The sequence below is a fragment of the Paenibacillus sp. FSL R7-0163 genome (assembly GCF_037969975.1).
GTDB classification, from domain to species: Bacteria; Bacillota; Bacilli; order Paenibacillales; family Paenibacillaceae; genus Paenibacillus_AQ; species Paenibacillus_AQ odorifer.
On the sequence record NZ_CP150224.1, the window covers coordinates 865,072 to 922,742 of the forward strand.

Annotated in this window: 48 protein-coding genes (2 of these 48 only partly in view); 40 read left to right on the top strand and 8 right to left on the bottom strand. The window is 45.1% G+C overall.

Annotated features, from left to right (window positions below; all coding sequences use genetic code 11):
- From NST45_RS03695 to NST45_RS03710, 4 genes are all read left to right on the top strand, one after another.
- Positions 1-138: the 3' portion of a sigma-70 family RNA polymerase sigma factor gene (locus tag NST45_RS03695; RefSeq protein WP_036677530.1), read on the top strand. Its footprint begins 411 nt before the window's first position; the window shows 138 of its 549 coding nt (coding positions 412-549); its start codon lies beyond the left edge, outside the window; it ends in the stop codon at positions 136-138.
- On the top strand, positions 135-1,397 hold the full coding sequence (locus tag NST45_RS03700) for a zf-HC2 domain-containing protein (RefSeq protein WP_076099001.1): 1,263 nt from the start codon (positions 135-137) through the stop codon (positions 1,395-1,397). Before NST45_RS03695 ends, NST45_RS03700 begins: the two co-directional genes overlap by 4 nt.
- A 276-nt stretch (positions 1,398-1,673) precedes the next feature.
- Positions 1,674-2,693: a DNA polymerase III subunit delta gene (holA, locus tag NST45_RS03705; protein WP_036677525.1), complete on the top strand. Its 1,020-nt coding sequence runs from the start codon at positions 1,674-1,676 to the stop codon at positions 2,691-2,693.
- A 36-nt stretch (positions 2,694-2,729) separates the two neighbouring features.
- Positions 2,730-3,218, top strand: coding sequence for a hypothetical protein (locus NST45_RS03710; protein WP_038572946.1), 489 nt, complete (start codon positions 2,730-2,732; stop codon positions 3,216-3,218).
- A 158-nt stretch (positions 3,219-3,376) separates the two neighbouring features.
- On the opposite strand, the gene rpsT is transcribed toward NST45_RS03710, so the two are convergent.
- On the bottom strand, positions 3,377-3,649 hold the full coding sequence (gene rpsT / locus NST45_RS03715) for a 30S ribosomal protein S20 (protein WP_036677521.1): 273 nt from the start codon (positions 3,647-3,649) through the stop codon (positions 3,377-3,379).
- 304 nt (positions 3,650-3,953) lie between these two features.
- Here rpsT and gpr point away from each other — a divergent pair, with 304 nt between their 5' ends.
- The 16 genes from gpr (at position 3,954) to dnaJ (ending at position 24,264) form a co-directional block, all read left to right on the top strand.
- A complete protein-coding gene (gpr, locus tag NST45_RS03720; protein ID WP_036677518.1) occupies positions 3,954-4,955 on the top strand; it encodes a GPR endopeptidase in 1,002 nt (333 codons plus the stop codon).
- Positions 4,956-5,111: 156 nt separating this feature from the next.
- A complete protein-coding gene (locus NST45_RS03725; protein ID WP_036677516.1) occupies positions 5,112-6,452 on the top strand; it encodes a stage II sporulation protein P in 1,341 nt (446 codons plus the stop codon).
- Positions 6,453-6,487: 35 nt separating this feature from the next.
- Positions 6,488-6,973 (top strand): hypothetical protein, encoded by a 486-nt coding sequence (locus tag NST45_RS03730; RefSeq protein ID WP_036677514.1) that lies wholly within the window; start codon positions 6,488-6,490, stop codon positions 6,971-6,973.
- Positions 6,974-7,113: 140 nt separating this feature from the next.
- Positions 7,114-8,928: a translation elongation factor 4 gene (gene lepA, locus NST45_RS03735; RefSeq protein WP_036677511.1), complete on the top strand. Its 1,815-nt coding sequence runs from the start codon at positions 7,114-7,116 to the stop codon at positions 8,926-8,928.
- A 105-nt stretch (positions 8,929-9,033) separates the two neighbouring features.
- Positions 9,034-10,839: a histidine kinase gene (locus tag NST45_RS03740; protein WP_235219398.1), complete on the top strand. Its 1,806-nt coding sequence runs from the start codon at positions 9,034-9,036 to the stop codon at positions 10,837-10,839.
- Positions 10,824-11,591 carry a response regulator gene (locus tag NST45_RS03745; RefSeq protein ID WP_036677509.1) on the top strand — a complete coding sequence of 256 codons (768 nt, stop codon included), beginning with the start codon at positions 10,824-10,826 and terminating at the stop codon, positions 11,589-11,591. Before NST45_RS03740 ends, NST45_RS03745 begins: the two co-directional genes overlap by 16 nt.
- 95 nt (positions 11,592-11,686) lie before the next feature.
- Entirely contained in the window at positions 11,687-12,991 is a 1,305-nt protein-coding gene (locus NST45_RS03750) for an extracellular solute-binding protein (protein WP_038572941.1), read from the top strand.
- A gap of 91 nt (positions 12,992-13,082) precedes the next feature.
- Entirely contained in the window at positions 13,083-13,967 is an 885-nt protein-coding gene (locus tag NST45_RS03755; RefSeq protein WP_232061438.1) for a sugar ABC transporter permease, read from the top strand.
- A 63-nt stretch (positions 13,968-14,030) separates the two neighbouring features.
- Positions 14,031-14,858 (top strand): carbohydrate ABC transporter permease, encoded by an 828-nt coding sequence (locus tag NST45_RS03760; RefSeq protein WP_036677500.1) that lies wholly within the window; start codon positions 14,031-14,033, stop codon positions 14,856-14,858.
- A 19-nt stretch (positions 14,859-14,877) separates the two neighbouring features.
- Positions 14,878-17,154, top strand: coding sequence for an FAD-dependent oxidoreductase (locus NST45_RS03765; RefSeq protein ID WP_076099002.1), 2,277 nt, complete (start codon positions 14,878-14,880; stop codon positions 17,152-17,154).
- 185 nt (positions 17,155-17,339) lie between these two features.
- Positions 17,340-18,512, top strand: coding sequence for a radical SAM family heme chaperone HemW (hemW, locus tag NST45_RS03770; RefSeq protein WP_036677494.1), 1,173 nt, complete (start codon positions 17,340-17,342; stop codon positions 18,510-18,512).
- A gap of 93 nt (positions 18,513-18,605) precedes the next feature.
- Positions 18,606-19,097, top strand: a complete 492-nt coding sequence (locus NST45_RS03775; RefSeq protein WP_051490987.1) for an N-acetyltransferase — start codon at positions 18,606-18,608, stop codon at positions 19,095-19,097.
- Positions 19,098-19,200: 103 nt separating this feature from the next.
- Positions 19,201-20,232, top strand: a complete 1,032-nt coding sequence (gene hrcA / locus NST45_RS03780; protein WP_036677493.1) for a heat-inducible transcriptional repressor HrcA — start codon at positions 19,201-19,203, stop codon at positions 20,230-20,232.
- Positions 20,233-20,280: 48 nt separating this feature from the next.
- Entirely contained in the window at positions 20,281-20,862 is a 582-nt protein-coding gene (gene grpE / locus NST45_RS03785) for a nucleotide exchange factor GrpE (protein ID WP_036677491.1), read from the top strand.
- A gap of 176 nt (positions 20,863-21,038) precedes the next feature.
- Positions 21,039-22,886: a molecular chaperone DnaK gene (dnaK, locus tag NST45_RS03790; RefSeq protein WP_036677488.1), complete on the top strand. Its 1,848-nt coding sequence runs from the start codon at positions 21,039-21,041 to the stop codon at positions 22,884-22,886.
- A gap of 253 nt (positions 22,887-23,139) precedes the next feature.
- Positions 23,140-24,264 carry a molecular chaperone DnaJ gene (gene dnaJ / locus NST45_RS03795; RefSeq protein ID WP_036677487.1) on the top strand — a complete coding sequence of 375 codons (1,125 nt, stop codon included), beginning with the start codon at positions 23,140-23,142 and terminating at the stop codon, positions 24,262-24,264.
- Between the two features lie 1,631 nt (positions 24,265-25,895).
- On the opposite strand, the gene NST45_RS03800 is transcribed toward dnaJ, so the two are convergent.
- Positions 25,896-30,464: a S8 family serine peptidase gene (locus tag NST45_RS03800; protein ID WP_339824949.1), complete on the bottom strand. Its 4,569-nt coding sequence runs from the start codon at positions 30,462-30,464 to the stop codon at positions 25,896-25,898.
- 286 nt (positions 30,465-30,750) lie between these two features.
- Here NST45_RS03800 and NST45_RS03805 point away from each other — a divergent pair, with 286 nt between their 5' ends.
- The 6 genes from NST45_RS03805 to NST45_RS03830 all read left to right on the top strand — a co-directional run bounded on the left by NST45_RS03805 (position 30,751) and on the right by NST45_RS03830 (position 35,022).
- Positions 30,751-31,110 carry a hypothetical protein gene (locus NST45_RS03805; RefSeq protein ID WP_036683926.1) on the top strand — a complete coding sequence of 120 codons (360 nt, stop codon included), beginning with the start codon at positions 30,751-30,753 and terminating at the stop codon, positions 31,108-31,110.
- 36 nt (positions 31,111-31,146) lie between these two features.
- Complete coding sequence (locus NST45_RS03810; protein WP_036683923.1) at positions 31,147-31,326, top strand: YfhD family protein; 180 nt, start codon at positions 31,147-31,149, stop codon at positions 31,324-31,326.
- 97 nt (positions 31,327-31,423) lie between these two features.
- A complete protein-coding gene (locus NST45_RS03815) occupies positions 31,424-31,795 on the top strand; it encodes a hypothetical protein (protein ID WP_036683921.1) in 372 nt (123 codons plus the stop codon).
- A gap of 806 nt (positions 31,796-32,601) precedes the next feature.
- Entirely contained in the window at positions 32,602-32,751 is a 150-nt protein-coding gene (locus NST45_RS03820; RefSeq protein ID WP_170914261.1) for a hypothetical protein, read from the top strand.
- Positions 32,720-33,514 carry a methyl-accepting chemotaxis protein gene (locus tag NST45_RS03825; RefSeq protein WP_339192167.1) on the top strand — a complete coding sequence of 265 codons (795 nt, stop codon included), beginning with the start codon at positions 32,720-32,722 and terminating at the stop codon, positions 33,512-33,514. Before NST45_RS03820 ends, NST45_RS03825 begins: the two co-directional genes overlap by 32 nt.
- Positions 33,515-33,670: 156 nt before the next feature.
- Positions 33,671-35,022, top strand: a protein-coding gene (locus tag NST45_RS03830) for an IS3 family transposase (RefSeq protein WP_141118633.1) whose coding sequence is annotated in 2 segments (ribosomal slippage) — positions 33,671-34,058 and positions 34,058-35,022 — 1,353 coding nt in all. Because the reading frame shifts where the segments join, the coding sequence is not laid out codon by codon here.
- A 76-nt stretch (positions 35,023-35,098) separates the two neighbouring features.
- Here NST45_RS03830 and NST45_RS03835 read toward each other — a convergent pair.
- The 3 genes from NST45_RS03835 to NST45_RS03845 are packed head-to-tail and all read right to left on the bottom strand — an operon-like array spanning position 35,099 to position 35,678.
- Positions 35,099-35,227: a hypothetical protein gene (locus NST45_RS03835; protein ID WP_268748658.1), complete on the bottom strand. Its 129-nt coding sequence runs from the start codon at positions 35,225-35,227 to the stop codon at positions 35,099-35,101.
- On the bottom strand, positions 35,224-35,496 hold the full coding sequence (locus NST45_RS03840) for a hypothetical protein (RefSeq protein ID WP_051491299.1): 273 nt from the start codon (positions 35,494-35,496) through the stop codon (positions 35,224-35,226). Before NST45_RS03840 ends, NST45_RS03835 begins: the two co-directional genes overlap by 4 nt.
- A gap of 5 nt (positions 35,497-35,501) precedes the next feature.
- The gene (locus tag NST45_RS03845; protein WP_155986568.1) at positions 35,502-35,678 is read right to left on the bottom strand and encodes a hypothetical protein; all 177 of its coding nucleotides are present in this window, start codon (positions 35,676-35,678) and stop codon (positions 35,502-35,504) included.
- Positions 35,679-35,832: 154 nt separating this feature from the next.
- Between NST45_RS03845 and NST45_RS03850 the strand changes: the two genes are divergently transcribed.
- The 7 genes from NST45_RS03850 to mtaB all read left to right on the top strand — a co-directional run bounded on the left by NST45_RS03850 (position 35,833) and on the right by mtaB (position 42,887).
- Positions 35,833-36,393, top strand: a complete 561-nt coding sequence (locus NST45_RS03850) for an RNA polymerase sigma factor (RefSeq protein ID WP_036683913.1) — start codon at positions 35,833-35,835, stop codon at positions 36,391-36,393.
- Positions 36,353-38,029 (top strand): DUF4179 domain-containing protein, encoded by a 1,677-nt coding sequence (locus NST45_RS03855; RefSeq protein ID WP_143758565.1) that lies wholly within the window; start codon positions 36,353-36,355, stop codon positions 38,027-38,029. The genes NST45_RS03850 and NST45_RS03855 overlap by 41 nt, the downstream gene beginning before the upstream one ends.
- Positions 38,030-38,133: 104 nt before the next feature.
- On the top strand, positions 38,134-38,712 hold the full coding sequence (locus NST45_RS03860; RefSeq protein ID WP_038572920.1) for a DNA-3-methyladenine glycosylase I: 579 nt from the start codon (positions 38,134-38,136) through the stop codon (positions 38,710-38,712).
- A gap of 145 nt (positions 38,713-38,857) precedes the next feature.
- Entirely contained in the window at positions 38,858-39,910 is a 1,053-nt protein-coding gene (gene prmA, locus NST45_RS03865; protein ID WP_076098521.1) for a 50S ribosomal protein L11 methyltransferase, read from the top strand.
- A 2-nt stretch (positions 39,911-39,912) separates the two neighbouring features.
- The gene (locus NST45_RS03870) at positions 39,913-40,596 is read left to right on the top strand and encodes a site-2 protease family protein (protein ID WP_036683904.1); all 684 of its coding nucleotides are present in this window, start codon (positions 39,913-39,915) and stop codon (positions 40,594-40,596) included.
- Positions 40,597-40,775: 179 nt separating this feature from the next.
- On the top strand, positions 40,776-41,540 hold the full coding sequence (locus NST45_RS03875; protein ID WP_076098522.1) for an RsmE family RNA methyltransferase: 765 nt from the start codon (positions 40,776-40,778) through the stop codon (positions 41,538-41,540).
- A 3-nt stretch (positions 41,541-41,543) separates the two neighbouring features.
- Positions 41,544-42,887, top strand: coding sequence for a tRNA (N(6)-L-threonylcarbamoyladenosine(37)-C(2))-methylthiotransferase MtaB (gene mtaB / locus NST45_RS03880; protein WP_038572916.1), 1,344 nt, complete (start codon positions 41,544-41,546; stop codon positions 42,885-42,887).
- A gap of 340 nt (positions 42,888-43,227) precedes the next feature.
- Here the strand turns inward: mtaB and NST45_RS03885 are convergent, their stop codons facing one another.
- A complete protein-coding gene (locus NST45_RS03885; protein ID WP_036683900.1) occupies positions 43,228-43,554 on the bottom strand; it encodes an AzlD domain-containing protein in 327 nt (108 codons plus the stop codon).
- Positions 43,545-44,279 carry an AzlC family ABC transporter permease gene (locus NST45_RS03890; protein ID WP_036683898.1) on the bottom strand — a complete coding sequence of 245 codons (735 nt, stop codon included), beginning with the start codon at positions 44,277-44,279 and terminating at the stop codon, positions 43,545-43,547. Before NST45_RS03890 ends, NST45_RS03885 begins: the two co-directional genes overlap by 10 nt.
- A 209-nt stretch (positions 44,280-44,488) precedes the next feature.
- Between NST45_RS03890 and NST45_RS03895 the strand changes: the two genes are divergently transcribed.
- The 4 genes from NST45_RS03895 to NST45_RS03910 all read left to right on the top strand — a co-directional run bounded on the left by NST45_RS03895 (position 44,489) and on the right by NST45_RS03910 (position 50,042).
- Positions 44,489-46,714 carry a hypothetical protein gene (locus tag NST45_RS03895; protein WP_036683896.1) on the top strand — a complete coding sequence of 742 codons (2,226 nt, stop codon included), beginning with the start codon at positions 44,489-44,491 and terminating at the stop codon, positions 46,712-46,714.
- Between the two features lie 151 nt (positions 46,715-46,865).
- Positions 46,866-47,426: an ECF-type riboflavin transporter substrate-binding protein gene (locus tag NST45_RS03900; RefSeq protein ID WP_036683889.1), complete on the top strand. Its 561-nt coding sequence runs from the start codon at positions 46,866-46,868 to the stop codon at positions 47,424-47,426.
- Positions 47,427-47,508: 82 nt separating this feature from the next.
- Positions 47,509-49,215: an ABC transporter ATP-binding protein gene (locus NST45_RS03905; RefSeq protein ID WP_076098524.1), complete on the top strand. Its 1,707-nt coding sequence runs from the start codon at positions 47,509-47,511 to the stop codon at positions 49,213-49,215.
- Positions 49,212-50,042 carry an energy-coupling factor transporter transmembrane component T gene (locus tag NST45_RS03910; protein ID WP_076098525.1) on the top strand — a complete coding sequence of 277 codons (831 nt, stop codon included), beginning with the start codon at positions 49,212-49,214 and terminating at the stop codon, positions 50,040-50,042. Before NST45_RS03905 ends, NST45_RS03910 begins: the two co-directional genes overlap by 4 nt.
- 54 nt (positions 50,043-50,096) lie before the next feature.
- On the opposite strand, the gene NST45_RS03915 is transcribed toward NST45_RS03910, so the two are convergent.
- The gene (locus NST45_RS03915; RefSeq protein WP_036683880.1) at positions 50,097-51,083 is read right to left on the bottom strand and encodes a Na/Pi symporter; all 987 of its coding nucleotides are present in this window, start codon (positions 51,081-51,083) and stop codon (positions 50,097-50,099) included.
- A gap of 99 nt (positions 51,084-51,182) precedes the next feature.
- On the opposite strand from NST45_RS03915, the gene NST45_RS03920 reads away from it, so the two are divergent.
- From NST45_RS03920 to addA, 3 genes are all read left to right on the top strand, one after another.
- Positions 51,183-52,607: a class I SAM-dependent rRNA methyltransferase gene (locus NST45_RS03920; protein ID WP_076098526.1), complete on the top strand. Its 1,425-nt coding sequence runs from the start codon at positions 51,183-51,185 to the stop codon at positions 52,605-52,607.
- A gap of 843 nt (positions 52,608-53,450) precedes the next feature.
- Positions 53,451-56,963, top strand: coding sequence for a helicase-exonuclease AddAB subunit AddB (gene addB / locus NST45_RS03925; RefSeq protein WP_076098527.1), 3,513 nt, complete (start codon positions 53,451-53,453; stop codon positions 56,961-56,963).
- 2 nt (positions 56,964-56,965) lie between these two features.
- Positions 56,966-57,671, top strand: partial view of a helicase-exonuclease AddAB subunit AddA gene (addA, locus tag NST45_RS03930; protein WP_339826114.1) — the beginning only. It continues 3,338 nt past the right edge of the window; only the first 706 of its 4,044 coding nucleotides appear in the window; its start codon is at positions 56,966-56,968; the stop codon falls past the right edge of the window.

Consider the following 57,671-nt stretch of genomic DNA (forward strand, 5'->3'; position numbering starts at 1 on the left):
TTACAGGATTTTTCTTACAACGAGATTGCAGATTGTCTGGATTTGCCCTTGAATACAGTGAAATCATACTTATTTCGGGCTAGACAGCAACTGCAGAATAGACTTCAGGAGTACCAGAAAGGTGGTGTATCGGGATGAAATGCGCGGAGGTGATGGAATGGATGCACCGCTATTTAGACAAAGATTTGAGTCAAGATGAGATTATTGAAATGTTCCGTCATATCGATAATTGTCCTTCCTGCGCGGAAGTCTTTGAGCGCCTGACACTTCTCTCCAATGAATTGGAGCAGTTGCCAGACGTGAAACCCCCGTTTAGTCTGGTTGACTCTATTTTACCTCAGCTTGCAGAATTGGATCGAAGCAGTCGTGAACAAAGTGCTGTGAGATCTGAGGAGCCGGTTGTTGTCCCATTTTCACGTGAAAGCTCCCGCGGTAAACCTGCCAAGGGAACCTCTATAGCAACACGGACAGGCATTGGAGCTATTGCAGCTGCCGTTCTATTAGGGATCGCAATATTTAATATGCCCGATAAAATGCCTGGGGCAGAAGTGGAACAAAGGATGCAGGATAGCGCTAAAACAGCCAGCGATGATACTAAGGATACAGCAATGGAATCGCAAGCTTCTATTACTGCTAACTCTGATGGAGCTTCACCTGCCGCTGGTGGAGAGAACGAGGGCGCTGCGCAGTTTAAGATGGATGCACCGGAGATGAACGAAGATAACGCCGCTTTAGATAGAGCGACGGGACCAGTGGACCCTGCCTCGATGCCAAGTGCACCGGCGGATGCAGCTGATGCGGGAGCGGGAGCTGGAGGGCGGTCGATCACTGAACCGCCTCAAAGCGTAGATCCTAAGCCGACAGAGAAGATTGCTCCGCCAAGGCAGGATGTCGCCACGAAATCTCAAAATTCAGATTCTAGCAACGCCAGTAGCAATCAGCTAAAGGTGGATAATAAGGAGCAAACTGCTGATATGAATTCAGACAGCGCAGCCGATTCTGCTCCACCGATGGAGGATTCTTTAAAGTTTCCATATGACTACGGACGGGAAGTTATGAGCTTAAGCAGTTCTGAAGATCCTAATGTGCAGACCTGGACTTCTCCTGATGGTCAGTATGCTATAGAATTTGTTGGGTTGCAGCTTGTAATTTATAAGAAGTCGCCAGGGGGCTCAGCGGAAGAACGGTTAGCCGTAAACTCTTATCCGCTAGAAGGAAATTGGATTTCTGGTGAATGGTCCGCGGACAGCTCGAAGTTTACGTACGTGACAGAAAAAGATGGTGTGAATGTGACCAAGGTGTACACTGTACAGGAAGCAGCTACTGCTTCTTCAAGTCCGGCTGCATCCCCTGGAGCGACCCCAACGAACACTCCAACCTCATCTTCAACAAATTAAAGTGGGGTTGGAACTTTTTTCGAAGTTTCTGAATATACTATATCAACAGGACAGGAACTAGAAAGTATAGGTTTTGCAGAACATCGGTATGACCGCCGGATGTGGAGTTTCTAGAGCTTCGCACTCCGTCGTTTATATAGATGCGCCGCTTAAACGGAGAGGCTTTGGCCATGGCTGCCAGAGTTTCTCCGTTTTTGCATGCATTTTTGTAGTTTTTTTTGCTACAATAGAACTCTGGACAAAATGGGCTAGATGAATGGAAAAGGAAGTGGCGGGATGGATGCCAAAACGGCGATAAAAGAAATCAAACAAGGGAAGATCTCACCGTTGTATGTTTTATATGGCAGTGAGAAATTTCGAATGAATGAATTCACGGCACTGCTGGAAGAACAGCTGATTGCTAAAGAGGATCGTGATTTCGCAGTTATTCCCTTTGATCTCTCTGAGACGCCGGTGCAGGCTGTGGTAGAAGAAGCGGAGACTGTGCCATTTATGGTAGAACGTAAACTATTGCTGGTGCGGGATGCCTCGTTATTTACAGCGGGCAAAGAAAATGCCAAACTGGAGCATCGTATAGATCTTTTAAGTGACTATTTGCAGCATCCTGTAGACTTCAGTGTGATCGTCTTTATGGTGAATAATGATAAGCTGGATGAGCGTAAAAAAATTGTGAAGACTGTCAAATCAGTGGGCACAGTATTAGCATTTAATCCGCTGGGAGCAGAAGAGCTGCTGCGCTGGGTGGAAAAAGGAATTCGTGAGCGTGGTTGTGTAATGGCACCTGGCACTGCAGAAATTCTTATAACGAATGCAGGCACCGGCTTACAAGGTTTATCTGCAGAGATGGACAAGCTTTGTTTATTCGCTGGTAAGGGCGGCACTGTGGATGCGGGGGCCGTAGAGAGTCTGGTACATCGTGGAACAGAACAAAATGTGTTTACGCTTGTTGAGGATATCGCTAATCTGCGTCTTGATAAGGCGCTTGATACATTATATGAGCTGCTGAAGCAGCGTGAGGAACCGATCAAGATCGCAGCGCTGGTTGCGCGGCAGTTCCGCATTATTTTGCAGGTTAAGGATTTATCAGCACATAGTTATTCGCAGGGACAGATTGCGTCACAGATCGGATTGCATCCTTATGCGGTTAAGCTTGCTGGGGAGCAGGCCCATAAGTTCTCCAGTGAACGATTGCGGCAAATCTTAAGTGCATTGGCGGATCTGGATTATAAAATGAAAACAGGGGCTATAGACAAAGTGCTAGGGCTGGAGCTGTTCATGCTGCGTTTAGGTGTCTGAGCTAAGAAGGGAAAGAGTATTGGAGATGATCTGACTATGAAAAGAATATTTCAATATTCGGCACTGCTTTTACTCGTTCTACTAATTAGTTCCTGTGGCAAAACGGATACTAATTCACCGTCAGGATCTGCCTCTGATTCGCCTGCGAATACGAATACCTCTGCAGATGCACCTTCTTATTTTGGGGAATGGAGTGTACAAAGTATAGTAGGTTCTACACCTGTCTCGGCAGCGGAGGATGAAAAGCTTATTGGAATGCGAGTAACTTATTCGATAGAAAAAGCATCTTTTGATAAAGATGAAATTATGAGCCCTGAATATAAGGAAGAGAACATCACTAAGGATGACTATTTTAACGAATACAGAAATGAATTAAGTGACCTTGGGATCGAAACGGAATCGGTTAAGACGGTATCTATAAATAATTGGACGAATCCCGGCAGCAGTTTTATTGTTAAAGACGATCAAACGATGATTTTCTTATGGGATGGTAACTATTATGAAATGAAAAAAGAGAAAAAATAAATGAAAGAAGACCGCCTCTCTAAGGTGGTCTTCTTTCATTTAACACACATCTCTTAAAAGTAACTAACACTACTTATTATTAATTAATAGACACAAAAAAACCTAACCGTATGAAGCATAGCGGTCAGGTTCTTCAATTGCTCATTATGAATGTCGTCTTAGGCTTGAGCCGTAAGAGCGTTCAATTTCTTCGCCAAGCGGGATTTTTTGCGGGCAGCCGCATTTTTATGAACCAGACCTTTACTTACGGCCTTGTCCAGCTTTTTGGAAGCAGCTAGGAAAGCAGCTTGAGCAGTTTCTACTTCCGTACCAGTCAGAGCTACATCAGCAGTTTTCACAGCTGTACGAAGCGCGGATTTTTGGGAAGCATTCAGTGCACGGCGTTTTTCGTTCGTGTTTACGCGTTTAACCGCGGATTTAATATTTGGCATTGCATTCACCTCCTGTAAGACATTCGAAATCATTATCAAATGATTCACAACTTAAAATAGTTTAGCATGACCGGTAGCAAAAAGCAATACTTAAAGCTTTCAAATTAAACCTCCGTATCCTGCATAAACATTGGCTTTCTCTCGCACACTATCGACAAAAGAGCATAGGCAGAAGCTTGCCAAATGAGGATGAACTCATGGAAGTGTATGCTTACAAAACTAAGCAGCTGCTTTCGAAGTGAGTTTTGTTCGAAGTAATTCATGGAAGTGTATGCTTACAAAACTTTTAGGAGGCTGGTACACAATGGAACCGGATCTGCAGCTATATTCTGTGCGCACCGATTTGGCGTTAGAGGCAAAGGAAATGGCTCAAGGCCCACAACGAACGCCAATCCCTGGTGTGAACGAAGAAGTGGAAGAGTCTGATGGGATTAAAGTGACCCGTCTTGGTGTAGCTAATGCTGCCGGATCACAGGCAATAGGACGCGCAATTGGCAACTATGTAACCCTTGAGGTACCCGCTCTGCGTGGCGGAGATACAGGCTTGCAGCAAAAGGTGGCAGAAGTTTTTGCCCGCGAATTTGAGGACTTTTTGATCAGAATTGGGATTGGCAAGGATGCATCTGTGTTGATTGTTGGTCTTGGTAACTGGAATGTTACACCGGATTCACTGGGTCCTTTAGTGGTGGAGAACTCACTCATTACACGGCAGTTCTATGAGTTGGTTCCGGATCAGATCTCCCCTGGTTATCGTAAGGTGAGCGCTATTGCTCCTGGAGTGCTTGGGCTGACTGGAATTGAGTCGAGTGAGGTCGTGCAGGGAATCGTGGATCGCACGAAACCTGAGCTTATTATCGCCATAGATGCGTTGGCATCCCGGTCACTGGAGCGTATCAATACGACGATTCAAATTGCGGACATTGGGATCCATCCCGGTTCGGGGATTGGCAACAAGCGACGTGGATTAACCCAAGAAATTCTGGGTGTTCCTTGTATCGCAATCGGAGTGCCCACTGTCTGCTATGCATCAACTATTGTAAATAATGTGCTGGAGATGATGAAAAATCACTTCGGGCAAGGAGCAAACCATACTAAGGAAATCATGGGGATGCTGGACGATATCTCTGAGCAGGAACGCTTGTCATTAGTGAAGGAAGTGCTTGAACCCTTGGGGCACGATTTGATCGTCACTCCCAAGGAAATCGATGAATTTATTGAAGGGATCGCGAATATCGTGGCCAGTGGTCTGAATGCGGCTTTACATGATGCGGTTGATCCTGAGAATGTTGGCGCTTATACCCACTAACTGAATTATGGTTTGTTAAGCCCGGCGGGATGCTGAATTAAGGTATCCTGTACGGGCTTTATGTCTATTCTCTCATTTTCGGTTCTAGTATTGCTCTTGCACTCATAGATTTGGAGTATAAGAGATTACAGAGGGCTGGAGGAGGAAATAACTACAATGAATAAAAAATGGTTTCAGCTTTGGAACATCGGCCGTTTAAGGGGAAAAATGCTGGATGTTTTATCGCTGGGGAGAACGATGCTGCTGTTGGCCGGAGGTTCACTAGTATTTTTTATGCTGCTTGGAGCTGGTGGATTGGCCGGACAGAAGCTTAGCTCTTCACCCATTCCTTCAATGAAGGGGCTTGCCGCCTCCCTGTCTAGTGGTTTTTTCATGGAGCTGCTGGGGATGGAGGTGCCGCATTTACCGCAGGGTAAAGAGCCATCCGCTTTTTCAGGTGAAAAGGTAACTTCTTTCGTATTTCAGTTGCTGACCAGCGTGAATCCAGGTGACCCTAAGAGTCTAGTCTCTCGTGAAGTGCCGGGGATGGCGGCGGATGATCCATTTCTTTTGCGGAAAGGTTCAGGTGGATCTACAGGAGCACCAGTGGATTATCATCCTGGGACTGATGAGCTGGCTGAGGGTAGTGGAGATGCGGAAACTTCTGTTCCGGACGAAGGGGACAAGCAAGAAGATGTTACAACACAGCAGCCTGAAGCGACGGTTGCACCATCTCCTGATCCATCAGCGGCGGAGGAAGGGACGGATAAGAGTAATCCGCAAAGCGGCACAGACAGCACTAAGGATACCTCGATCAAACGGATTCTAATCTATCATTCACATCCTAGAGAAGCCTACAATCCTCTGTTAGGGGCAGCAAATGAAAATCCCAGCTCCGGAGTTTCAACTAAAAATGTAATGCTGGTAGGATCATATATTACGAAAAGACTGGAACAGCTCGGGATTGGTACGGTTCATGCCAAAGAAGATTTTCCGACCAAAGTCACCGACTATAACTGGAACTTTTCCTATAAATATTCCCGGATCTTGGTTAAATCAGCACTCAGCGCAAATGAGGAAATGGATAGTTTTATCGACATTCACCGTGATTCGCAGCGTCATAGCAAAACAACAGCTGTTATTGACGGGAAAAGCTATGCACAGGTCTATTTTATCATTGGACATGCAAATAAAGACTGGAAGAAGAACGAAGAGTTTGCCAATAAGATTCATCAACAGCTTGAAAAGAATTACCCGGGAATATCTCGTGGGATATGGGGAAAAGCTGCGGGTAAAGGCAACAACGGAGAGTACAATCAGACCCTGTCTCCCAATAGTGTTTTGATTGAAGTGGGCGGAATTGATAACTCGGCTGAGGAATTAAAGCGGACGGCTGATATTTTGGCAGATGCTATCGCTGATGTGTACTGGAGCAGTCATGACGCTCAGAAGGTGAACGCACCTGAAAAAGTGGCGAATCCCACTACAACACCAAAGAAATCAAACGGAGCTTCGTAAAATAAATTACCAAGGATCAAAAAGGAGTGGTGTACATGTCGCGTTTCGGAAAAAAACTGGTTATGGTTGGGATTTGGGCAGGGATTGGCATCCTCTTAGGGATGCAGTTCGGCGGAAGCGGTGGGTCAACAGTCTCTAAGATTCTACCCGGCTGGAATGCCAGCCCGACTACGCAGACCAGTCAAGTAACAGGCATGCAGCCACAGCCACAACTGCAAAAGAATGGTGTGACACAGGGTGGGCAGACTTATGTATATGTGCCAATGGTAATCGATCCTGTCACAGGTGCATATACGGCTGTTTCTCCTTTGCCTCAAAATAGCAATACAACGCCAGCCGCAGATCCTCCTCAGCAAGTTGTGGATGATTATAGTACGAAATCTCCGGAGCAAATTCTAATTCCTGAGGAGCAAAAGCCTACAGTCGATGTTCTGGCAGATAAGACGGCAGGTCTCTTGCAGCAGGCTTCCCAGAAGGGAATCCGCTGGGTAGTTTCATTGTTCGCTTCGGCAGAAAATTAACAGCAAATTTAGAAGAAACGGTTATTTCACGGGATCGTGTATAGCTGTTTCTTTTGTTTTGGGCCAGCGCGGGATTGATGGAGTAAGCTTGTACTGTTATAATAAGTGGATTAATATCAGGCTGTCTGTGGGGGTAAGGAATGACTGACGTTCAGAAAAGACAACAACAAATTCGCAATTTCTCGATTATTGCACATATAGACCATGGTAAATCGACACTAGCTGACCGCATTTTGGAATACACGGGGGCACTAACCACGCGTGAAATGCAGGAACAGGTACTCGATCAGATGGATCTGGAGCGCGAACGTGGTATCACAATAAAGCTGCAAGCCGTGCGTTTAACCTATCGTGCAGACGATGGTGTAGAGTATTATCTCAACTTGATTGATACACCGGGGCACGTCGATTTCACCTATGAAGTTTCCCGCAGTCTTGCAGCATGTGAAGGCGCACTGCTGGTCGTGGATGCGGCTCAAGGAATTGAAGCACAGACGCTGGCCAATGTGTATTTAGCACTGGATAACAACTTGGAAATCCTACCTGTGCTCAACAAAATTGATTTGCCAAACGCTGACCCTGACCGGGTAAAGCAGGAGATTGAGGATGTTATCGGGCTGGATACCAGTGAAGCGGTTATGGCATCTGCCAAAGCCGGTATCGGAATCAAGGAAATTCTGGAGCAGGTGGTGAAGCAGGTTCCTGCGCCATCCGGTAATTCAGAAGAGCCGCTTAAAGCATTGATCTTTGACTCTCACTACGATCCTTACAAAGGCGTTATCGTCTATGTGCGCGTAATGGACGGGAAGATCCGTGCGGGTTCGAAGATTAAGATGATGGCAACTGAGAAGACCTTCGAGGTCATTGAAGTTGGCGCATTTATGCCGCGTATGACCATTGTCGATGAATTGAACATCGGTGATGTTGGCTTTATCGTAGCTGGGATCAAGCATGTTGGAGATACCCGTGTCGGTGATACTGTCACTGACGCAAAGAATCCTACTGCTGAGCCGCTTCCGGGTTACCGTAAGATCAACCCGATGGTATATTGCGGGTTGTATCCGATTGAGACCTCCGATTATAACGATCTTCGTGAGGCCTTGGAGAAGCTCCAGCTAAATGATGCTTCGCTAAGCTTTGAGCCGGAAAGCTCAAGCGCGCTTGGATTTGGTTTCCGTTGCGGTTTCCTTGGACTCTTGCATATGGAGATCATTCAAGAGCGGATTGAGCGCGAGTTCAATCTGCCACTAATCACAACAGCGCCGAGTGTTATTTACCGAATTATGCTGACCAATGGCGAAATGATCCAAATCGACAACCCGTCACATTATCCGGAGATCGGTACGATTGACTACATTGAAGAGCCGTATGTTAAAGCAGCGATCATTGTGCCTAACGACTTCGTGGGTACTGTAATGGAGCTGTGCCAGAACAAACGCGGCGAGTTCGTAAATATGGAATATCTAGATACTAATCGTGTAACGATTACGTACGAGATTCCGCTGTCTGAGATCGTTTATGATTTCTTTGATCAGTTGAAATCCGGTACGAAAGGATATGCTTCTTACGACTATGAAATTTGTGGATACCGTCGTTCGAATCTGGTCAAGATGGATATCTTGCTTAACAATGAGCAGGTCGATGCCTTGTCCTTTATCGTTCACCGCGATCGTGCCTACAACCGCGGACGTATCATTTGTGAGAAATTACGTGGGATTATCCCTCGTCAAATGTTCGAAGTGCCGATTCAAGCCTCTGTGGGTACGAAGGTAGTTGCGCGTGAAACCGTTAAGGCGATGCGCAAAAACGTACTTGCTAAATGTTACGGCGGTGATATTTCCCGTAAACGGAAGCTGCTTGAGAAGCAAAAAGAAGGTAAGAAACGCATGAAGCAAGTGGGTAGTGTAGAAGTACCACAAGAAGCGTTTATGGCAGTACTGAAGATCGACGAGTAAAAAATAGGTAGAGCCGGGAGAATATCCCGGCTCTATTTTTTTGAGCAGGAGCAGATTACAATAGGGGGAAGGATTGTAAGCACATACAAAGTGAGGGGATTCCTCGTGAAGCGATTATATTTGAAACTTACGCCAAGTACCTTTAAGAATCGGATTTTGTTAGCTTTCTTGCTGTTGGTACTAACACCCATTGCCATACTCGTTCTATATAACTTTAAAGAGACAGAACGAATGCTGCAGGATAATGCGGAAACGAAGAACATAGAGCAGCTTATTGGTATTAAGAATGGTTTTGTTGATCTCATGAGTCTCGTGATGAAAACAGGGTCATTACTCGAACAAGATACGACGATTTTATCGATAATGAAGAATCCCGAGCAATCTGATGAAATCACGAGAAAAAAACTCGTTGAAAACAAGTTTGGAGCGATTGAAAATACATTCTTCATGAGTGGAGCGACGGTGTATTATACTTTAATCGACCTTCATGGAAACGCATACACTTCCTTTATGCCAAAGGAAACTTTGAGCTACGACGAAATCCAATCGGAGGATTGGGTTCAAGCATTGAAGCGAGAAGGAACGAATCGATATATATGGAATCCGAATGACAAGAATAATGTGGTCCGGGAAAGTACAACAAGTAAGAAAATGCTTAGTCTCTATGAGGTTATGCGTGATAATGATTTGAATATTTATGCCTATGCAAGATTAAGTATCGATTATGAGGAGTGGTTTACTAGATCAACGTTAGGGAGTAAACAGGAAGGGGCTTTATTTCTACTCGATGCCTTGGGGGGAGTGATGCTTAATCCCCTTAAGGATGAGGCTTTTTCGTCTGATATTGCGCAGAGTATTGTGAAGAGTGCCAACCAGCGGCAGACGGGGCGTGCTGCATCCATTGTCAACCCGAAGGAGGAAAGCTTATACACCTACAGCTACATCGAGGAGTTAAATGGCTATGTTGTTAAAAAGGTGCAGCTAGCACAGCTTTTTCTTGAAGTAGACAAGCAGAAACGACGGTTTTTTGGTGGATTTGGAATCATTCTGCTGCTATTTGTTCTATTAACTTATTTCATATCATCGACGATTACAGTACCGCTTAAGAAGCTACAGAAGAAGATGGAAATGACCGCTAAGACGAATCTCAAAATGAAATTACCCGAGCAAGGGCGGGGAGAGATTCTTGCCCTGACTCAGAGTTTCAATATAATGATTCATGATTTAAATGAGCTGTTGCAGCGTCTTCAGCTTGAAGAAAAACAGAAGCAATTCGTTCGGTTTCAGGTATTACTTTCGCAGATGAACCCGCATTTTCTACTAAATACATTGAATACGATAAAGAGCATTGCCTTAGATAAAGATGATGATGAAATTTATGGAATTTGTGTTGCACTAGGAAAAATATTGGAGACAACCTTAAATACTGAAGTGGATTTGATCCTGTTAAAGGATGAAATCGTACTAATAGAATCTTACATGGAGATACAGCGGCAACGTTTTGGACATGGGATTGAAATTCAATATGATATCAACGAGGAGCTGCAATACGCGTTAATCCCTAAATTTTGTCTGCAGCCCTTAATTGAAAATAGCTTGATTCACGGCTTCGGTCAGTCAGTAAAACAAGGGAGAATTGATATCTCCGCTAAGGTGACTGGACAACAGCTGTACCTGCAGGTTAGAGATAACGGCATGGGGATAGAAAGAGCACAGCTGAATAAGGCTACACGGAAACGTAAAGGAATCGGTGTTCAGAATATTAGGGAGAGCTTAGAGCTGTTGTTCAAGAATCAACGGACAGGTATGGACATTGTATCTTCGGATACAGGAACTGAAGTGATCATCCATTTTCCATTCCTTATTTCAAAACCTTACGATGGAGGTAAGCTCACATGTGGAGAACGTTAATTGTGGATGATGAACAACCTGCGGTTAAAAGTATACGGAAGCTATTCTTAAAGGCTGGAATCCCGTTTGAAATTATAGGTGAGGCGGAGAATGGAGAAGTAGGCTTGCAAATGATTCGTGAGCTTCAGCCTGATGTGGTAGTGACGGATATCAATATGCCGGTGATGGATGGGGTGAAGCTTCTTCAAATTGCGCGAGAGGAAGGCTTCGAATGCCGGTTTGTAATGTTGACCGCATTGAGTGAATTTGAATACGCCCGCCAGGCGCTCGTATTTGGGGCTTCGGATTACATTTTGAAGTTATCTTTAGATCTCCAAGGTTTGAAGCAGACCATGGGTAAGGTTCAGGCCGAGCTGGAGCGAATGGTGAAGATGAAGAAAGCCGATAAATGGTTTCCGGAGAAGCAACAAACGGGACCGACAGATCATGTGGAGATGAACAAAATTATAGCTTATATTGAAGAACATTATGCTGAGGACATCTCGCTCAAATCCATGTCAGAGTTGATCCGGATGGATGCCAGCTATATAAGTGACTTATTCAAGAAAAAGACAGGGAAAACGTTGACCAATTATATTCAAGAACGCCGTATTCAGGCTGGGAAAATGCTGCTTGCAGAAACGAAGCTAACGATTAGCGAGATTGGGCAGCAGGTAGGCTTTGAGAACGATAATTATTTTATAAAAATCTTCAAAAAGTGGTGTGGTGTCACGCCAAATGAATTCCGTAAAGAACCAAAAAACGTTCTATAAGTTCCCAAATGTAGTTCATCCCCCAAAATCCGCTCTGATGATAAAGTTATAGATGTAGAGCACAACACATAATCCTTCCAAGGGGGAAGCTATCTATGAAGAAAAAGTGGTATCCTGCAGTGCTTTCTGTCTTATTAGCAGGTACGATGCTGGCTGGTTGTGGGAGTGGTGGAAGTAATGAGGCGCAGGGCAGTGCAAATGGAGAAACAGCAAAGGAGAAAATAAAGCTTACGATGTGGGGGGCAGTTCCTGCCGAAGCCGGGCCTCAAGCTGTAATTGATAACTGGAATAAAGATCATCCAGACATTCAGGTCGAGTATATCCGTAATGTAAATGACGATGCAGGCAACTTAAAGCTAGACACTGCATTGATGACCAATCAAAACATAGACCTTTTCATGAACTACGATCTTGCTCATTTACAGAAACGTATGGATGCAGGCGTTGCCTTGGATCTAAGCACGAAAACAGACTATGACATCGACAGCCAGATCGGCGAGGACGCAGCAATGTGGAAAATCAATGATAAGTACTATGGGATTCCTACAAAGAAAAACATGGCGTTTGTATGGTTGAACAAAGATATGCTGGATGCAGCAGGATTACCGATTCCTGCGGTGGACTGGACTTGGTCAGATCTTGAGGAGTATGCGAAGAAGCTAACGAAGCCTGGTGTGTACGGATTACTGCAGGCAGATTCCTCCTTCTCAACAACGATGGACGGTACGCTGGCTGGAATGGGTGTGAAACAGGCGGATGGTACCTCAAACTTTGGGAATGATCTCTGGAAACAGCACCTGGAAATATTGCATAACATGATGTTCGTGGACAAATCCACACCGGAATATGGGGAGCAGCTGACCAGTAAAATGCCGGTTGATACCATGTTCCTGCAAGGCAAAGCGGCAATGCTGGCAGCCGGTGAATTTATTTTTAGAAATGCGAACAACTTGAAGGACTATCCGCATGATTTCAAAACTGCGTTCGCCGCTATTCCAAAAGTGAATAAGGATCAAAAGGATTATAAATATTCGGGCGGTGTGGGTGACATGCTTGCTCTTAATGCAAAGTCCAAAAACCTGGATGCAGCTTGGGAGTTCGCAAAATGGTATGCGGATGGCGGTATGCTGCCAATGGCAAGCGGGGGTCGTATTCCAGCCTCTAAGAGTGTAGACAGTAAGGAAGCGATGAGCCTTCTCTTGAATGGTGTAGAAGACAAATATGATACAGATTCAATGAATAATATTGTATTCGGCAAATTCCCATCCTTCCAGCTAAATGTACCTCAACAAGCCATTGATGCACGTAAAGAAGAGTATGAAAAATACTTCTTAAATAAGCAAGATATTGATACCACGATGAAAAATATGCAAACCCGTTCGCAAGAGTTAATGAAATAAAGAAATAGCTAGCACAAAAGAGAAGGAGGAAGAATTCTTCGTTCTTCTCTTTCGTGTACCCATTTTTCAGCATACGAAAGGCGGCGATACCGTGAAGCGGAGAAGCTGGATGGACAGACAAGGCTGGATCGGCATGACTTTTATTCTCCCGAATATGATTGGTATTCTCTTATTCTTTGTGATTCCTGCAATCTTTTCCTTTGTCCTGATGTTTACGAATTATCAATTTTCAAATCCGAATTGGCAATTTACCGGGCTGGATAATCTCAAACGGTTGTTCCATGACGATAATTTCTATGCCTCGATCAAATATACGGTGATATTCCTGATATCGGTTCCAGTATCGATGGTGCTCGCTTTTATTGTGGCGCTATTTCTAAACCGCAGTGTGTATCTTAAAGGCGTATTACGTGGAATGTTTTTCTTACCGTATATCTCTAGTGGAGTAGCCGTTGCATTTGTCTGGATGCTGCTATTTCAGCCTTCACAGGGACCCATCAATGAACTGCTTCGCTGGATTGGCATAACATCGCCGCCAGGATGGTTTGCAGATACGGAAACCGCAATGTATGCCATTGATATCGTACAGATCTGGCTGATGCTTGGCTACAATATGATCATATATTTAGCAGCACTACAGGAAATTTCGACAGAACAACTAGAAGCTGCCCGGATCGATGGTGCAAGCACATTCAAAACAACATGGAAAATTGTATGGCCTCTTGTTAGTCCAACAACTTTTTTATTAATGATTACCGGATTAATTATGACGATGAAATCGTTCTCGATTATTCAAGCCATTACGGCTGGAGGACCTAGCGGAAGTACGACGGTCTTATCACTATTCGTTTATAAAACAGCATTCAGTTATTACGATATGGGATACGCTTCAGTTATTTCATGGTTCTTGTTCGCCGTCATTCTCGTTATTACAGTCATTCAGTGGATCGGCCAAAAGCGCTGGGTTCATTACTAAATGAATCCACAAAGTGGAGCTTTGCGGGAGGCCCCGAAACCATAAATTAAAGGAGCAGGCGGTATGAATGAAAAAGCAGGAAACATGAAGGTGAAGCTGCCAGTAACGATCATCATGTTTGTTCTAGGACTATTTATGATTGTGCCTTTTCTATGGATGCTCAGCACGTCTTTTCAGACACCTGCCGAGGTGTTTAACGAATGGCTGCCTTCATCTCTCAACTGGAGCAATCATATTCGGGTGTGGACAGGAAGTTATGATTTTGTTCCGTATTATTTAAATTCACTTAAGATATCGATTATTGGAACTGCGGGAGCTGTGTTTCTATCTGCCCTTGCCGCTTACGGATTTTCACGTACTTCGTTTAAAGGGCGGGATGGCCTATTTGTCATATATCTATCCATGATGATGGTTCCACCACAGGTACTTTTTGTTCCTAAGTTTATCATGTTTAACTGGGTTGGGATTTACAATACGCACTTGGCCCTAATCCTTCCAGCCATGTTCTCGATCTTCGGTGTATTTATGCTTCGGCAGTTCTTCATGGGCATTCCTAAGGAAATCACGGAATCTGCTTTTCTGGATGGAGCCGGGCATTACAGAATATTTTTCCGCTTAATTCTGCCATTAGCGAAGCCGGCAATCGCTACGTTTGCTATTCTTGATTTCTCCTGGCAATGGAATGATTATGAGAATGCGCTTGTATTTTTGCAGAGCCCTAAGCTATATACCATTCCGCTTGGATTGCAGAATTTTATTCTTGAGAACAATGTGGATTACAACGGGATGATGGCCGCTTCGTCGGCTGCGATCATTCCAATGATTGTTATCTTCTTCATAGGTCAGAAATATATTATTCAAGGGATTTCTAGCTCGGCTGTGAAAGGCTAACTATAGGAGGGATACTGACATGAGAACAGAAACGGTTAAATCCGATGTGACAGTGGTCGGGGGTGGACTTGCAGGGATGAACGCGGCGATTGCTGCAGCACGTCTTGGGTTAAAGGTAGCACTGGTACAGAATCGTCCTGTACTTGGTGGTAACTCGAGTTCAGAAGTTCGGGTTTGGGTATGTGGTGCAACAGGACATGGTGTAAATCGCTATGCACGTGAGACAGGCATTATGGGTGAGCTGTTCATCGAGAATCAATACCGGAACCCGGAAGGGAATCCATATCTATGGGATCTAACCTTGCTCGAAGCGGTGAAGGCAGAATCGAATATCAGCTTGTTCCTAAATACCGATGTACGTGAAGTGGAAGCGGAAGGTGAGGCAGAGGAGCGTACGATTCAGAGTGTGACCGGCTGGATGATGGGATCTGAGCGTTTAATCACGTTCGAGAGCGATGCTTTCATCGATTGTACGGGTGATGGTTTAGTTGGCTTCCTAGCAGGAGCGGATTTCCGATTAGGACGTGAAGCCCGTCATGAATTTAATGAGGAATGGGCACCAGAAGTGCCTGATAATATTACATTAGGCAGTACATTATTATTTTATACACAGGATACTGGAAAACCGGTACGTTATGTTGCACCCTCATTCGCTAAGGATATTACAACAACTTCTATCCCGATCCGCCGGGTCATTCGGAGTGGGGATTCAGGCTGTCACTACTGGTGGATTGAGTGGGGCGGCGAGCTTGATACGGTGGATGAGAATGAACGCATACGTGATGAGTTATCCTCAGTTATTTATGGGATTTGGGATTATATCAAAAACTCGGGCCATTTTGATGCCGAGAATATGACGCTTGAGTGGGTTGGCTCGATTCCGGGTAAACGTGAATACAGACGGTTTGTTGGCGATACGATTCTAACGCAAAATGATATTCTCGCGCAGCGTGAATTTGCAGACCGTATTGGATTTGGTGGCTGGTCAATTGATCTACATCCACCACAGGGGATGTACGCACAAGAGAGTGGCTCCAAGCATCTGCATGCGGACGGGATCTACCATATTCCATTTGGTTCGCTATATTCGAAGAATGTACGGAATCTATTCTTCGCGGGTCGTAATATCAGTGCATCTCATGTGGCTTTTGGAACAACACGCGTTATGGCAACCTGTGCAATCATGGGTGAAGCAGCTGGAACAGGTGCCGCTTTATCCGTCATCAAAGGTGTGACCCCTCGTGAAATTCGCGAGCAGTATATGCATGAATTGCAACAGGTGATGTTAAAGCAAGATGCTTCGATTATTGGATTACGTAACGAAGATCCACTGGACCTCGCCAGAAAAAGCGAGATTCATGCATCCAGCACGATGAATGGTATCCTGCTGGATCGCCCAGCCGAAGCTTATGAGCTTTCTCATGATGTAGGGATTTTGTTTCCGGTTGAAGGAAGTATCCGTGGGTTAAGGCTGCTTGTGTCAGCAAGTATTCAGACGCAGCTGACCGTGGAGATCTGGACGACTGGACGCGCGGAAAATTACGTGCCGGCGGAGTGCAAACAGGTTGATGTTATAACAGTACAGGCTGGAGAGCAGCAATGGATTGAAGTTCCGATACAAGAGGAGAAATGTAGTCCAATCGGCGAATGTAATATCTTCGCTATTATTCGAGCTAATGAACACCTTCAATTGCATATTTCAGAAACCCCAATCACTGGTGTCATTACATTTGAGCGAGGTGCTAAATCCGTTGTTGATTCATCGCTGGAGGATCATCAGCCAGATCAGCCGGTGATAGAGTGGAGCATGAAACAACTTGTACGCAGGCATTTCTGCTTTGCAGTAGAAACATCGGCATATGCTGCATCTAAAGTCATTGATGGATATGTTCGACCTTTCGCGGGACCGCATAGCTGGGTTTCTGAGCCGATGACCGCGGGTAGATCGGAGTGGGTAGAGGCGCGTCTCCCGGATGCTTCTCCAGTCTCCGAAATTCATTTCACCTTTAATGATGATGTCAATGAAGATCTCATCAACTTACATCACCATGAAACGCCATTTCTAGTGATTCCTGAACTGGTAAAGAACTATGATGTAGAGCTGCTCATTGATGGCGCGTGGCAAGTCATGCTCCGTGTCAAAGACAACCATCGCCGGAAGAATGTTCATCGATTAGAGAAGCCTGTCCTTACAGATGCTGTCCGGATCGTTATTCATGAAACTAACGGTGGAGTACATGCCGAACTTGTGGAAATGCGGATTTATCAAGAAGCAACGGCTTTGCCGACTTTATAGGGACGGTATCCGTTTCTGCGGGAAATACAAAATATATAGGATAACGTAAAACTTATACTTTCTTGTATTCTAAAATAGAGTTCATTTATAATTGAACGCCCTCGAAGGGAAGCCGTCAGGCTTCCCTTTTCTTGTTTTTTAGATTACACTATTCAAACGATATTTTTATATAAAGGAGACAGCTAATGACAACGAAGACTAATGGCCGTCCCCCTGAGGCTGTATACATTCATATCCCTTTTTGTACCAATAAGTGCTTTTATTGTGATTTTAATTCCTATGTACTCAAGGATCAGCCAGTTATGGATTATCTCGAAGCTTTGGATCGAGAGATGGAGCAGACCGTCAAGAACACCCCTCCGGGTGTTATCAAAACGATCTTCGTCGGCGGAGGCACACCCACTGTTTTAAAACCTGATGAAATGGCTTATTTCTTAAAGTCTGTTCGTACGCATTTCCCAAACTGGGATAAAGATATTGAGTTCTCTATGGAAGCTAACCCTGGAACAACGGATCTGGACAAGCTGACGGTTATGAAAGAAGGCGGCGTGAACCGGGTGAGCTTTGGCGTTCAAGCATTTCAGAACGAGCTGCTCACAGGCATCGGCCGGATTCATAATGTAGATGATGTATACCGGAGCCTAGAGAATGCACGTGCAGTTGGACTAAATAATCTTTCAGTTGACCTGATGTTTGGGCTGCCTAATCAAACTGTTGAGATGTTGGGCGAAAGTATCCGCAAGGCGTTGGAGCTGGATCTACCCCACTATTCTATTTACAGCTTGAAGGTGGAGGAGAATACTCTTTTTCACACGCTGTTTAATAAGAACAAACTTCCTCTTCCTAATGAAGAAGATGAATTGCAAATGTACCTCCTGTTGATGTCCTCTATGAAGGAAGCTGGTTACAATCAATACGAGATCAGTAACTTCGCGAAACCGGGAATGGAGAGCCGCCATAATATCACCTACTGGCGTAATGAAGATTATTATGGTCTAGGAGCAGGAGCACATGGATATGTGGGGCGTCAGCGGCATATTAATGTTAAGGGCGTAAATCCATATGTAGAAGCAACACGTAAAGGGCTGCCACGACTGGATGCATACCCAATCTCAGAAGCAGAAGCGATGGAAGACTTTATGATGGTCGGATTGCGTATGCATGAGGGCGTCTCTAATGAAGCTTTTCAGGCGCAATTCGGGCGTTCAATAGAGGAAGTATTCGAGAAATCCTTGCATAAAATGCTGCATGCAGGGCTGTTGGAACAAGAAGCAGGGGGTTACCGACTCAGCAAGCAAGGAATCTTGTTTGGGAACGATGTTTTTGCTGAATTTGTAGGCGCCCTGACAGAAGTTTAATTTTAAAATACCCCTTGAATTGTAATTCACTCTGTTGTATATTTATTCATATTATCAACAGAGGGGTGAACCAAAGTGCTTGCCAAGACGGAAATGATTCGCCATTCGTCTCCAGCGGGAGACGCACAGGTAATTTGTAGAAATGCTGTGGTAGAAGACGTTGAGCCATTGTATCTAATGATAGAAGAGTATGCACAGCGCGGCATCATGTTGCCCCGTTCCCGGCAGGCGCTGACACGCCAGATCGATCAATTCGTAGTTGCTGAAATCGAAGGCAGATTCGTAGGCTGTGGTTCACTTTTCAAGCTCGGGAATGATCTCGTAGAGATTCGTTCGATTGGCTTGAATGATGAAGGTAAGGGTAAAGGCGTAGGCTCCATGATATTGGCGAAGCTGGTCGAGGAAGCTAGGAACCAGAAAATCCCAAAGGTAATGGCACTAACCTATGCTGTTGATTTTTTTCTTAGAAATGGATTTGAAGTCGTCCAGAAAGAGATTTTCCCCGAAAAAGTATGGACAGATTGCGTGAATTGTAAAAAGCAGCATGCCTGCGATGAAATAGCAGTGCTTAAGATACTGAACTGACTTGACAACGTCAATGTCAGTTTGGTATTTTTGTATTAGTGGTTAGCACTCATCTGAGTCGAGTGCTAACGAATCGGAGCCACAGCCGATAGGAGGGAATAACATGTTAACTGATCGCCAGAGAATGATACTAAATGCAATTGTGGATGATTATATTTCATCGGCAGAGCCAGTAGGATCTCGCAGCATTTCTAAACGGGGAGATGTAGGATACAGTCCGGCTACGATTCGAAATGAAATGGCTGACCTGGAGGATTTAGGTTATCTCGAGCAGCCTCATACATCGGCGGGAAGAATTCCTTCCCATAAAGGATACCGATATTATGTGGATCATTTGGTACCGTGGAATTCCGCCGAAACGGCAGAAATGGGCACGATCCGCGCTTTTTTTGCCGAGAAGCTAAATGCAATGGAGCAGGTAATCCAACATGCGGCGATGATTCTTTCCAATATGACGAATTATACTTCCATCCTGCTGGGACCGGAGGTTTTTCATACTTCATTGCGTCATTTTCAGTTGTTACCACTAGATGATACAACCGCTGTGGCCATTATCGTCACAAGTACGGGGCAAGTTGAGAATCGTACGGTGAACATTCCGCCGGAGATTTCTGTTTCCGAGATGGAGAAAGTGGTTAACCTACTGAATAGTAAACTGGTCAATGTACCACTCTATAAGCTGAAGACTCGGCTCTATTCCGAGCTTGGCGAAGAAATGCAGCGTCACATCTCACATTATGAAGAATTAATGCAGGTGCTGGACACCGCGCTGGAAAGCGATCAAGAGCAGCGCATCTATCTCAGCGGAGCAACGAATATGCTGACACAGCCTGAGTTCAAAGACGTAGACAAGGTGAAGAGTATTCTTGATCTGCTGGAAGAGACACCGACACTGCTCAAAATGCTGGCCCCTACAGTGGGTGGCACAGGTATTCAAGTACGAATAGGAACAGAAAACAATCACGAAGCGTTCGCTAACTGTAGTCTGATCACCGCCACTTATTCACTTGATGGGCAGGCACTAGGAAGCATTGGAATCCTTGGGCCGACCCGTATGGAATATGCAAGAGTGATGGGGATCTTGGGCATTTTATCCCGAGATTTGACAGCGATGCTGGCGCACTGGTATAAGTGAACAGAGTCAACATGATTTCGTGAATGATTTTAAGGAGGTGAAGACAACTTGAAAAAGGAACAAGTTCAAGATTCTAATGAATTCAAAGAGGAATTGATCAATGAGGAGCCTGTGGCTGAAGTAGTCTCAGATGCCGACTCATTTACAGCTGAAAACGTTAGTGAAGGTGCTTCAGATACAGGTGCTGAGGTGAAACGCCTACAGGATCTTGCTGATGAATATCAAGGTCGTGCACTGCGTGCACAAGCTGATTTTGATAACTTCCGTCGTCGTACCCAGAAGGAAAAAGAAGAGTTGGCTCAATATGCTACCTCCAAGCTCCTGACGGAATTGCTTTCCGTGCTGGACAATTTCGAGCGTGCGTTAGTCACTACTCCAGCTAATCCTGAATCCGAAGCTTTCGCGAAGGGCGTTAATATGATTTTCCGTCAGCTGGATGGAGTATTGAAGGCTGAGGGGCTTACAGCTATGGAAACAGTAGGACAGCCTTTTAATCCTGAATACCATCAGGCTATTATGCAGGTTGAGAGCGAGGAGTACGAAGAGGGTATCGTTACAGAAGAGGTTCAAAAAGGATATCTTCTGAAAGATAGAGTTCTTCGTCCGGCCATGGTCAAAGTCAGCATGTAGTCTGTCTATATAGGACGGGCAGTTTCTGCTCGCCATAAAGCAGCAGTGCTTTTGCCTACTATTTATCCGATTGCAGGCTGTTGCCCGGATAGTTTTATTATCAATCGAATTTTTTTGATATTTTTATAAATTTATTGAGCTTAGGCTCCATATAACTTTAGAGGAGGCAAATTATTGTGAGTAAAGTTATCGGTATTGACTTAGGAACCACGAACTCTTGCGTTGCCGTTATGGAAGGCGGCGAAGCCGTAGTAATTCCAAACCCAGAAGGCGCGCGTACAACCCCTTCGGTTGTAGGCTTTAAGAAAGACGGCGAGCGTATCGTCGGTGAAACGGCTAAACGCCAAGCGATTACTAACCCTGATCGTACGATCAGCTCTGTTAAACGTCACATGGGTACTAACCACAAAGAAAGCATTGATGGTAAAGACTACTCCCCACAAGAAATTTCGGCAATGATTCTGCAAAAACTGAAATCCGATGCAGAGGCTTATCTTGGCCAAACTGTTACTCAAGCAGTTATCACTGTTCCTGCTTATTTTAATGACAGCCAACGTCAAGCTACCAAAGATGCAGGTAAAATTGCAGGTTTGGAAGTTCTGCGTATTGTGAACGAGCCAACAGCAGCAGCTTTGGCATATGGTCTGGAGAAATCCGAAGATCAAACCATTCTAGTCTATGACCTTGGTGGCGGTACTTTTGACGTATCCATCCTTGAACTTGGTGATGGCTTCTTCGAAGTAAAAGCTACAAGCGGCGACAACAAGCTGGGTGGCGACGACTTTGACCAAGTGGTTATGGATTACCTGGTATCCGAATTCAAAAAAGAGCAAGGCATTGATCTGAGCAAAGATAAATCTGCTGTACAACGTTTGAAAGATGCAGCTGAAAAAGCGAAAAAAGAATTGTCAGGCGTACTGACAACAACTGTATCGCTTCCGTTCATCACTGTGGTTGACGGCGTACCTCAGCACTTAGAGATCAACTTGACTCGTGCGAAATTTGATGAACTGACTGCTGGTCTGGTAGAACGTACTTTGGGACCAACTCGTCAAGCATTGTCTGATGCTGGTATGACACCTGCAGACCTTACTAGAATCGTTCTGGTTGGTGGTTCTACACGTATCCCAGCTGTACAAGATGCTATCAAAAAGCTTACTGGCAAAGAACCACACAAAGGTGTGAATCCGGATGAAGTAGTAGCTCTTGGTGCTGCTGTTCAAGCGGGTGTATTGACTGGTGATGTTAAAGACGTTGTATTGCTTGACGTAACTCCGCTTTCCCTGGGTATTGAAACTGCAGGTGGCGTGTTCACGAAGATGATCGAGCGTAATACTACGATTCCTACAAGCAAATCCCAAGTATTCTCAACCTTTGCTGACAATCAACCTAGCGTAGAGATTCACGTGCTGCAAGGTGAGCGTCAAATGGCAAATGGCAACAAGACACTGGGACGCTTCATGCTGAACGAGATTCCACCAGCACCACGTGGCGTGCCACAAATCGAAGTTTCTTTCGATATTGATGCCAACGGTATCGTAAATGTATCTGCAACAGATAAAGGCACGAACAAGAGCCAAAAAATCACTATCACTTCTTCCAGCGGCCTGAGCGACGCAGAAGTAGAACAAATGATGAAGGATGCCGAGCTTCACGCTGAGGAAGACCGTAAGCGTAAAGAACTGGTAGAAGCGAAGAACGGTGCTGACCAACTCGTGTATTCTACTGAAAAAGTAATTAAAGATCTTGGTGATAAAGCTGATGCTTCTGATGTTGAAAAAGCAAATGAAGCTAAAGATAAAGTTAAAGCAGCACTTGAAACTGACAATCTTGAAGAAATCAATGCAGCTACAGAAGCATTGACTGAGATTGTACAACAGTTGTCCATGAAGCTGTACGAACAAGCTGCTCAAGCTGAGCAAGGTGCTGAAGGTGGCGCTGGAGCCGCTGAAGGCGCTCCTAAAAAAGATAATGTAGTTGACGCTGACTATGAGGTTGTTGACGAAGATAAGAATCAAGGGTAACCTTATACGATAAGTGTAATAGGAAACTGATAAATTCTTATATAGTTAAGAAGGGAAGGTCAAAACCGGGTCATCCCGTGTTTTGACTTTCCTTTTGTAATATCAGATTGCACACTCTTTGCGAATGCGCCTTCTGATATTGTAAGAATAAACATCGCTGAATCTGGATGGTCAGATCCTGAGGTTTTATCGTATAATGGTTTGTTTGACAGGTAATAAGGAATTTGAGTATGTATGCACGGAGGTGAAAGCAGTGGCAGATAAACGCGATTATTATGAAGTGCTTGGCCTTAGTAGAGATGCTTCAGACGATGAGGTGAAAAAAGCGTACCGGAAATTGGCGCGCCAATATCACCCAGACGTGAATAAAGCAGATGACGCTGAAGCTAAGTTTAAGGAAGTAAAAGAAGCTTATGATGTTCTTAGTGATGGACAACAGCGAGCTAGGTATGACCAATATGGCCATATTGACCCTAACCAAGGTATGGGCGGCTTCGGAGGCGGCGGTGGTGGCGACTTCGGAGGACTTGGCGATATCTTTGATATGTTCTTTGGAGGCGGCGGACGCCGTGATCCTAACGCACCGCAGCGCGGTGGGGATTTGCAGTATACCATGACCATTGAATTCAAGGAAGCGGTATTCGGCAAAGAAACCGATATTACTATTCCACGTACAGAAACTTGCGATACCTGCTACGGCTCCGGGGCTAAACCGGGCACTAAACCAGAGACTTGTTCCGTATGTCATGGTAGTGGACAACAGGAATTCGTACAGAATACACCGCTTGGACAGATGCGTAATCGTCGTCCTTGTTCACATTGCAGTGGTACAGGTAAGATTATTAAGGAAAAATGTACGACTTGCGCCGGACAGGGTAAGGTTAAAAAGCAACGCAAGATCCATGTGCGCATCCCTGCCGGTGTTGATGACGGTGCACAGCTGCGCATGACTGGCGAAGGCGAAGGCGGCTTACGCGGCGGTCCTGCTGGAGACTTGTATATTGTTATCCGTGTTAAATCGCATGATTTCTTCGTGCGTGAGAACGATGATATTATGTGCGAGGTTCCACTTACGTTTGCACAGGCAGCACTTGGTGATGAGATTGAAATTCCAACCTTAACCGAAAAAGTGAAGCTGAAGATTCCTGCCGGAACGCAAACAGGCACTTTCTTCCGCCTCAAAGGTAAAGGTGTTCCGCGTCTGCGCGGATCTGGCCAAGGTGATCAGCATGTACGAGTAATTGTTGTGACACCTAGCAAGCTCAATGAAGAGCAAAAAGAATTGCTACGCCAGTTCGCTTCTCTGAACGGAGAAAACACACATGAACACGAACAGTCCTTCTTTGATCGTGTGAAACGTGCGTTTCGCGGGGACTGATATCCTAACTCATTCATTCAGTAAATGAATAGAAAAAGACAGCAGAGCAGCGATCCTCCCATTATTGGGGGATCGCTGCTCTGCGTTTTTGTTTAGCATGAGATTAGGGCAGGGCCATTTAACTAACCTCATGCAATTCTTTGGAGGAGCTGTGATGCTGGAACCTGGGGAATTTTGCGAGCTTGGCTAACTCGGAAAACCCGGAAAAGCCTGGCAGCTCGTGGTGAACTCGGCAAGCCCGGTAACTCCGGTAACTCCGGTAACTCCGGTAAACCCCGCCGAACCTCTGAACCCGAATCCCGTCCGCGAACCCTGAACCCCGAACCGCGAACCGCGAACCGCGAACCGCGAACCCCCGAACCCCGAACCGCGAACCGCGAACCGCGAACCGCGAACCGCGAACCGCGAACCGCGAACCGCGAACCGCGAACCGCGAACCCCGACCCCCGAACCCCGACCCCGACCCCCGACCCCCGAACCCTGTAACCTTGAAACCCCCGACTGGTCTCCATCTTTTTTTAACACACTATCTGTTTTGAATTATCTACGTGGGCATGGTAAATGTCGCATAATCCAGCGTTTAAGTGCAACTGTGTCCGATAGCGCTGAGAATAATCATCCGAGTGGATAGGACCCAAAAGACGCTGGAGGCTTACGGACCCAGCTGACGCTATTTGCACATTTTTCTCCTTTTGAGCCAAGTTTCGGACACCAGTGCAGCTATTGCCTAGAAAAGTGCTTATATTTGGTGTTTTTCGTGCTAATAGCGACTATGGGGTCCGTTGGCATGGCAAAAGTCGCATAAATCAGCGTTTAATTGCAACGGTGTCCGATAGTGCCGAGCATAATCTTCTGCGTGGATAGGACCCGGAAGAGGCTGAAGGCATACGGACCCAGTTGACGCTATTTGCAAATTTATCGCCTTTTGAGCGAAGTTTCGGACACCAGTGCAGCTATTGCCTAGAAAAGTGCTCATATTTGGTGTTTTTCGTGCTAATAGCGACTATGGGGTCCGTTGGCATGGCAAATAGCGCATAATCCAGTGTTTAAGTGCAACTGAGTCCGATAGCGTTGAGTGTAATCATCTGAGTGGATAGGACCCAGAAGACGCTGGAGGCTTGCGGACTCAGCTGACGCTATTTGCACATTTTTCTCCTTTTGAGCGAAGTTTCGGACTCCAGTGCAGCTATTGCCTAGAAAAGTGCTCATATTTGGTGTTTTTCGTGCTAATAGCGACTATGAGGTCCGATGGCATGGCAAATATCGCATAATTCAGCGTTTAAGTGCAACTGAGTCCGATAGCGTTGAGTGTAATCATCTGAGTGGATAGGACCCAGAAGACGCTGGAGGCATACGGACCCAGAAGACGCTATTTGCACATTTTTCTCCTTTTGAGCCAAGTTTCGGACTCCAGTGCAGCTATTGCTCAGAAACACGCTCATATTTGGTGTTTTTCCTGCTAATAGCGACTATGGGGTCCGTTAGCATGGCAAATGTCGCATAATCCAGCATTTAAGTGCAACTGTGTCCGATAGTTGCCTCGTATGCGCCGCAGATGTGACCTAAAGCGAGAAAGCCCCAGCAGCCATCTGGCTGCTGGGGCTTTCTTTGAGAGTTCAACTAGATACTGTTTAAGAACGTAGGTCCTCGAACACGCGGCTCAGAATCGTTGCTGCCTGTGCCCGAGTCAGAATACCTTGTGGATTGAAGTTGTCCGCGCCAACGCCCTTGAGATAACCTTTGCTTACCGCATAGGCTACGGCGTTACGTGCTTCTGCAGCGATGTTGTCGGCATCCTTAAAGCTCAAAGGAGTCTTAGCTACTGTAAGATCAGCACCTAGAGCTTCAGCAATGATAAGAGCTGCTTCTTCGCGAGTCAGCACATCACGTGAACCACTTTGTTTGATACGAGTATTCCAAGTGTCACCTTTTCCAAGTAGACGGTCGAAGAGCGTTAGTAGCTCCGCTTGATTTAAGGTGTCAGTAGGCTTGAAGCTGCCATCGGTTCCTTTGCCGGCAATGATACCATGAGCAGCAAGAACTTCGATATCGCCTTTAGCCCAGTGAGTGCCGATATCCTTGAAGCTTACATTACGGAATGCAACGCTATAAGAGCCGTCGCCAGTAACTGCAAACTGTAGAATACCTTCTTTAGAGAAAGATCCAGGTTGCAGATAGGACCATTTATGATCCTTTGTTTCTGCATAGGCGGCAGTTTTTCGAGCATCACGTAGACTGCTGTCTTTTAGATTAAGCTGAAGGGTAATCGGCTTTCCGGTTGTCCAACCATTTTTAATGGTCAGAATGGAAGAACCAATATTGATCGCAGCTGAGCTTCCTGATAAGACTGCTGTATCGCTAGCATCAGCCAGACTTATCGTAAGCAACAGACCACTGCTGCTAATGAAATCCGGAAGGGTTGCCGCTGGAATAAGAACATTGAACCCACTACTGTTAAGGCTGAGTGCATTCTCCGATTTCTTCAACTGTTCGGCTTGCGCCGGGGTAAGAGTAATAACGACTTGGCTATACTTATTGAAATTCACATCGCTAAGATCAAGTACAGAAGTCTTATCTTTTGCATTCTGGATCGAATTTGTTAATGCAGCATCTAAGATGTTAAACACCGTTGAAGGTTTACCACCAGCTGGATCAGCTGTCTCTACTAGCTTCCCGGATTTCAAAGAAGGTCCAGGAGTGGGAGTGCTGGTTGCTGTAGATACATAGGTCTCAGAAGATGGAGAAGACGTAGGTGATGGTGTCGGTGTTGGCGTTTCTGTTGGATCTGGCGTTGCTGATGGTGTCGGTGTTGCTGATGGCGTTGGCGTTGGCGTTGGCGTTGGCGTTGGCGTTGGTGTAGGTTTTTCAGGTGTGCTTACAGTTACACTTACTGTTCTCAAACCAGATGGGATAGTTGATGTTGTGGCATCATTCCAAATCTGGACATCATATAGCTCAAAGGAATAATCTCCTGCTGTTGCTGGTTCGAAGGTTATTTGGGCTAGTGAGCCAGAGCCGTGATAAGCACCTCCTGACAGATTGACACTATATTGTGTCAGTTTGTGGCCGTCTCCAAGGTCATACGTTTGTGAATATTCTGTAAGTGGAACACTAGAGAAATGCTCCTCTTGATACGTAACCAGCTGTACGCTTGGCTGGATTACCGGTGTTTCAAGGGAATTATCGTATATGACACCGAATGAAGCCCCATAGACGCCATAAACCTCGTCTGTCACGGAATAATCTAAATCAACGGTCACAGATTGTCCTACTTCAATGGTGGATGCAGAAAGAGCCGGAGTTACTGTGAAAGTACCATCCCCTGTGCTATAAAGCAGCCGCTGAACGTAATCATCGTCGTCTGCACCATTCCCCACTTTATCGACCACATGGACTTTGTACTCATTTAGCCCCTCGTTAACAGGAACATCAATGGTAAAGGCACCGTTATTTGCAATCACACCGCCAAATTTATAAGCATTCCCATCATAATGTTTGCCTTCGGCATATACGGTAAACCAGTTTCCAATAGGGTTTGTATTAGAAATATAATAGGCCATTAGGTCATCATCAATAAAACCACTAATTTGTGCCACGCCAGGATCGGTTGGCGCTTCGCGTTCATACTCCTCAATGGTGATGCCGGAAACTAGCGGCTTCTCGGTATCAATTGTGAACTCGGCCTTTTGTTTCTCGAGCAGTTGCCCATTGGGAAGCACGGGAATGATGTAGTAGTGACCATCTGCTAAAGTAGACTTGGCGGAGGTCTCCAGGTCTGTTAATGTTCCATCCCAATTTGGAACTTCGTATACACCACGATAGATCTTCTCATCGATCGCATAAACTTCACCTAAAACTGTTGCAGGAGCATCTTTTGAAGAGGCAACGAAACTTATGCTTTCCAGCTCTTCATTAACAGAAAAGGTAAAGGTGGTGTCGTCTGAGCGACCATCACCATTAGGTGAAATTTGTGGACTTTCAAAAGAAAGCTGATTAATAGGTGCTACATTAAATTGGTCACCTACAACAACGTTAAATGGCAGACGAAGGGTTTCTGTATCAGAGGTAAGTAACAGGATGCCTTCATATGCGCCCTCTTTTGCTATTTTAGATACATTGAGTGTAAATTGTGCATATTGATTTACCCCTGAGATAACACTGTTTGGTGCAAAATCAATACTAATATCATTAGGAGCTTCTGTCAGCCATTTGGTGGAAAGGGTGTATGTTTCTCCATTCCCTTTAAAGTCCTCTACATAGACAGCTTTCGTTACGGTAACACCCTTTGGCTGTAAGCCGAAGGATAAGGAACCTGTGTAATAAGGGATTTCAACAGTACCCGGAAGACCGCTGTTAAGGATCTCACCGACTTTAGCAATGGATTTAGCGTTTATCGACTTCTCCAGATTAATTAAACCTGCACCTTGTTGGTACAAGGAGTAAGAATTCCCATCACGTTTAAAAATAGGATCAGCATTGTTCATCAGCAGGGCTTTAATTTCATTTGGCTTCAGATCAGAGTTTTTACTCAGTAACAAAGCCACAGCTCCTACAACGTGTGGAGTTGCCATGCTAGTGCCATTTTTTAAGCCGAAAGCTTGGTCATAGTTCCCATCCCAGCTAGGGATCGTCGAGTTGATATTGACTCCGGGCGCTACAACATCAGGTTTTATTAGATAATCGGGCATCCCCGGACCCATAGAACTGAAGTTTGCTAACTGATTTACTTCAAGCGCTATATAGTAACTGATTATATCTTTAGCCGCAGCCATCTGAGTTTTTATTTTTTTGCCATCGGCTTGACTGATTCCGTAGGTAGGAATGTAATCCCCAGGCGCACCAAGGGTGGGGCTGATTTCACCAGGCTCATTATTGGCAATCAGCAAAAGCTTCGCACCAGCAGCTTTGGCATTAAGAGATTTGTCTGAGAAGCTCAGCGAGCCCCGATCGACAAGCACTACCTTATCTTTGACATCCAGATTTTTGTAATCGGAAGGACTCCCAAGACCAGCGAAAACGATCTTACTGCCAGCAATATTATCTATTAAATCTGGGGAGTAACTGGCTAATGTCCCGGGAATCTTTTTAACATCGCCAATATCAAAGAAAGGGGTATTTATCGGAGTAGTAGAAGCTCCAACACTAAGCGCGAGTTGGGCACCAGCGGGTTCGCCCAGTGTTCCTGCATCCGGTCCAGCGTTACCGGCGGCAACAATAACATTCACGCCCGATTTTACGGTATTGTCTATCGCGATTGAACTCGCGGAATAGCTTTGGTTGACACTAGAGCCTAGAGAAAGGTTAATAACATCTGCTCCGTCATCGACCGCTTTCTCAATACCCGCAATTACATCTGCTGTGGAACCAGATCCATAGGGACCAAGTACGCGATACGCATACAATTCTACCTCAGGTGCCACATCTAAAATTGTCCCGGCAACGTGTGTACCATGCGAGGTTTCGTAAGGAGTACCTGCTCTTGGAGGGAAGTTAGCATCAGGGGCTGTTTCAGCCGGATCATCATCCTGATCATATACATCATAGCCGCCCTTATAATTATCTTTTAACAAAGGGTGATTCTTATCAATACCAGTATCGACAACCGCTACCTGTACATCTTTGCCTGTGTAACCTAAATCATGTAGTTTGTCCGCGCCTATTAGCTTGCCGCTGTCTGAATAGGAACGTGTAGCAGGTAATGTCGCCACTTCAACACTGTCTTCTAGTGCATGTACTTCTTCATTCGGATAAATAGCCGCAACGCCTGGAAGCTCTAACAGCTTGTTTACTTGATTGGCTGGCAGCGTAATGGAATACCCGTTAAAAATCTCACTGTATTCAAAACCGATATCGGCATCGATTTTCTGTGTTGAGGAAATAAAGCTTTTATGCTCTGAGATAATTTTACTGCGTTGTGAGGAGACTGAGGATCGTAAAGAATAAGTTTTTGCCTCATTTACATACACACTGACTGGTTTATTAGTCAATTCCACAATCACTGAAACTGGTGCTGAACCTTTGAGTACTCCAGCATAGTTATGAGGGGTCACACTTTGAGACTGTACATCCGTAACCAGGGTTGAAGATTCAAGGGATGAGTTCGCAAATGCAGCTGATGGAAAAAGAACAGACACAGCCAGTCCGAAGCTTGCCGCTCCAATACCAAATCTTTGAATAGAGTGTTTAAAGGTACGTTTCAAATAAGTTCATCCTCCCAAATGAATTTTTTTGTATTGCATTGTGTGTCTGTGGTTCTCCTCCTCCATATAAAATGTAAAAAATTATGAAAATTAAATTTATTCTACAGCTATAACTTCAAATCGAATATACAACTTTAGTACCATATTGCAGCGAAGCGTTGAGGAAATTGTCGAATTCCCAGTAGATAAGTGGAATATAAGAAAATCAGAGCATAAAACAAGTGAAATTAAGACAATATAAATGAATGCAACAGATATCTGAATTTCAAGCGAGAGCGGGGATAAGATGTCGGAAAGATATATTTTGGCATATTTTAAAAGTCCAGAGGAAGCCGAAGGCGTCGCGCGCAAGCTTCGTGCACTTCGGGCCATTGAAGTTTCCATTGATCGCTTCAGTAGATATGGAGGTACCAGCTTTAGCTCAGGGGTAAATCCGGTGACAGGCAATGTGGCCAGAATGGACTCCATGACTGCTGAGCACGCACACACAGGCATACTTGCAGCTGCGGACACCAGCTCTAGCGGAATGAGTCATGGTGGTAACGGAGGTCCAACGGGGAGAGATATTTTGCTTACGGTTATTGTGCATACGGAGTCCTACGATCAGGCTCTGCGCTTAATTGAAGAAGCAGGCGGGATGGTCTGATCGGCACTTCATTAATAAGAAGAAAGGAGACGAACAATGGATAGAGAAAACTCACAAATCTTCTCCAAGACGGAGAAATTGAAAATGTTATACGAAGCTAAAGCAGAGGATGTAGAATTCTCGGCGGCGGAAGCCGATCTTGATGATATTGAAGCTCAGGATCGCGCACAAGAAGCGGACAAACGTCAGCTGAATGAGATTATGAAGAAAGAATAGCAGCTAAAAAAGCTAAGGCGGATACCTCACTTTGTGGGGTATTTTTGTGTTTGGGCATGTATAATTAGGGCGAAGAGCTTAAGTGTGGGGGGAGAAGATGGATAACGTTATTTTGTGGACAGGATTAGCCTTATTGATCGCACTATTAACCTATTTGAACCAGAAGCAGTTGTACTCTCCAAAAGTAAAACGGGCCTATCGTGAGTTGCGGGAGCTGACAGAGAAGGTTCGTATGGAGCGCTCTGAGGCGAGCGATTTGTATCGATGGGAAGCAGAATTAACCGAACTAGAGAATCATCCGAACGAACTGAATAAATTGGATGCCGAAATTAGGTTTCATCACGCATTTTTGTTATATCTTGAACGTCACTACCCTTCAGACCCAAGGATTATTGGTTTGAAGCAAGCTGACGCATATCAGAAGGATATGGTTCTGGGGATTAAAATAAAAGATTATAAATCCAATTAATAAGATACTTTTGACTGTACGTACAATGGGAGAAGGAATATATTCGCACAGGTCGCAGACAACTGCTGCATGAAGCGAAGGTAGACGTAGCTTGCTGCGCCGCAGCCTGGCTGGAGTGCATTTGAATCGGATGAACTGCCATATTTTGCTGCGTGCTCGTAATGAGGGAACGACTGAAGTAGTGGTAAAATAAAGTTGCTTTGTGGTTGGAATCTGAAAATTGAAATTAGTAATGGGATTGAGAATGATAGAATTTGAAAATGAAATTGAGAGTTGAACCCTAGCTGATATTTGCAGCTGGGTTTTTTTGTTATGAGATCAGAAAAATGAACTAAATTAGGGCAAGCTTTTAGCTTATAAGTAAGGCTACCGCTAAGAAGAATTTGGGCGTCTCATAGTCAACGTAGCTGTAGATGCATTTCTGTTGGAATTGGATATAATTTTCGGCATGATTGAGGTTGGAAAATGATTAATTAGGGAAAACTTCCCTCTATTTTTCTCTAAATGCTCGAAAAAATGAGTTTTTAGGGAAAACCTCCCTGAAAAACGCTCGAAAAGATAGAAAAAGCCTGATTTCATGAGTTTTTGGGGAGTATTTCCCTAAAAGATAGATCAACCTTCGAATCTTGCACATCATTAGGGAAGTTTTCCCTAATTATCATTATTTTCAATTATATTAACGTCTGCAGATGTTATAAATATTTTAAGTAAAATAGCTAATATCACACTACAAATTAAGGATGTATAATTGTTCGAATATACTAACTACGACCAATCAAGTATTGAATTTTTCAGGGGGAATTAGAATGGGGCTGGTACACTCTCAAGGAGTTACTGATGAGCTTGTTGTTAGATCTTTAGAAAGAAATTTAGCCATTATCCGGTTTGACCTTGATCGCCGAGTTGCTTATGTGAATGAGGTTTTTGCAAATTCCATGGGATATAAAAAAAGATGAAATGTACGGAATGCATCATAAAGAGTTCTGTTTTCCACATTTCGCAGATAGCCCAGGTTACGAACGGTTTTGGCAGGATCTTTTTACAGGGAAGAGTTTTCAGGATAAGATCGAACGAATGGATTCGAAAGGAAATGCGGTTTGGCTTGAAGCCACCTACATGCCAGTGTTTGATGAAAGCAATGAACAAGTCATCGGAGTATCTAAAATAGCAACTAATATCACCCAAAGACAAAGCAACATGAGTAATCTTGTGCAACGGATGAACGAGATGGCAGATAGCTTGAATCAAAGAGCAGATTTAGGTATTGAGCGCAGTCAAGAATTATTACGAAGCATCAACAAAATCGCCGAAGTATCGACAGAAAATACACATACTCTAGCTAATCTTGAAAAGCAAGCTGTATCGATTCATAGCATCGTGCAAACGATTCGCGATATTGCTTCGCAAACGCAATTATTAGCCCTAAATGCTGCTATTGAGGCAGCGCATGCCGGGGAGTATGGCCGAGGTTTTGACGTGGTGGCAAAAGAAGTAAGAAAGTTATCTTCCATGGTACAAGATTCGATCATAAAGGTACGGGATAGTGTGGATGCGATCACGCTGGAAATTGGAAAGATCTCTATAGGAACAAATCAAGTGCAAGAAAATATAGAAGATAGTCAGCAGCAGGTTCTGGTAGCGTTGGAGGATTTTTCGAAGATTGCTTCATCTGCACAAAATCTCGACACACAAGCGCGTGAGGTTATGGATATTCTCTAGCAGCAGTATGTATGTTGATAGATTGAATATCAGCAAAAAAGGGTCGGTCTCCTACTTTGAACTGTGACCCGTAAGATGGAAACTTTGAAAAAAGTGACCCTCTTACGGGTCATTTTGTGTTTTAATCGAAATATCGAAATAACGGAGGAAGCCTTCATGAATAACAAAACAAGAGGAAGCTCAAGGATATTCAACGAAAATGAGATCAAACAACTAGAGAACAATCCAAATGTAGAGAACGTGACGGAAAAGAGTATTACCTATTCACCAACGTTTAAGTTGGCTGCGGTTAAGGCCTATAAGGAAGGCCAAGCCCCAATGGAGATCTTCCTTAGCGCAGGATTTAACCTAGATATTATCGGTCGCAAGAAGCCTAAGCATTGCCTAACCCGTTGGCGTAATACATATAATGCTCTGGGAGAGGCTGGACTACTAGAGGAACAACGAGGAAAAGGATCCCCGGGCAGACGACCGACAGGGGAACTTTCTACCGAGGAAAAGTTAAAACGTGCAGAAGCACGAATCAAGCTTCTGGAGATGGAGAACGACTTCTTAAAAAAGCTGGAGGCGCTCGAAAAGCAGAAGATGCAGAGGAAACGTTGACCCCCTCCGAGCGCTACGAAATTATTAACCAAACGATACGTAAGCACGGTCTGCAGCGAATGACGCGTTATTTGTGTAAGCTAGCTTGTGTGAGCTTAAGCGGATATTACCGTTGGCAAGTCGCTGAGGAAGCAAGACAGTTGCGAGAGAAGGCAGACGAACGAGACGCTTTCCTTATCAAGAAACACTATGACGCTTTGAATGGTAAAGCTGGAGCATTGGTCGTGAAGATGTGGCTGGAACGGGAGAATGGTATCATCATGAATCATAAAAAGATTCGAAGATTAATGCGAAAATATAAGCTTGTTGCTACGATCCGGCAAGCAAATCCCTATCGCAAGATGGCAAAAGCCACACAAGAGCACCAAACATGTCCCAACCTACTCAAGCGCCAGTTTGACCAAGGAGAGCCTGAGAAAGTGCTGCTGACGGATATTACCTATATGCATTATGGTAATGGACAATGTGCTTATTTATCCGTGGTGAAAGACGGGGCTACGAGACAAATTTTAGCTCACTACCTCTCTTCTTCATTGGCTATGCCAATTGTAGAACGAACACTGGAGAAACTACTTGAACGACTGGATGGCAATATTCATCCAGAAGCCCTTTTGCATTCGGATCAAGGAATGCACTATACTCACCCTAGATTCCGCCTTCTCGTACGCGAAGCTGGGTTTACACAGTCCATGTCACGGAAAGGGAACTGCTGGGATAACGCCGCCATGGAGAGCTTTTTTGGCCATCTGAAGGATGATTTGGAGTACAAGACATGTATGACTCTCTTGGAATTACGAACAAAGGTTGATGACTATATCGCCTACTATAACTCCGAGCGATATCAATGGACATTAAAAAAGATGACTCCCGATGAATTCAGGAGTCACCTATTAATTGCTTCTTAAAGGTCTTCTTTTTTCAACTTTCCACAAATACGGTCACAGTTCACTTGCGAGAGATAGACCCTTTTAATTGTTGGTATTATCCGATTTTGTTAACAATCAAGGTAGGAATCATATATCTATGATTTATGATGACTCCGTTAACTCCGGTGTTACCAGAAGCACCAGTCGTGCCAGTGACTCCAGTCGCGCCCGTAGCTCCCGTCACTCCAGTAACTCCCGTGTCCCCAATCGCCCCATCAGAGCCAGTCCCACCTTTAGCCCCATCACCCCAGTAGCGCCTGTCGCGCCAGTTGCCCCATCATACCCAAGTAATTCTGCTGTAACTAATCGATGCGGGGCTACTAATCTTTCTGCACTGTCTTTACCCCAAAATGAGAGTTGAATTGGATGATCTGGCAAACTAGCAGTTGTGAAAAAAAATTCGAAAGTATCAAAATCCGCAAAATAATTTTTAGTTATTACTTGATTTGGCATCACATCTAGCAGATCGCATACATATTGAATTCTTTCTCATTCATGTAGTAGCCTTCGATCAGAACTGTGGAAGCAATCTGACCGCTACCATTAGCAATTTTGACCGTGACCTGTTGTGTAAGTCTTGTGTTGTTTTCTGAGTTAACATTGTTTTCTATCGGACCAGTAGTTAAAAGAGTCATTGTCCTTCCTCCATTTGCTTCATTCAGATTATTAAGCCCGTTTGATTTTCCCTATGTCTTTAAGAGTAGCGATAGTTTATGCTCAGAAAAACGAACCTTTTCCAAGGATTGGTTGTCATATAGATATCTCAGTCAAGAAAGGAGGGCGCAAGATTTGGAGAGTAACCGGGAGTTATTTGAAACCTACAATAAAGATGTATACCGGACTTGCTACTATATGGTGCATGACGCGGCGGATGCAGAGGATTTGACTCAGGATGTCTTTATTACCGTATTTCGCAGTAATCGTGAGCACGTGGAGCATATCAAGGCTTGGATTATGAAAATAACGGTCAACCATTGCCTCAATCATTTGAAACGAAAACGAACCTTGCAACAGAAGATAACGGACAACCTTCATTTCTTTAATAAAACGGCAGAAACAGCTGTGGAGCAGCAGATTGAGCAGCGTGAGACGGAGGTCGAGTGGGCGCAATATATGAGCCAGGTCCCTATCAAACTTAGGATGGTGCTCACACTTAGGTATATGCATGATTTCAGTCTGGCTGAAATTTCGGATCTGCTGTCCATTCCACTTGGAACGACCAAATCTAGGCTGCATAAAGGACTAACGGTAATGAGGAGAATCCTGCAGGAGGCTGGGGTTCAAATTGAACTAAAGGAGGGCGAAGCTTTTGAAAAAGTTAGAAAATATGCTGGAGCATCGTTTAAATGAAGATAAAGGCGTGCCTTATCCAGATTTTGAACGCATGTGGGGACGTTTAGAGCAAGAAAACAGTACAATGACTCCCCTACAACTTCGTATGGCCAATGGTAGCGGGAACAGAAGGAGAAACTGGAGTAAAATAGCTGTGGTTGCTTCATTTTCAGTACTTATTGCAGCGGCACCCGTATATGCGGCAGTGCATTATGATTGGGATAATTTGCTCCATGGGAGAGGAGGCGTTCAATCAGCGCTGGCCCAAAATCTCGGACAACAACTGAACCAGTCGGTGACACAGGATGGAGTAACTCTGAAGCTACATACAGCGATTGTGGATGAGAATCGGACGGTTATCTTATTCACTTTGGATGTAGGAAAACGCTTGGAAAATGAAAATTGGAATGTTAAAGGAATGACTTTGAAGGGCGCAGATGGGGCGAATGGTCCCAGTGAGTTCAGTTATGTGTTATGGGATGAGAAAAATCAACATTACAACGGATATTTCGAGAGTGATTGGACACCGAAAAAGGACACTGTGAATGTGCAACTAGTTGCAGATAATCTGCAAGCCTTTAGCACACAGGAGTTAGATTTACCGCTGGATATCCAATCGCAGGAGACACAAAAGTTTCCTATTGGACAGGAAGGGATGCGCAGCATAGAGGTGAAACCTTTTACCCAAGGACAAGAAAAAATATTATTCTCTTCAGCGATCATTTTTGATCAGCCAGAAACAAAAGAATGGGCCTTTCCAAATATAGTCGCTTACAAAAACGGAACGCTCATAAATTCGCTGGCAGGAGGTGCTTTCGGTACACCGGGAGAAAACGGGGAATATACGTCCCAGCAATATTTTAAGGCGGCTGATATTTCCAGCGGAGAAGTGAATTACAAGCTGCAGTACATGAAACAAGAGAAAAAGGTTGAGGGGCCACTAGCTTTTGATCTTCAATTAAGCAAAAAGCAGATGGAGAGCGGAACCATAAATACTTCATTGAATCTGCCGCTAGAAGAGGGCGAACCTAATTACACGCTGGAGAAAATGGTAGTGACGCCTACTCAAATTCGAATCGCCATTAGAAGTAAAGAGAAAGGCAACAATTTCCCGTATCAAAAGTCTACTCTTGAAGTAGCAGGCAAGACGCTGGAGGGCAATTTCTGGAGATCTCCAGAAGGTGAGCCGGAATTAACAGTGCTTCGTTTTGAGCGGCCAGTTGACCTTGAAATCACAGAAGAGACGCCAATTACCTTTGTTGCTAAATACAAGGTGACTCAGCACGGCAGCTATAAAATTAACAAGGACGAAAAAACACCACTTCTGTTGACGAATATATCTGATAAGAAACAGACGCTTATCCAGCAGCTTAGTGGTTATCCGGTAAAATGGACGTACTATATGCAGGGTGCCGATCTTTATGTAGAGACTGAAAGTGAAGATGCTCGCTTCGGTGGAATTAACCAGACCCATATCGGACTGGGGAAAGAGCGTATTTTAGGTAAACCTCTGACCGTTAATTTCACGGGGGATGGAAACAATAAGGCCATTGATGTTTACAAGGGTTTCAAAGGTACAGAAGCTTCTATTTATATATTCTTCTATACGACTGACGATCCGGATAAAGAAACAAGAGTGCAGCTGCGGCCATAGAAAATTTTTTTTAGGGAGGAACCTTGTGTTCTTCCCTTTTTTTCGTTTACAGTGAGTAGATGCTGAGTGGACTCAGGGAGGATTAGCGTAAAGGAGAGAAAAGGATGGAAATCACTCGCTGTGCTTGGGTTAATGAGGATCCTTTATATATCGCATACCATGATGAAGAGTGGGGTAAACCTCTGTATGATGACCGGAAGCTGTTTGAATTACTTATGCTCGAAGGCATGCAGGCAGGATTAAGCTGGTACACCGTCTTAAAAAAGCGGGCACATTACAGAGAGGTATTTGATGGATTTGATCCGGAAAAGATTGTGCATTATGATGAGCCGAAAATTGCTGAGCTGATGAACGATCCCGGGATTATTAGAAATCGCTTAAAGATTGATTCTATCATTCGTAATGCAAGCGTATATTTGCAAATTAGTGCGGAAACAGGCAGCTTTGCAGATTATCTCTGGAGTTTTGTGGGGGGTGCACCTTCGATTAACCATTGGAAGACACGTGCGGATGTCCCTGCTTCGACGGCTCAGTCTGACGCAATGAGTAAAGCATTAAAAAAGCGAGGCATGAAGTTTGTCGGCTCTACCATATGTTATGCTTTTATGCAGGCATCGGGGATGGTAGATGATCATTCGCTCGATTGCTTTTGCAGGAGCAGCACGGGCATAGCAGAGCGTTGATCTGTAGTTTGGCGTTACCCCAAGAAGAAATGTTATACTATGAAGCGAATGCTCACAAAACTAAGTCTATGCTTACGAAGCCAGTTTTGCACGAAGTCAATCAATGAAGCTAACGCTCACAAAACTTTAGGAGGATCACATAAAGATGTTATGGCATGAAGTGACGATACATACAACAGAAGAAGCACAAGAAATGATTTCGAATTTTTTATATGAAGCAGGAGCGGGTGGGGTTTCTATTGAAGAATCCGGAACACTCAGTAAAGAGCGGAATACGCGTTACGGTGAATTATACGACCAACCCTTGAATGATATCCCAGAAGGGGAAGCGGTAATCAAAGGTTATTATGCCGATTCCACGGATATGGATGCTGTTATAGAAGAACTGACTCCACGGGTAGCAGAATTGCGTGAGTACGGTATTGATCCGGGCAAATCGCTGATTTCTTGGAAAACCGTAGATGAAGACGAATGGGCGCATGCTTGGAAGCAATATTTTAAACCGCTCAGGGTATCGGAGCGTCTCACGATTAAACCAACTTGGGAGGAATATACGCCTGAGCGCCCAGATGAAGCAATCATTGAGCTGGACCCTGGTATGGCATTTGGTACAGGGACTCACCCTACAACAGCTTTGTGCCTGCGTGCGCTCGAGAAGAATATTAGCGGCGGCGAAGAAGTAATCGATGTTGGTACGGGTTCAGGAATATTGGCTGTAGGTGCGATGCTGCTCGGTGCGAAATCCGTGCTGGCGTTAGATTTGGACCCTGTAGCTGTTGAAAGTGCGCGCGAGAATGTAGCACTGAACAAACTTGAGAAGTTCATTACGGTAAAAGAAAGCGACCTGCTCTCCTTGCTAGGCGGTGAAGGTGTAGCTGACACGGCTGCTGGAGAAATGTGGCCATCCGCTAGACCGGGTCACACTCTTGAGGGAACACCTGCTGAGCAAGTAACAGTGGATAGTCTTGGCGTTACACTCCCAGTGAAGATTGTAGTTGCGAATATTTTGGCAGAAATCATCGTATTGTTTACGGATGATGTGTATCGTGCACTTCAGCCAGGAGGCTTGTATATTACCTCTGGTATTTACAAGGATAAAGAAGGGCTTGTGGCTAACGCACTACAAGAGTCCGGCTTTGAGATTATGGAAGTATCCCGTGAAGAAGATTGGGTGGCATTTACAGCCGGAAAGAGGTAAAAATGGATATATTGCAAAGTATAATACGTGTAGATTTGGATCAGCTTCCTTTTCTGCTTATTACGATTTTAATTGCTTTTACAGTACATGAATTCAGTCATGCTTATTTCGCAAATAAGTTCGGTGACCCTACGGCTAGATTATTAGGACGCATGACGCTTAACCCTGCTGTACACTTCGATTTTTTTGGTATTTTACTGCTGCTGGTTGCTGGTTTCGGGTGGGCGCGTCCGGTTCCTGTAAACCGCGATAACTTTAGCCGCCCCCGTCTGATGGGAGTCATTGTGTCTGCTGCGGGCCCAATCAGTAACCTGTTACTAGGGATTATTGGTGCTTTAATATATGGGGTGCTTGCGGCAACCGGTGTATTAGAGTCGATCTCCAATGATCGCGTTTTAGAGGCAGTGTATCTGTTCTTTGGCACCTTTATTCAATGGAACTTCTTTTTATTCTTGTTCAATCTGATTCCATTGCCTCCGCTGGATGGCTACCGGATTGTGGAGGATATTGCTCCTCGCTCCATTCGGGGCAAATTACAGCAATTTGAGCAATGGGCTGTATTTATCTTTTTATTAATTCTGTTTATTCCAGGGTTACGAACCTATACCATTGATCCTCTTGGCCACTGGGCTAGTGAAATGTCGAGAACATTTGTACAGCTATTCCTAAGAATGTTTGGCAGCTAAGGTAGGGACTGAAGTCTGGTCAACCCTGCTTAAACATTGTATTATGTAATTTGTTGAAAAATAGGATAGTTAAATTTCGCCTGATCCATAGTTATATTTCTCTAAGAAACGGGTGACGTCTTTATTAAGGCGTCTTTACCGTTTCTTCTTACTGAATTCATGAACAGGATGATGAAGAGATGCAGCGATATTTTGTTACACCGGAGCAGTTTGGTGCAGATAACGTTAGAATTGACGGGGAAGATGCAAGGCATATTGCCAAAGTGATGCGCGGTAAGGCTGGGGACAAGCTTATTGTCAGCGATGGCGTCTCCCGTGAAGCGTTAGTGGAGATTGCTCAGATCGAAATTGGGGAAGTGACAGTGAATATCCTGGAAACCCTGGAGATGACGCATGAACCGCGGATAAAAATCACAGTGGCTCAGAGCTTACCCAAGGCTGATAAGATGGAAACTGTCATTCAAAAGTGCACAGAAATTGGAGCCGTTGGTTTTATTCCTTTTCTGTCGGAGCGCACGATTGTACAATACGATGAACGCAAGGAAAGTAAGCGGCTGGACCGCTGGCGTAAAATTTGTAAAGAAGCTGCCGAGCAGGCACACCGGAACATCGTTCCGGCTGTAGGCTCACCGTTATCCTGGAAGCAGCTGCTCCAGACTTTTAGTGAGTATGATGCAATTTATTTCTGTTATGAAAAAGAAGAAGGCTTGCAGCTTCGCAGCAGTGTTGCCCCTTGGTTATCCTCGCTTTCACCGCAGGCTGGTGGGAAGGTATTGATTGTGGTAGGTCCTGAAGGGGGCTTTACACCAGAGGAATGCCAAAAGGCAGAAGAAGCTGGTGCGGTTTCCGTAGGACTAGGACGGCGTATTCTGCGCTGTGAGACAGCGGGCATGGTTGCCGCTGCTTGTATTTTATATGAATCTGGAGAAATGGGAGGAGCTTAAGAGATGCCATCCGTAGCATTTTATACTTTAGGTTGTAAAGTGAATTTTTATGACACCGAAGCCATCTGGCAGCTATTCAAAAATGAAGGTTACGAGCAGGTCGATTTCGAGGGACCCGCCGATGTATATCTGATTAATACTTGTACTGTAACTAATACAGGTGACAAAAAAAGCCGTCAAATGATTCGTCGTGCCGTTCGCCGCAATCCGGAGGCTATCGTGGCGGTTACTGGCTGCTATGCACAGACCTCTCCTGGTGAGATTCTGGATATTCCTGGTGTCGATCTTGTTATTGGTAACCAGGACCGCGATCAGATCATGACGCATGTGAAGAACATTGAAGCCTCACGTCAGCCAGTCAACGCTGTTCGTAATATTATGAAGACACGTGAATTCGAAGAGATGGATGTACCTGGCTTTGCGGATCGGACGCGTGCTTTTATGAAGATTCAGGATGGCTGCAACAACTTCTGCACATTCTGCATCATTCCATGGTCACGTGGACTTTCCCGCAGCCGTGATCCCAAAAGCATCGTAACCCAGGCGCATCAATTAGTAGAAGCAGGGTATAAAGAATTTGTTCTCACGGGTATTCATACCGGTGGTTACGGTGATGATCTTGATAATTACCGTCTAGCCGATTTGCTGTGGGATCTAGATAAGGTGGATGGACTGGAGCGGGTACGTATCAGTTCTATCGAAGCCAGCCAGATCGATGAGAAGCTGCTGGAGGTGCTGAACCGTTCCTCTAAAATGTGCCGTCATCTGCATATCCCGCTGCAAGCCGGACATAATGATGTGCTGAAAGCAATGCGCCGTAAATATACGACAGAAGAATATTACGCCAAAATGCAGCTGATCCGTCAGGCGATGCCAGATGTCGGGATTACTACGGATGTTATCGTTGGATTCCCGGGGGAGACCGATGAAATGTTCCGTGCCGGCTACGATTTCATGAAGGCTATTAATTACTCTGAGATGCATGTATTCCCTTACTCCAAGCGGACGGGCACTCCAGCAGCGCGGATGGAGAATCAGATCGACGAAGAAATCAAAAATGTACGCGTGCAGGAACTGATTGATCTTTCAGAAGAAATGCAAATAGCTTATGCTCGTAAATTTGTAGGTCAGACATTAAGTGTTATTCCGGAAAGAGCCGCAAAAGGGGCTCCGGGCCGCAATATCCAGCATGGGTTTAGCGACAACTATTTGCAGGTGTTCTTCGATGGTGAAGATTCACTCCAAGGAGAACTTTGTCAGGTGAAGATAACGGAAGCTGGCGTGAACGAATGCCGCGGTGAGTTGATCGGGGTTAGTCAGACTGGGCTTCAGCAGGCTGTTCGTTAAGCAATAAATATCCGTTAAATAGATATTAGTAAAAAGACAACAGAGCAGCCATTTTTCCGTTAATGGGGAAGGGCTGCTCTGTTTTTTAGTTGCTGCTGCCTAGACCACCAATTCATAACAATCTCCTGATGCTTTCGGACCCAGATGGCGTTATTTGCAATTTTTTTGCCTTTTATGCTTAGTTTCGGACTCCAGTGCAGCTATTCCTCAGAAAGTGGTTCATAATAGGTGTTTTTCATGGCAATAGCGACTATGGGGTCCGTTAGTGTTCCAAAAGTGGGATAAAGCTGTGAATAAGGTCAACTGGGTCCGATAGCGACTTCATACGCGTAGAAGTGGATCAAAAAAACATCCGTAGGATCATGATTGAAACAATCCCCGCCAGTACAGTGCCTAGCAAGCTCCGGGTTTTTATCGCAACCAAAAAAGTAGGCAATGCCGCAAAAAGCTCAATGTTATTAGCTAAAGACGAAAATTTTCCATCATTCAAAAATATCTCCTGACCTATTAATGCCGCCATAACAGAGATAGGAACATAATTTAACCAGCGCATTCCCCATTCTGGCAATTCAAACCGGCTAAGGATCATAAGCGGAACCACCCTGGGAATAAAGGTCACAAAAGCTGCTCCTAGAATGATCAGAAATACATCCCATCTCACTTCCATTTTTCAAACACCATCCCTATCGTTGACGCAATAACTGTAGCGATAATCACTCCAACACTACTGGAGAATAGGAAAGAGCTTCCTACTGCTATGATTACGGCAAGGATTGCGACAACCAAATCTAGTTTGATTTTATTACGGTCAATCATGGAAATTACAAGAATACCAATAAACATCGCAGGTAAGGCAAACTGCAAACCGAATTGATCAGGGTCTGAGATCCACTGGGCTAAAAAAGCTCCCGCTACATTCGCAAGAAACCAATTTAAATATGCTGTGAGATTTAGACCGTGCATCCATTTTTCACTGATTTGCTGCTTATTCAAAGCTTGATTGATGGCAACTCCAAAGGTCTCATCAGTCAATAAAGAACCAACCAGCATATTTCTCAGTGGGGAAAGATGGCGGAAATAAGGAGAAAGAGCTGCACTAAGCAAAATATGGCGAAGATTCACGATAAATATCGTAATGATAATGGCCGCAGGCGAGCTGCTAACGGCTATCATTCCAGCAGCTATAAACTGAGCGGAGCCCGCGTAAAGAATCAAGCTGATTAAGGCAATCTCAGCAATGCTGAGTCCGGCTGTCTTTTGAACAACGCCTGCTGCAAGTCCGATGCTTAAGTAGCCTAGTAGTGTGGGAATACAATCTTTTACCCCTTTAAGGAAGCTATCTTCCTGTTTAGGAGACGGGATTGCTTCTAGTTGGACGTTCTCTGCACTCATCGTAGCCCCCTTGTTTCAAGAAAGAATTTAGTAGTTAGCATATTACTTCCTAATATTTTGATCAACCTTTACCGTATTATCTAGTCTGAAAGTCCCGAATTTCGCTTTATAGAGCCAGGGGGTAAACACTTAGGGTACAATTGTCGATATAAGTAAAAGAGTGTGGGGATAAACCACCGAACGACATTATAGCCTAAGGGAGAGAACAAATGACTGTGTACAGGAAAATGACGAAAATGCTCCTCATCATGATATTGTTAGCTACTGCGGTTTTTCCGGTAAGTGTCTTTGCAGCGACCGGCGATATCAACTCGATTGAATTCGAAAGCTCAGCTAAAGTAGAGCTTACGGTTGGACAAACGCCAAAGCAACTTAAGGTATATGCGAATGTGGAAGGGTCCTCATCTAAAAGAGATGTGACAGGTGCAGTTGTATGGAATTCTTCTAACACAAACGCTGTAAAGGTAGTAAATGGCCTGCTGACTCCGATAGACAGTGGAAAAGCTATTATTACAGCGACTTATAATCATGCACTTGCTACCATTGAAGTTGAGGTAGCACATCCTGTTAAAGAACTGAAGCTCGAATATAGTTCTGAAGGGAACTACAAATTGGGTGATGATGAGGATAAACTGCTGGTCAAAGCCAATGCGATTGGTGGAGAAACAGCGACTTCTGCTAAGGATGTAACGGCTGATACTACTTGGAGCAGCTCGAACACAAGCGTATTGACCATTGCAGAAGGTAAGATCACTTTGGCTGGTGAAGGTACAGCAACGATCACTGCCAAATACAAGACCTTAACAGCAACCTTTAAGGCTGTAGTGAAATTGCCTTATTCTGAAATTGAGCTTAAACATGACGACAAAATCGTTAAAGAACTAGAGATGCTAGTTGGAGATGCACCTTTGAAATTGGTTGCAGAGACTAAAGAAACTACAAAATCCAGCGCAAATGATATTTCAGCGAAAGCGGAATGGTCCTCTTCTAGTGCTAGTGTAGCTACAGTAGACAAAGGCGAGATCAAAGTGTTGTCTGCTGGTAAAGCTGTAATTACAGTATCCTATCTGGGGATTACACAAACTGTAGACGTATATGTACGTGCTCCTTATGAAGCGCTACTACTTACTCCTACAGGAGATCAATTCCTGTTTATGGGTGAAACCCTGAACGTTAAGGCTGAGGTTCGCGATGCTGCGAATTCTACTCCGAATATTTCAGGCAGCGCAGTATGGACTTCGGATAACCAATTGGCGGCAACCGTTACGCCTGGTAGCGATACCGCGGCAGTGACTGCTAAAGCAGTGGGAACTTCGGTTATTAAAGCAGAGTACAGAGGAATTAATAAAAGCTTTAAGCTGACAGTTTATCCTACGATTACAGAACTGGAAGCCGACAAGACGGAACTGGAGCTTTACACAGATGACACCGTAAGCCTTCCAAAAGTAAACGGTACAAAGCTTGACGGAACAAAGCTAGATCTTAGCAGTGATATCGAGTGGACCTCTGCGGATGATGAGATTGCCACCATTAAAGACGGTAAAATTGTAGCTGAATCGGCAGGTATTGTGAAGGTTATCGGTAAAATAAAATCAGAAAACCCAACGACTTCAAAAACAGCTGTAAGAGAAAAAAGTGTTGAAGTAAAGGTTACAGTGAAAGATAAAGTCCTTGTCTTGCTTGGACCAGAAGAAAATCTGGTGATTGTTACTGGTGAAGAGAAGGCTGTTCCTGAAGTGAAAGCTGTGATGGAAAACGGCAGTGAACTTGATGCTACTGGAACTATGGAATGGGAGCTTACCGGTACGAATGCAATTATCAAGACAACAACTTCCGGTAAGGTAATCAAAGGACTGGTGAAGGGTTCTGCTACTTTAAAGGGAACTTACGCCAATAAAACCATCAGTATCCCAGTTACCATTGAACAAAAGGTTACTAAGCTTGTTGTAGAACCTACTGCTATCGAAATGAACATTAAAGGCTCTAAAGCGATAAAGGTAACGGCTTATTATTCTAATGGTAAAACGGGAAATGTCTCCAGCAGTATGAATTGGCAGTCCTCGAATGAGGCGGTTGCTACGGTTAAAGCTACATCCGTTAAAGCAGTAACAGAAGGTACTGCTACGCTGACAGGATCTTACCAAGGGATTGCTGCTAGTGTCAAAATTACTGTAGTTCCTAAATTGACAAAGCTAACCGTTAATGAAAGCAGACTGAAAATGGCTCCGGGAGCCGTTCAGAATGTAGTCGTGACTGCACAGTATGATACTGGTAAGACTGCTGTTGTTACTGGAAGTGCGGTATGGACCAGCTCCAAGCCTTCTGTAGCGAGAGTATCTGCTAGCGGTCAGATTGTAGCTGTGAGTAAAGGAACGACATCCATTAAAGGAAAGCTAGGCGGCAAGACAGTTACGGTATCAGTGACAGTGAAGTAATAGAAAATATGATCTGAATAATCAAATATGAATCTGCAAAGCCAACATTATGTTGCTTTGCAGATTTTTTTATTTGGATTCTATAGTAATTCCGACTATTCCGATGTATAATCACATAAAACATAATAGATGCGTTGGGGGAGATGAGAACATGGCAAAACAAAAGGTGTTGTCGATCAAGACGATTGTAGCGATTGGTATTGGTTCTGCTTTATTCGTTATATTGGGGAGATTCGGCTCGATTCCTTCGGGTATTCCAAACACTAACATCGAGACTACATACGCATTACTGGCATTGTTCTCCCTATTGTACGGTCCGTTTGCCGGATTATTTATAGGCCTGATCGGGCATACCCTGAAGGATACGATATCTTATGGATCGCCATGGTTCAGTTGGGTCATATCATCTGGCATTGTAGGGCTGGTTATTGGCTTGTTAGTAGCTAGAATCGCTATTCATGACGGGGAATTCGGACGGAAGGAAATAATACGCTTTAATCTGGCTCAGATTGCAGCGAATGCTGTAGCATGGTTCCTTGTAGCCCCGGTGTTGGATATTCTGATCTATGCAGAACCCGTAAATAAAGTATTTACGCAAGGACTGACCGCAGGTGCATTAAATATAGCTTCGGTGGCAGTGATCGGATCTTTACTAGCCATTGCGTATGCTAAGACAAGAACGAAACAGGGCAGCTTAACTAGAGAAGCTTGAGTGGAATACAAATCCAAGCTAAAAAAGCCGGTGGAAATCACCGGCTTTTTTCTCTTCACATTAACCCAGAGGAAGGTCTCGGATGAAAAAAGTAATGATTGAATTTAAGGATTTCAGCTTTCAATATCGGGCGCAGCAGGAACCCACACTGCAGGGGATCAACTTAACGATTGTTGAAGGGGAAAAGGTACTTATCGTGGGGCCTTCAGGTTCTGGGAAAAGTACACTTACTCATTGTATTAATGGTCTCATTCCTTTTGCTTACAGTGGGGAAATATCAGGTTCATTACGGATTATGGGCCAGGAGCAGAAGGATCTGAGTATCGCAGAGCTGTCCAATCAGGTGGGTACCGTATTGCAGGACCCGGATGGACAATTTGTAGGATTAACGGTTGGTGAGGATATCGCCTTCAGTCTAGAGAACCATGTGGTTCAGCAGACAGAAATGAAGAGTAAAGTGGCGGCTGCCGCAAGAGCGGTGGATATCCACGAATTTCTGGCTTCTTCTCCTCAAGAGTTATCGGGTGGACAAAAGCAAAAAACGACCTTGGCAGGTGTTCTGGTAGGTGATGTGGACATCCTGCTCTTTGATGAACCGCTGGCAAGCTTAGATCCTTATACCGGTATAAAAGCGATTGAGCTTATTGATCGAGTGCATAAAGAGACAGGTAAAACCGTTATTATGATCGAGCATCGTCTTGAAGAGGTGCTGCATCGGGCAGTGGATCGTATTATTGTGATCCATGAAGGACGTATTGTGTCGGATATGCCGGCTGCAGAACTGTTGAGCACAACGTTGCTTTCAGAAGTTGGCATTCGGGAACCTCTCTATTTAACGGCTTTAAAGTATGCCGGATGTTCGATTACAGCAAATATGAATCCGCAGCATGTGAACGATATAGAGTTGGAGGCGTGTTCTAATAAACTAAAGATCTGGTATGAGTGCAATCACTCACGCCAGGATAAGCTGGAGAGCCCACCCATCCTTGAGCTAAGAGATATTTCTTTTGGATACGAAAAAAATCAGCAGGTGCTGGATAAGCTCAATCTCTGTATTCATAAAGGAGAGATGGTCTGTATAGCGGGGCGAAATGGGGCTGGGAAATCTACAGTTTCCAAGCTTATTTGTGGCTTCTATAAACCTACTTCCGGATCAATACGGATGCATGGGCGTGATATTGCTCAGGACACGATTAAGGAGCGGGCAGAGCGGATCGGTTTTGTCATGCAAAATCCCAATCATATGATTTCTAAGACACTTTTATATGACGAGGTCGCTCTAGGACTTAGACTCCGAGGTTGCTCTGAGGAGCTAGTTCGTGAACGTGTCCATCAAGTCTTGAAGGTGTGCGGACTTTATGTTTTTCGCAGCTGGCCTATCTCGGCGCTTAGTTATGGCCAGAAGAAACGGGTTACGATTGCCGCTATTCTGGTACTGGAGCCGGAAGTGATCATTTTGGATGAGCCGACTGCTGCTCAGGATTACAGGCATTATAACGAAATGATGGAATTTCTCTTGACGCTGCGGGGGCAGGGGATGACGGTCATTATGATCACGCATGATATGCACTTGATGCTGGAATATGCCGATAGAGCTATAGTGTTAGCTGATGGCGTGAAGCTTGCGGATGATAGACCTGAGCGAATATTAACGAATACTGATGTGGTAAAAAAAGCGAACTTGAAAGAAACCTCGCTTTTTGCCCTAGCTGTAAAAGCTGAACTGAAACAACCAGAGGAGTTCGTTAGAAGGTTCATTGCGTATGATAGGAGGAGCCGAGGCGGATGAAGGCCAAAATGTTAACTTTTACGAAGCAGGATTCACCTATTCACCGTCTTACCGGCGCTACTAAGTTGATTTTATTTGTAGTGTGGTCTGTGACGGGGATGATTACATATGATACAAGATGTCTAATTGTGATGCTGTTATTTAGTTTGCTTGCCTTTAGAATTTCCAAAGTCCAATTTCAGGATTATGCTTTCGTATTATATTTCATCTTGATTTTCTTTTTGCTTAATCATATAGCTATCTTTATCTTTTCTCCTTTGGAGGGCGTACGTGTTTACGGTACACGTCATGATATTATGCACATTGCAGGCCGGTATACGGTAACTTGGGAGCAGCTATTTTATCAATTCAATATTGCCCTCAAATATGCAGTGGTCATTCCAATGGCACTATTGTTTCTTCTAACGACCCATCCCAGTGAATTTGCAGCATCCTTAAACAGAGTTGGAGTGAACTATAAAATTGCATATTCTGTATCGCTGGCTCTACGGTACATTCCGGATATTCAACGAGATTATGAGAATATATCGTTTTCTGCTCAAGCAAGGGGAATAGATATTTCCAGAAAAGAAAAGCTGCCTAAGCGGCTAAAAAATATCATTTCGATTCTGATGCCCCTAATTTTGACTAGTATCGAGCGAATTGAAAATATCAGTACCGCTATGGAGCTGCGCGGCTTTGGCACTGAGACAAAACGAACTTGGTATAGCAGTCGCCCGTTCACGAGAGACGATTATTTTGCATTGGCTTTGTTTGTGCTGATTGGAATTTTCTCGACGGTGATCACTTTTTACGACGGTTCGCGGTTTTATAATATTTTCGATTGAAGTATAATAGTACAGTTGTGGAAAGCTGGGGTATAAAAAAACGGTACCTTTAAGCTAAGACTGAAGACGTTTTTCCAGTTTTGTCCATATAGGCAGGTAACATAATGGCAGTGCTAGAAGTGAGCAGACTACGTTGAAAATGGTCTGGGCGTGGGCGATTTGTGAAGCAGGGCCTCCACCAATCCATGCTGCACTTGCTTGTAGCAGCCCGATCATGGGCAAGAATAGTAGTGCACCGCCTACATTAAGCGCAACATGGGACCAAGCGACGAAGACGCCGGATGGCGTGCCGCCGATGGAAGCAATGACCGCTGTGACACAGGTGCCTACGTTGGCGCCTAGCACTATGGCTATACCTAGCTCAGGCGGCATGGCACCCGAGGCGGCAATGCTCATAGCCATAGCTATGACAGCAGCGCTGCTATGGAGCAGGGCTGTTAGGCACGCTCCAGCGGCGAGCCCCCATAGGGCACTTGTAGCGGCATGGTTTAGGAACCAGAGGAATAAGCCACTTTCCTGAAGTATTCCGCCGATAGACTGCATGACAGCGATCCCCCATAGGACGAGGGCGAAGCCTGATACAGCCAGACTGATAAATTGCAGTGGCGGGGATATTTTGTGGCAGAGCTCTGCCACTCGCGATGTAGGCGGCAGTTCGCCTGCAATAACTGCCGCTGCCCACAGACTGAGCGAGGCTGCCAGCAAGGGCGTGGCCATGGTATTGATCTGAAGTCCGATCAATTCTGTAGTTAATGTGGTGCCGATGTTGCTGCCCAAGATAATGCCAAGTGTGCGGGCATAGGTGAGCAGGCCGGCATTGACCATGCCGATAGTCAACACCGTTACAGCAGTACTGCTCTGGAGTAAGGCGGACAACAGGCTGCTGGCAATCATTCCTTTAATAGGTGTTGAGGTAGCTCTATTTAGACTTGTAGTTAATAGAGGGCCTGCTAGCTTGGACAACGCCGTTTCCATCAGCTTCATGCCGGCTAGAAAGATAACAAGACCATATATGATAGGGAACAGCAAATCACTGAACATAGGGCATACTCCTTTGGACGAGGGTTGTACACCAATATATGAATGTATTGCATGGGACATGTATAAAAACATTTTTAGAAAAACAGGGAGTTGAAGTCATTGCCATCGGTTATTTTAGAACGCAATCGCAAAAAAAGACTGGAACAGGGCCATCCATGGGTCTATGCAGGTGAAGTCGCATCGGTAGAAGGAAATCCGGAAGCGGGGGGATTAGTAGATGTCCTTAATCATCAGGGCCGATTTTTGGCCGTGGGATATTACAATCCAGCGTCACAGATTCGGGTAAGAATTGTATCACAGGGACCCCTTGCGATCATGGATACAGCCTTTTTTGCAGAACGTTTTGCGAATTGTCTGCAACACAGAAATCGGTTCCTTCCGGGTGCGGATGCTTATCGCTTGGTTTATGGTGAAGCGGACTTTTTACCGGGGCTTATTGTAGATCGATTCGGAGATATTTTGGTTGTGCAGCTGCTTACGCTCGGAATGGACAAGCGGCGTGCAGAAATCGTCGAAGCATTGGTGCAGGTTATGGCACCGCGCGGAATCTATGAGCGCAGTGATGTTAGTGTGCGCGAGCTTGAAGGTATGGAGCAGACAACGGGTTTGCTGTATGGGGAGTGTCCACGGCATGTAACTGTGAGTGAGAATGGCCTGAAGCTGGTCGTTGATATTGAAGAAGGCCAGAAGACTGGCTACTTCTTTGACCAACGTGAGAATAGAGCTTCTATTGCTCCGCTCATGAAAGGCTGGGGGGGACGAAGCGGCATTACGCTGCAGGAAATCGAAACTGAGGAGGGTTCGCTACAGACCTTGCCAGTTAATAAGAGCGGTAAACATGTAACGTTCCCTTATTGGGACGGTGCGACAGTGCTGGAATGCTTCTCACATACGGGCAGCTTCACGCTGCATGCCTGCAAGTATGGCGCGAAAAAAGTAACCTGCCTCGATGTTTCAGCGCATGCCATTGAGAGTGCCAAAGTGAATGTGGAGCTGAACGGCTTTAGCGATCGTGTTGAATTCGTAGTGGATGATGCTTTTGCATATTTACGGAATCAGGTTAAAGGACTAGAGGAACGTTCTGAACGGGCGACAGTTGCAAGTGGAACAGAGACGGCAGCAGCTGCTGCAAATCCTAAATCCGGAGGCAAAACAGCCAAAACCGACACATCCAAGCCGATGACGGCAGGTGGAGGAAGAACTTGGGATGTAGTCATCCTGGACCCTCCGGCGTTTGCCAAAACCAAAAGTGCAGTAGCTGGCGCTTGCCGTGGTTACAAGGATATCAATCTGCACGGGATGAAGCTGGTGAACGAAGGCGGCTATTTGGTTACCGCAAGCTGTTCTTACCATATGCAGCCAGATCTGTTCCTCGAAACGATTGCCGATGCAGCTAAAGATGCTGGCAAGGTGTTGAGACTTGTGGAATGGCGGGCCGCAGGCAAAGACCACCCACAAATACTTGGCGTTAACGAAGGACACTATCTGAAGTTTGCGATTTTTGAAGTGCGGAGTAAAAAATAAGCCTGAAGGTCAAAAAGGTTTACAGTGCCAAGTAACAAATAGGATAAAAGGGCTGGACGTAGGGTGGCCGTGAGTCGACTGTAAGGCAAGTAGTTGCCAACGGACTCAGATGACTCTATTTAGCGTAAACAGCCTATTATTGAATTCTTACGGACCCCAAAGGCGCTATTGCTCTTAAAACACCCGTAATGCAACACATTTTCGAAGAATAGCGTCAATGGGGTCCGAAAAGTTGCCAAAACAGCACTGAATCCACGAATAACGGCTTCTGGGTCCGTAAGTAATTAATGAAACAAGCCTAGCCGAAAATGTGCAATTTGAACGCAGAATACTAAATGGTAAACAACGAATGATGCTTATTGAATTATGATATGCGGAATGCGGATTACAAAACGATAGGCGTAGAGTGCTAATGTTGAGTGTTGAGTATTGAACGCTGAACGCTGAACGCCGAATGCCGAATGCCGAATGACGAACGCTGGATGCTGGACGCTGAACGTTGAGCACTGAACACCGAACACCGAACAGTCTAACATTGACCCTATGCTCCGACATTGGCAGCTCTAATCTAACGTTGCACATCTGGCATTAAAAACAAACTAAACACTCTAAAAAGCAAGCCGCCAAAATCCGGAGGTTTGCTTTTTTTTATTTGTACTCGTAGCTGTTATCCTTTGTAAAACATTAGAAAATACTAGCAAACACATGTTCCGATTAGTGTGGTTATGATATACTGAAGGGACGAGGAATCACTGAACTTTTTTAATTGGAGTGTAATCAATAGGTGGATATTTCACCTTGTAATTTATATATTTTCTCCGCTACGGAAGGAGTCTATCATTTATGTCGGTAACCTTTTTACTAGGCCGCTCGGGCAGTGGCAAGACAACAAAAATATGGGAATCTATCTCTTCTTCCTTAGAGAAGGAACCGCTTGGTGCGCCGATTATTATTCTTGTGCCAGAGCAAGGTTCTTTTGGAGCAGAACGGGGGCTTCTGACCGTAGGGAATGTGAAGGGAAGCCTTCGGGCGCAGACACTGAGTTTTTCGCGGCTTGCCTATCGTGTGAAGCAGGAAACTGGTGGCAGTGCAAGTCTGCCAATCAGTGATGAAGGTAAGAAAATGTTAATTTACAAAATCATCAGTCGTCGCAAAGAGGAACTGAAATTGTTCGGTGCCTCAGCAGACAGACCGGGTTTTGTGGAACGTCTGAACCAACTGCACACGGAGATGAAGCGTTGCTGTTTGGGTTCCACTGATTTAGAAGAGCAGTTGTCCGCTATGCGAGGAGCTATTGCAAGAAGTCCTATTCTTGAGGGTAAGCTGGATGATTTGCAGCTGGTATTCAGCGATTTAGAGAAGGAAATGTCACGTCTCTATATCGATGAAGAGGATCGTTTAGCAGAACTGGCTGAGCATATTCCTGATTCCTCCTACATTCGCGGGGCGGAGATTTGGGTAGATGGATTCCATGGATTTACTCCGCAGGAATTCGTAGTGCTTCGAGAATTGATGCAGCAAGCTTCGAAGCTGACCGTTTCGCTTACAATTGATCGTCCTTACCCATATGGAGATCAGTTGAATGAGCTTGAATTGTTTCACCCCACTGCGGTTACTTACATTAAACTGCGTGGAATAGCTGAAGAGCTGGGCATTGATGTGTGGGACGAGCTGCTGGAGCCAACGGTTCTTCCGCGTTTTGAACAAAGTCCAGTACTTGCTCACCTTGAACGGGGATATGATCGCCGGAAGGCCTGGATAGGTGCGGATGAACTGGCAAGAGAGGCTATATTCATAGGCGCCGCAGTTTCGCACAGAGCAGAGGTTGAGGGAGCACTGCGCGAAATGACTAGACTGGCGCGTGATGAAGGTGCAAAATATGGCGAAATGGCTGTATTGATGCGCAATATTGGCGATTACGAGCAGCTGATCCAACCGTTGTTCCAAGATTACGGAGTGCCATTTTTTCTGGACCAGAAGGTAAATGAGCTGCATCATCCGCTAGTGGAATTTATACGTTCCGCGCTGGATGTAGTGCGTCGTCGCTGGCGTTACGAGGATGTATTCCGTTGCGTAAAGACGGAGCTTTTGCTTCCGCTAGACGGTAGTATTACACGTGAGGATATGGATGCTTTAGAAAACTATGTGCTGGCTTGTGGGATTCAAGGGTATCGCTGGACGGATGGCCGCTCATGGAAAGGTATTCCTAGCTTGTCGCTGGAAGGCGGCAGACAGATGGATGATGAACTGCTTGCTACTATGGAACGATGCCGTGCTAGTATAACAGGACCATTATTTGCTTTTGAGAAACGAATCCAGAAAAGCCGTAGCGGCCTTGAACTATGTACGGCAATGTACAAGCTGCTTGAAGAGACGGATGTTGCACGAAAGCTGGAGAAACTCAGTGTTAAGTCTATGGAGAAGGGCCAACCCGAGAAGGCTAGGGAACATAGCCAGTTGTGGGGTGCGGTACTTGATCTGCTAGATCAGATAGTAGAAATGATGGGCAATGAAAGACTTGAGTTTGAAGTGTTCACCGGAGTTCTAGAGACAGGACTTGCTGAGCTTAAAATGGGACTAGTTCCGCCCGCACTGGATCAAGTATTGGTCGGCAATATGGATCGGACTCGCCCAACAGGGGTTAAATACGCTTTTTTGCTTGGATTTAATGAAGGTGTTGTGCCTGCGCAGTTTAAGGAAGATGGAATTCTCTCGGAAGGTGAACGCTCCGTACTAGAGAATGCTGGAATGGAGCTTGCTCCCGGCGCTTCTCGTAAACTGCTGGACGAGCGGTTTCTGATCTATAATGCGCTAACGACAGGAAGTCAAAAGCTCTGGATTAGCTACGCTACAGCGGATGATGAGGGCAAAGCTCTCCTTCCCTCTGAGGTTATCCGGCATTTGCATAGAATGTTCCCAAGGGTTCAAGAGCATAGTTTGTCAGCACTTCCCCCTGCGGGACTACCGGCAGAAGTCGGAAATCCTATTCATCTCGGTTTCATTGGTCAACCAGAACAGAGTCTTCGCGCATTGATTATGCAGCTGCGGCAGTGGCGCCAGGGGACAGAAATTCCGGAGCTATGGTGGGATGTGTATAACTGGTTTACTAAGAACGAAAATCGTAAATTTCAACTGGAACGTTTGCTAAGCTCACTGTTCTATCGTAATGAGGGAACGAAGCTAAAGCGTGGCACAAGCCTCAGATTGTATGGTGGCTCAACACTGCGGGGCAGTGTGTCCCGGATGGAGAAATTTGTTGCGTGCTCATTTTCCCATTTTGCGTCCTACGGACTAAGACTGAAGGAGCGTCAGCTATATAAGCTGCAAGCACCTGATATTGGACAGCTGTTCCATGCTGCGTTAAGTGATATGGCGATAAGACTGAAACAAGAGGGACGGGGCTGGGGCAGCTTGTCTCCGGATGAATGTCGGCGTGAGGCCAGTGAGACAGTAGAGCGGCTATCTCCGATGTTGCAGGGTGAAATCCTAATGAGCTCCAAACGTTACGGGTACATCTCCCGTAAACTTAAGAATATTGTTGGACGTGCTTCTGTGATTCTGGGCGAGCACGCCCGCCGGGGCAGCTTTGAGCCAGTAGGGCTGGAGCTGGACTTTGGACCGGATAAGGAGTTGCCGCCTTTAAGGATTACGCTGCCAAATGGCTGCGTGATGGAGGTTGTTGGCCGGATTGACCGTGTAGATATGGCCCGTGGAGAGAACGGAATTCTTCTGCGGGTAATTGATTATAAATCGAGCCAAAAGGATCTCAAGCTGCATGAGGTGTATTATGGATTATCGCTGCAAATGCTGACTTATTTGGATGTGCTGCTAACATATTCGGAGCAATGGCTGGGGCAGCCGGCACTTCCAGCCGGCACACTTTATTTCCATGTGCATGATCCGTTGTTGACCTCATCCAATGGGATGAACAAGGAACAGGCTGAGCAAGAGCTGTTGAAACGCTTCAAGATGAAAGGACTGCTTACAGCAGATCGTGAGGTTGTCTCCCTGATGGATACCACTTTAGACAAAGGGTATTCTTCTATCGTGCCTGTAGCAGTAAAAGCTGACGGCAGCTTTTATAGCAGTGCTTCAGTAGCTACACCAGAGCAGTGGGGTCATCTATTATCCTCCGTTAGAGGGACAATTTCGGATATCGGGACACGGATTACAGAAGGTGATGTGGCGATTGAGCCGTACCGAATTGGGCAGGAGACCGCCTGCACATTCTGTTCCTTTAGACCTGTCTGCCAGTTCGATGAAGCTGTGGAAGGCAACAGCTATAACAATCTGGGTAAGCCAGGGAAGGACGTTATATGGGATCTGCTGTCCCGCAAAGGAGGAACTACACCTTGAGTATGAAGGCTGAAATAGAAGCGAAACCGGAAGGAAGTATATGGAGTGATGACCAGTGGCGTGCCATTGCGGAGAGCGGTGATGACATCCTCGTTGCTGCGGCAGCAGGTTCCGGTAAGACGGCGGTGCTGGTAGAACGGATTATTCGAAAAATCAGTAAGGAAGAGAACGGCTTCAGTGTAGACAGGCTATTAGTAGCTACGTTTACCAAAGCTGCGGCTGCCGAAATGCGGCAGCGGATCAGGGAAGCCCTTGATCGGGAGCTGGAGGAGAATGGGGAGAACGACCATTTGCGCCGTCAGCTATCCCTGCTGGGCAAAGCTTCGATTACAACGTTGCACTCCTTCTGTCTGGAAGTGATCCGGCGTTATTATCAAATGATTCCGATTGATCCGGGTTTTCGCATATTAAATGAGCATGAAGCGGAGATGATGCGGCAGGAGCTGCTCGAAGAGTTGCTGGAGGAAAAGTACGGTGAAGCAGGTGCGGATGGCGAGGATAGTATATTTGTGCAGCTCGCTGATTGGTTCAGTGGTGAACGCAGTGATGATGCAGTGCATGCGCTCATACAGCGATTGCATGATTATGCCCGCAGCCATCCTTGGCCTGCGCAATGGCTCCGTGATACTGCAGCTGATTTCTCATTGCCAGACACCGAAAGTCTGGGTGGAACGCCATGGGTGCTGAGCATTCTTGAAGAAGCGAAGC

Excerpts from the sequence above, each read along its gene's own strand:
- NST45_RS03700 (WP_076099001.1), top strand. The coding sequence starts at position 135 with ATGAAATGCGCGGAGGTGATGGAATGGATGCACCGCTATTTAGACAAA.
- holA (WP_036677525.1), top strand. The coding sequence starts at position 1,674 with ATGGATGCCAAAACGGCGATAAAAGAAATCAAACAAGGGAAGATCTCA.
- NST45_RS03710 (WP_038572946.1), top strand. The coding sequence starts at position 2,730 with ATGAAAAGAATATTTCAATATTCGGCACTGCTTTTACTCGTTCTACTA.
- rpsT (WP_036677521.1), bottom strand. The coding sequence starts at position 3,649 with ATGCCAAATATTAAATCCGCGGTTAAACGCGTAAACACGAACGAAAAA.
- gpr (WP_036677518.1), top strand. The coding sequence starts at position 3,954 with ATGGAACCGGATCTGCAGCTATATTCTGTGCGCACCGATTTGGCGTTA.
- NST45_RS03725 (WP_036677516.1), top strand. The coding sequence starts at position 5,112 with ATGAATAAAAAATGGTTTCAGCTTTGGAACATCGGCCGTTTAAGGGGA.
- NST45_RS03730 (WP_036677514.1), top strand. The coding sequence starts at position 6,488 with ATGTCGCGTTTCGGAAAAAAACTGGTTATGGTTGGGATTTGGGCAGGG.
- lepA (WP_036677511.1), top strand. The coding sequence starts at position 7,114 with ATGACTGACGTTCAGAAAAGACAACAACAAATTCGCAATTTCTCGATT.
- NST45_RS03745 (WP_036677509.1), top strand. The coding sequence starts at position 10,824 with ATGTGGAGAACGTTAATTGTGGATGATGAACAACCTGCGGTTAAAAGT.
- NST45_RS03750 (WP_038572941.1), top strand. The coding sequence starts at position 11,687 with ATGAAGAAAAAGTGGTATCCTGCAGTGCTTTCTGTCTTATTAGCAGGT.
- NST45_RS03760 (WP_036677500.1), top strand. The coding sequence starts at position 14,031 with ATGAATGAAAAAGCAGGAAACATGAAGGTGAAGCTGCCAGTAACGATC.
- NST45_RS03765 (WP_076099002.1), top strand. The coding sequence starts at position 14,878 with ATGAGAACAGAAACGGTTAAATCCGATGTGACAGTGGTCGGGGGTGGA.
- hemW (WP_036677494.1), top strand. The coding sequence starts at position 17,340 with ATGACAACGAAGACTAATGGCCGTCCCCCTGAGGCTGTATACATTCAT.
- NST45_RS03775 (WP_051490987.1), top strand. The coding sequence starts at position 18,606 with ATGATTCGCCATTCGTCTCCAGCGGGAGACGCACAGGTAATTTGTAGA.
- hrcA (WP_036677493.1), top strand. The coding sequence starts at position 19,201 with ATGTTAACTGATCGCCAGAGAATGATACTAAATGCAATTGTGGATGAT.
- NST45_RS03805 (WP_036683926.1), top strand. The coding sequence starts at position 30,751 with ATGTCGGAAAGATATATTTTGGCATATTTTAAAAGTCCAGAGGAAGCC.
- NST45_RS03810 (WP_036683923.1), top strand. The coding sequence starts at position 31,147 with ATGGATAGAGAAAACTCACAAATCTTCTCCAAGACGGAGAAATTGAAA.
- NST45_RS03815 (WP_036683921.1), top strand. The coding sequence starts at position 31,424 with ATGGATAACGTTATTTTGTGGACAGGATTAGCCTTATTGATCGCACTA.
- NST45_RS03820 (WP_170914261.1), top strand. The coding sequence starts at position 32,602 with ATGGGGCTGGTACACTCTCAAGGAGTTACTGATGAGCTTGTTGTTAGA.
- NST45_RS03840 (WP_051491299.1), bottom strand. The coding sequence starts at position 35,496 with ATGCCAAATCAAGTAATAACTAAAAATTATTTTGCGGATTTTGATACT.
- NST45_RS03845 (WP_155986568.1), bottom strand. The coding sequence starts at position 35,678 with ATGACTCTTTTAACTACTGGTCCGATAGAAAACAATGTTAACTCAGAA.
- NST45_RS03860 (WP_038572920.1), top strand. The coding sequence starts at position 38,134 with ATGGAAATCACTCGCTGTGCTTGGGTTAATGAGGATCCTTTATATATC.
- prmA (WP_076098521.1), top strand. The coding sequence starts at position 38,858 with ATGTTATGGCATGAAGTGACGATACATACAACAGAAGAAGCACAAGAA.
- NST45_RS03870 (WP_036683904.1), top strand. The coding sequence starts at position 39,913 with ATGGATATATTGCAAAGTATAATACGTGTAGATTTGGATCAGCTTCCT.
- NST45_RS03875 (WP_076098522.1), top strand. The coding sequence starts at position 40,776 with ATGCAGCGATATTTTGTTACACCGGAGCAGTTTGGTGCAGATAACGTT.
- mtaB (WP_038572916.1), top strand. The coding sequence starts at position 41,544 with ATGCCATCCGTAGCATTTTATACTTTAGGTTGTAAAGTGAATTTTTAT.
- NST45_RS03885 (WP_036683900.1), bottom strand. The coding sequence starts at position 43,554 with ATGGAAGTGAGATGGGATGTATTTCTGATCATTCTAGGAGCAGCTTTT.
- NST45_RS03890 (WP_036683898.1), bottom strand. The coding sequence starts at position 44,279 with ATGAGTGCAGAGAACGTCCAACTAGAAGCAATCCCGTCTCCTAAACAG.
- NST45_RS03895 (WP_036683896.1), top strand. The coding sequence starts at position 44,489 with ATGACTGTGTACAGGAAAATGACGAAAATGCTCCTCATCATGATATTG.
- NST45_RS03900 (WP_036683889.1), top strand. The coding sequence starts at position 46,866 with ATGGCAAAACAAAAGGTGTTGTCGATCAAGACGATTGTAGCGATTGGT.
- NST45_RS03905 (WP_076098524.1), top strand. The coding sequence starts at position 47,509 with ATGAAAAAAGTAATGATTGAATTTAAGGATTTCAGCTTTCAATATCGG.
- NST45_RS03910 (WP_076098525.1), top strand. The coding sequence starts at position 49,212 with ATGAAGGCCAAAATGTTAACTTTTACGAAGCAGGATTCACCTATTCAC.
- NST45_RS03915 (WP_036683880.1), bottom strand. The coding sequence starts at position 51,083 with ATGTTCAGTGATTTGCTGTTCCCTATCATATATGGTCTTGTTATCTTT.
- addB (WP_076098527.1), top strand. The coding sequence starts at position 53,451 with ATGTCGGTAACCTTTTTACTAGGCCGCTCGGGCAGTGGCAAGACAACA.